Origin of the sequence: Thermoflexus sp. (assembly GCF_034432235.1) — a bacterium.
GTDB lineage: Bacteria > Chloroflexota > Anaerolineae > Thermoflexales > Thermoflexaceae > Thermoflexus.
Window position 1 is genome coordinate 1 of record NZ_DAOUCJ010000003.1, and the last position, 54646, is coordinate 54646.

Sequence of the window (54646 nt, forward strand, 5' to 3'; positions counted from 1 at the left end):
ACAATGTGAACCTGCGGGTGCGGCTGATTGCGCCGGTGGCCATTGAGGAGGGGTTGCGGTTCGCCATCCGGGAAGGCGGGCTCACCGTCGGCGCCGGCGTCGTCACCAAAATCCTGGATTAGATGAAGGTTTCAGGTCTTTAGGTTCGTGATCCCAGATCCCTATGGTGAGGCCTATGGCCAAGCAGCGATTGCGCATCCGTCTGAAGGCATACGATCACCGGATCCTGGATGAATCCGCTCGCCGGATTGTGGAGGTGGCAGAGCGCACCGGCGCGCGGGTGATCGGTCCGATCCCGCTTCCGACGAAACGGGAACGGTTCACCGTGATCCGCTCGCCGTTTATCGATAAGGATTCTCAGGAACATTTCGAGATCCGCACCCACAAACGGCTGATCGATGTCCTCGATCCGGATCCGAAAACCATCGATCAGCTGATGCGCCTGAACCTTCCAGCAGGCGTGGATATCGAAATTAAGATTTGATGGGTGGGTGGATCTGGGGGATGATGGGCCGGGACAGGCGACCAGTCCCCACGGGAGGCTAACCCATGAAAGGCTTGCTGGCGCGCAAAATCGGAATGACTCAGATGTTTAATGAGCAAGGCGAAGTGGTCCCGGTGACGGTTCTCCGGGCCGGGCCCTGTTATGTGACGCAGCTCCGGACGCCGGAGCGGGATGGGTATGCTGCCATCCAGCTGGGCTTTGAGGAAACCAAGCCCCGACGGTTGACCCAGGGCGAACGGGGGCATCTGCTCAAGCGGAATCTCCCCCCACTGCGGGTGTTGCGGGAGATCCGCCTCCCTGGCCCGGAGGCCCTGGCCTCTTATCAGGAAGGTCAGGTGTTGACCGTCTCGATCTTCTCGCCCGGGGAACGGGTGGACGTGACCGGCTGGTCGAAAGGGCGCGGCTTTGCCGGAGGCATCAAGCGACATGGTTTCGCCCGGCAGGCGAAAACCCACGGCCAGTCGGATCGCCATCGCGCCCCCGGATCGATCGGGACCAACACCGATCCCGGCCGGGTGGTGAAGGGGAAGCGCATGGCGGGCCATTATGGAAATGAGCGGGTGACGGTCCGGAACCTCCAGGTCGTCTGGGTGGATCCAGAGCGCCATCTGATCGCCCTCAAGGGCGCTGTCCCGGGTCCCCGGGGCGGGCTGGTGATCATTCGCCAGGCCAAACGGCCGTATTGAGGGGCGCTTTCGCCATGGACAGGCCCCGGAGCCAGCCTGTCGGCGAAGGCGGTTGGGGATACGTTCAAGGAGGCGTTGCGATGCGTGTGCCGGTCTGGAATATGGAAGGACAGCAGGTGGGGGAGATTGAGCTGCGACCGGAAGTGTTCGAGGCCCCCATTCATATTCCGTTGATGCATCAGGCGCTGGTCCGGCAGCTGGCCAACGCTCGCCTGGGGACCCACAAAACGAAGACCCGGGGGGAAGTGCATTACAGCAGCCGTAAGATGTGGCCCCAGAAGCACACCGGGCGGGCTCGCCAGGGCAGCCGGGATGCACCTCACTGGTATCACGGTGGAGTCGTGTTTGGGCCGCGGCCGCGCAGTTATGAGCAGAAGATGCCCAAGAAAATGCGCCGTGCCGCTTTGCGCTCCGCCCTCTCCGTGAAGGCGAAGGAAGGTCAGATCCTGGTGCTGGATCGCCTGGAGCTGCCGGAGCCGCGGACCCGGCTCATGAAAGAGGTCCTGGAGCGGCTGCCCGTCGGCAAGAGCGCTCTGATCCTGCTCGCTGGACCGAACGAGAACGTGAAGCGGGCAGTGCGTAACTTGCCCAATGTGGCCTATCTCCATGCCATGTGCCTGAATATTCGGGATCTTTTCAAGTATGAGACTCTGATTATTCCACGGGATGCGCTGGCCATGATTGAGGACTGGCTGACGCGTCCTGTGATCCGGAAGAAATTCGCACTGCCTCCAGCGGAGGCCGCATCGGCGGCTTGATCGAGAGCCCTGAGGGGGGGACGGGAAAATGGACCTGTATGAAGTGATCAAACGGCCGGTGATCACGGAGAAGGCGACCCGGCTCAAGGAGATGAATCAATACGTGTTTGAGGTGGATCCGCGGGCGAACCGTCACCAGATTCGGGAGGCCGTGGAGAAGATCTTTAACGTCCGCGTTCTGGATGTGCGGATTATCAACGTCCCGGCCAAGCGACGACGGGATTGGCGGGCGCGGATTCTCAGCAACAAGCCCAAGCAGGTGGTCCGCCGCCCGGGCTGGAAGAAGGCGATCGTTCAAATCGCCCCGGGCCAGCGGATTGATCTCTTCGAGGTCTAAGCGCCCGTAATCCCGGTCGAAGGCCCATCGAGCTGGGCCGGGAAGGTCGGGGCGCCGGCTCCCGTCGGTCGGTTCGGCAAGGAGGGATCCCAGCGGTAGTGGTGGAGGAGGACCAATGGGGATCAAGGTCTACAAGCCGACAACGCCCGGTCGCCGCAATGCGACCGGTTATACATTCGAGGAAATCACCAAGGATGAGCCGGAGAAATCCCTGGTTGTTCCTTTGAAAAAGCACGCCGGGCGGAACTTTCAGGGCCGGATCACCGTTCGCCATCGGGGGGGTGGCCACAAGCGGCTTTATCGCATCATCGACTTCAAGCGGCGGGATAAGGAAGGCATTCCGGCGAAGGTGATCAGTATCGAATATGATCCCAACCGCACAGCCCGCATCGCGCTGTTGCAATATGCGGATGGTGAAAAGCGTTACATCCTGGCGCCCCTGGGCCTGCAGGTCGGGGATATTGTGATGAGCGGACCTCAGGCGGAGATCAAGGTGGGCAACGCCATGCCGCTGGCCAACATCCCGGTGGGGACCCTGGTGCATAACGTGGAGCTGTATCCCGGGCATGGCGGTCAGATCGCTCGGGCGGCAGGCGCGGTCGCCCAGTTGCTGGGGAAAGAGGAGGGATATGCCATCCTGCGTCTGCCCTCCGGGGAGATCCGGAAGGTCCGCCTGGAGTGCTATGCGACCATCGGCCAGGTGGGGAACCTGGAGCACGCGAATATCCGGCTCGGCAAGGCGGGCCGCAAGCGATGGCTGGGCATCCGCCCCACGGTACGCGGCTCGGCGATGTCGCCGCGGGATCATCCGCACGGCGGCGGCGAGGGCCGGGCGCCCATCGGCCTGCCCTATCCGAAGACGCCATGGGGTAAGCACGCGCTGGGCAAGAAGACACGGCGCAACAAGGCCACCGATAAATACATTATCCAGCGCCGCCAGAAAAAGAAGTGATATCAGGCCAGGCCTGTTCAATGACGCGGCCAAACAGAGGGGAGGAGTGGGCGTCTTTTTCGAAAACGATATGTGGGACGAGGATGCGCTTCGGCGCACCTCTCCGGTGCAATCCCTTTGCTGATGAAGAAACCTCGAAGGGGGTGAGCGAGCATGGGACGCTCGCTGAAGAAAGGTCCGTATTGTGATCCCAAGCTGCTGAAGAAGATCGAAGAGCTCAATCGCCGGGGCGAGAAGCGGGTCATCCGCACCTGGTCCCGCGCCTCGGTGATCTTCCCACAGATGGTAGGGCATACCATCGCCGTCCACGACGGGCGGCGCCATGTGCCCATTTACATTACGGAACAGATGGTCGGGCATCGGCTGGGGGAATTCGCCCCAACCCGGACTTACCGTGGTCATACTGTCAAGGAAAAGAAAACAGGGGTCCGGTGACAGGAGAAGGGGTCTTCCCGCCTCTCGGATTGGGGCCCCGCTGGGTCAGCCCGGGGAATAACTTTTGAGATCGATGGGGGATGGCAATGGCGAATCGGGTTCGGGCAGTCGCCCGCTATATCCGGATCTCGCCTTATAAGGCGCGTCTGGTCTGTAATCTGGTGAAGGGGATGCGGGCCGAAGACGCGTTGAGCGTGTTGCGTTTTACCCCTAAGAAAGCGGCACGCTATGTCGAGAAACTGATCCGCTCGGCGGTGGCCAACGCAGAGAACAACTACGGTCTCTCGCCCGCGGATCTCTATGTGGTGGATATCCGGGCCGACGACGGGCCCCGATATAAGCGGGTCCGTTTCGCCGCTCGGGGCCGCGTCCGTCCGATCCTGAAGCGGACCACCCACCTTACGGTGGTTCTGGAGGAGCGGATGGACTGAGCCTGCTGTGTGGATGCAGAGGCTGGACCCATTGCGCGCGAGGAGGCGATCTTGGGCCGGAAAGTTCATCCGATCGGTTTCCGTCTGGGCATCACCAAGAACTGGCTGGCCCGCTGGTATGCGGAGGGCCGGGAATATGTGGAGCTGCTCCATGAGGACCTGAAGATCCGGCAGTTCGTGAAGGAGCAGCTCAAAGAGGCAGGGATCGCTCGAATTGAGATCGAACGGTTTCCCAAGCAGATCAATCTGTATATTCACGCGGCCCGGCCGGGCATCGTGATCGGCCGTCGGGGCCTGGGGATCAAGCAGCTGCGCCAGGCGGTTGAGGAGATGACCGGGAAGAAGGCCCGCGTGGAGATCGTGGAGGTCCCTAAACCCGAGCTCGAGGCGGCCATTGTGGCGGAGAGCATCGCCCAGCAGATCGAGAAGCGGGTTAGCCATGCCCGGGCGATGAAGCGGGCGATCCAGCAGGCCATGCGGGCCGGGGCGAAAGGGATCCGGATCACGGTCTCGGGCCGTCTGGGGGGAGCGGAGATGGCCCGCACGGAGACGCTGATGGAGGGCCGGGTCCCTCGCCATACGCTGCGGGCGGATATCGATTATGCCCTGGCGGAAGCGATCACCAAGTGGGGGAAGATCGGCGTCAAGGTCTGGATCTACCGTGGGGATACAGAGCCCGGCGCCTACGTCCAGCAGACCGCGGAGATGGTTGCCCGGGTGACATCGGCGCAACGGGGAGGTTAAGCGATGTTGATGCCGAAGCGGGTCAAATACCGCAAGCAAATGCGGGGACGGATGAAAGGCCGGGAGACGCGGGGGGTTGAGCTAGCCTTCGGGGAATATGGTCTCCAGGCCCTGGAGCCATGCTGGCTGACCGCCCGTCAGATCGAGGCCGCCCGCCGCACCATCGTCCGGTTTCTCCGCCAGCGTGGCAAATACTGGATCCGGGTCTTCCCGGATAAGCCGGTAACTCGCAAACCGGCTGAGACCCGGATGGGGAAAGGCAAGGGGAACGTCGATCACTGGGTGGCTGTAGTCCGGCCCGGCCGCATCATCTTTGAGATCGGTGGGGTGAGCGCCGATATCGCTCACGAGGCGTTGAGGCAGGCTTCCTATAAATTGCCGATTCGCACCCAGATCATCACGGCCGAGGAGCAGCAGATCGGATAGCCCGGGGGCTCCCAGCGTCGGCCTTTGCTGAAGAGGCCGGCCAGATGGGATCTTCCCCCGCATGCTGTAGATCGTGGGGTATGCGCTCCGTCGCCAGACATCCGGCAGGGAGGGAACTGTGGCCCTTCGTCCTGAGGAAATCCGTAACTGGTCCGATGAGGAGCTTCGAAATCGGCTGGAGCAGATCCGCCGTGAGCTGTTTAACCTGCGGATCCAGTGGGTAATGGGCCAGCTCAAGGATGTTAACCGGATCCGCGCTTTGCGGAAGGATATCGCCCGCATATTGACCATCATGCGGGAGCGGGAGCTGGCCCGGGGAGGTGGGCGATGAAAGATCGGCGCAAACGATTTATTGGGCGGGTGACCAGCGACAAGATGGATAAAACCGTGGTGGTGACGGTGGAGGAGCTGGTGCGCCATCCGCTTTATGGGAAGGTGATCCGCCGTCGCCGCAAGTTCATGGCCCACAACGAGGGGAACATGGCCCGTATGGGGGACCTGGTGCAGATCGTGGAGTCCCGCCCGTTGAGCCGTCGCAAGCGCTGGATCGTGGAGGCGATCCTGGAACGGGCTCAGAAGCCGGTGGAGCCGGTGCCGGAGCAGTTGCCCGGTGAGGAGATCATGGCCGAGTAGGGCTCGATCGACTCCTGGTAAGAGGTCCAGTCAGGCTGCGAAGGAAGTCTGACCTCAGGTGACCAAGCAGGGAAGGCATCACAGGAGGCGTATCCATGGTTCAGCAGGAGACCCGTCTCAAGGTGGCAGACAACACCGGCGCTCGGGAGATCCTGGTTATCCGCGTGCTGGGCGGCTCTTATCGCCGCTACGGCTATGTCGGGGATGTGGTGGTGGCCACCGTCAAAGACGCGATCCCGACCGCCACGGTGAAGAAGGGCGAGATCGTGCGCGCGGTGATCGTCCGGACGGCGAAGGAATATCGTCGCCCGGATGGGTCGACGATTCGTTTTGATGATAACGCTGCGGTGATCCTGGATGAATTCGGCAATCCAAAGGGAACGCGGATCTTTGGCCCGGTTGCCCGGGAGCTTCGGGATAAGGGCTTCACCAAGATCATCTCCCTGGCTCCGGAGGTGCTGTGAGCGCGGCAAAGAGGGGACGGCACGCTGGGAGGGGAGAAAGGATCCCGGATAGGGGGATCGGTGGCGTTCATGAAGGGTTGCGATCCATATATCGGGGGAAGAAGGACTATGGCGGCCAAGGTCAAGCGAGGGGATCGGGTTCTGGTGATCGCCGGAGATGACCGGGGCGCCCAGGGGGAGGTCCTGCGGGTGCTCCGGAAGGAAAACCGGGTGGTGGTCTCCGGGGTCAACATTGTTAAGAAGCATCAGCGCCCCCGCCCTACCGGGCGTGGGCAGGTGGGCGGCATCATGGAATTCGAGGCGCCCATCCATATTTCCAATGTGATGCTGATCTGCCCGAAATGCAATCAGCCCACGCGTGTGGGATTTGTGATAGAGCCTGATGGACGTAAGCTTCGTCAGTGCAAGAGGTGTCAGGCGACCTTTGTTTAATTGGGATCTGCAGGCCGGCCAATCCCCGGCTTCTGGGGGATTGCCCCAGTCTCCATCTTTCTCTTCCTGCATTTGGTGAGATCAGGGGAGGCGATCAGGATGGCGGAGACAACCACGAGGGCGGTTCCGCGTTTGAAACAGCGTTACCTGGAGGAAGTCCGGCCGGCCCTTATGCGGGAGTTCGGCTATCGCAACATCATGGAGGTCCCCCGGATCTGGAAGGTGGTGGTGAATGTGGGGGTTGGGGAAGCGGTCACCAACCCCAAGGCCCTGGATTATGCGGTCCAGAACATCGCCACCATCACGGGCCAGAAACCGCTGATCACCAAGGCCCGCAAATCCATCGCGGCCTTCAAATTGCGGGCCGGTCGCCCCATCGGGGTTAAGGTGACCCTGCGAGGGGATCGGATGTGGGCCTTCCTGGACCGGTTGTTCAACGTGGCCCTTCCCCGTATCCGGGATTTCCGGGGCGTCTCGCCCGATTCCTTCGACGGCCGGGGGAATTACACGCTGGGGCTGCGGGAGCAGCTGGTCTGGCCGGAGATCGATTACAGTCAGGTGGATAAGGTTCGAGGGATGGAGATCACGATCGTGACCACGGCGAAAACCGATGCGGAGGCGCGGCGGCTGCTGGAGCTGCTCGGCATGCCGTTCCGCAAAGGCTAAAAACCACGGACGTCGGACCCAGGGAGGAGGACGTGGCCCGGAAGTGCATGATATATCGAGAGATGCGACGGAAATACAAGGTGCGGGTGCGGAACCGGTGCCGCCGGTGCGGCCGGCCCCGCGCATATATCCGACGGTTTGCGCTGTGCCGGATCTGTTTTCGGGAGCTGGCCCTCCAGGGGCTGATCCCCGGCGTTCGCAAGGCCAGCTGGTAAACTTTCGGCCATTCCAGGTTTCTGCGTGGGAAAGGCGCTGGGCGCCCGATGAGGAATATCTGGACAGGAGTGAAAACGATGAGCGCTGTGACGGATCCGATTGCCGACATGCTCACCCGGATTCGAAACGCTTCTATGGTGGGGCACAGCCGGGTGGCTATCCCCAGTTCCAAGATTAAAGTGGCCATCGCCCGGGTGCTCAAAGAGGAGGGTTACATTGAAGATTTCGAGGTGACGAATGATCAGCCACAGCCGAAGCTGGTCATTAAATTGAAATACATCGGCGAGCGCCGTTCCCGAAAGCCGGCGATCTCAGGTCTGAAGCGGGTGAGCAAACCGGGCCGTCGGGTGTATGTCGGCAAGGAGGATATCCCCCTGGTGATGAGCGGGATGGGAATTGCAATCCTCTCCACTCCAAAGGGCATTCTGACGGATAAGCAGGCCCGCCGCCTGGGCGTCGGCGGCGAGGTCATCTGTTATGTCTGGTAAGGGGAGGGAACCGTGTCGCGTGTGGGCAAGAAACCGATCCCGATCCCACCCGGGGTCCAGGTGCGGATCGAAGGCTCAACGGTGACGGTGAGCGGGCCGAAGGGAACCCTGACGCAGACTTTCCACCCGTCCATGCAGATCGCCATTGAGGACGGCCATCTGGTCGTGCGACGGCCATCGGATGATCGGAAGCATAAGGCCCTCCATGGCCTGACCCGAGCCTTGCTGGCGAACATGGTGACCGGAGTGACCCAGGGGTTCCAGCAGCATCTGCGCATTGAGGGCGTGGGCTATCGGGCGGAGCCTATGGGGAAGGCCATCGTGTTATATCTGGGGTATTCCCATCCGATTATTGTGGAACCCCCTGAGGGGATCACCTTTGAAGTCAACACGCGGGATCGGATCATCACCGTCTCGGGGATCGATAAACAGCTGGTGGGCCAGGTGGCGGCCAAAATCCGGGCCCTGCGCCCGCCGGAGCCTTACAAGGGCAAGGGGATCCGTTATACCTACTGGAAAGGCGATCATTGGGAGGACGAGCCCATCCGGCGTAAGGCGGGAAAGGCCGGCAAGGCCAAGTGATTCGAAAGGGGATCGCCTTGAACCCATCCAGCGTAGCCCTGCGGATGAAATACGGGGCTCTGTGGTGAGACCGATCGGATATGGAGCGGATTTTCTTCTGAGGGTTTTCAGTACCCTTGAATCCGCGAAAACCCTCAGAGGGGAGGAAGCGATGGGAATCCTCGGGCTCAGGGATAGAATCCTGGCCCTCGGGAGGGATAGTCGATGAGCTGGGAACATCCACGGGATGAAGGGCGTCGGCGACGGCATCGGCGGGTTCGAAAAAAGGTTTTCGGCACTCCGGAGCGACCTCGGCTTTCGGTCTTCCGGAGCCTGAAGCACATTTACGCCCAGATCATTGATGACACCCGGGGAGTCACCCTGGCGGCGGCCTCCACGCTCGATCCTGAGCTTCGGGGGCAGCTGGATGGCCTGACCAAGACGGAGAAGGCCCGTCTGGTGGGTCGCCTGATCGCTCAGCGGGCTCTGGCGAAAGGGATCCGTAAGGTCGTGTTCGATCGAGGGGGCTATAAATACCACGGCCGGGTGAAGGCCCTGGCCGATGCGGCCCGCGAGGCCGGGTTGGAGTTCTAAGCAGCCCTGACTCATCCGTGATGGAGTAAAAGGAGCTCACAAGGCGAGGTGGCAATGGCGGAGATCCGGGAAGTTCCCACCGTGGAATACGAAGAGCGGATCGTGGATATCGCCCGTGTGGCGAAGGTCCATAAGGGCGGCCGATCCTTCTCTTTCCGGGTGGTCGCCGTGGTCGGTGATCGCAACGGACGGGTGGGGGTGGGGATCGGCAAGGCCCGGGCGGTTCCGGAGGCGATGCGGAAGGCCACGGAGCGCGCCCGACGGAATATGAAAAAGGTAGCCTTGCTGGGAACAACGATTCCCCATCCGGTCGTGGTGAAGTTCGGGGCCACGCGGCTGGTTCTGAAGCCCGCCTCACCGGGGACCGGCGTCATCGCCGCCGGGGGGGTTCGAGCGGTTCTGGAGGCCGCCGGAATCCGGGATGTGCTGACCAAGATCCTGGGAAGCACGAATCCGGTCAACGTGGTTTATGCCACCATGAAGGGGCTGGAGATGTTGCGCTCCCCTGAGGAGATCGCCAAGATTCGAGGGAAGCCCGTTGAAGATGTTATGCCACCATGGAGCCGTAAGCGCTATGAAGGGTGAGGGGGTTCGACAACTTCGAATCACGTTGGTGAAAAGTCCCATCGGGTATTCCCGGCGTCAGCGCCATACGCTGCGCACGCTGGGCCTGCGCCATTTGAACGATGTGGCAGAGTGGCCGGATACGCCAATTGTCCGCGGGATGATTCAAAAGGTCAGCCATCTGGTTCATGTGGAGGAGGTGGAGCGTGAAGCTTCATGAATTGAAGCCGGCGCCGGGCTCGAAGAAAGCGCGAAAGCGCGTGGGCCGCGGGCTCGGTTCGGGTCACGGGACCTACGCGGGGCGGGGTCGGAAGGGGCAGAAATCCCGTTCCGGTGATCGGAAGATGCCCCCGTATTTTGAGGGCGGGCGCACCCCTCTGGTCCGGCGTCTCCCCAAGGCGCGAGGGGAGGGCTTCACGCTGGTGGAGAAGGTCCGGTATCAGCCGGTCAATGTGGGGCAGCTGAATCGTTTTCCTCCCCATAGCGAGATCACTCCGCTGATCCTGGCACAAGCGGGCCTGCTGCGGGATCCAGAGGAGCCGGTGGTGATCCTGGGGGATGGGGAGCTGGACCGCCCGCTCCTCGTTCGGGCTCACCGCTTTTCGGCATCCGCCCGGGCGAAAATCGAGGCCGCCGGCGGCCAGGCGGTGGTGATCCCTCATTGAGGACCAGGATGGATCCGGGGGATCGCCTTTTCCCTCTGTCGATCTGCGGTGCGGGGAGGGATGGGCTCTCTCCATAGGCGCATGGGGGGCGGATCGCTTCAGGGGCCGCATGAGGGGCCATTGTGTCAGATCGTTGGGGCGGTTGGGAGCTTATAAGGAGGACTCATGCTGGACGCGTTGCGAAACGCATGGCATCTGCCGGATCTGCGGCGCAAGATCCTTTATACGCTGCTGATCCTGGTCATCTACCGCCTGGCCGCGCATATCCCGGTGCCCGGAGTGGACCGGGCGGCGCTGCAGCAGTTGCTTCAGGGCACCACCGCTGCCGGGCAGCTTTACATCATCCTGGACCTGCTCTCGGGTGGTGCTATTGCCAACTTCTCCATTATGGCGATGGGAGTCTACCCATATGTGACGGCCTCTATTATCCTTCAGCTTCTGGTTCCTATCGTTCCGCAACTGGAACGGCTGGTGAAAGAGGGGGGATCGGAGGGCCGTCGCAAGCTGGAACAATACACGTATTTCCTCACGGTCCCACTGGCTGCCCTTTACGCGATCGGCCAGGCCAACCTGCTCAGCGCTCCAGGGCGGGCGGTGCTGCCCAATTTCGGTTTCGCTCCTCACCAGCTGTTGCCGACCCTGACGGTGATCCTGACCATGACCGCGGGCACGATGTTCGCCATCTGGTTAGGTCAGTTGATCACCGAGCAGGGGATCGGCAATGGGCTCTCGCTGATTATCTTTGGTGGGATCGTGGCCCGGGCTCCATACAACCTCGCTCAGATCTGGACCAGCAATGGCCTGATGGGCATTCTGGTGTTCCTGACCCTCACCGTGATCACGGTGGCCGCGATCGTCTTCATCCAGGAAGGACAGCGACGGATCCCTGTCCAGTATGGCCGTCGAGTTCGGGGTCACCGCATCTACGGGGGCGGCAGCACGTATATCCCCCTCCGGGTGAACATGGCTGGGATGATCCCTCTCATCCTCGCTCAATCGGTGCTGGCGTTCCCGGCCATCATCGCGCAATTCTTCCAGTATTCCAGCAATGCGATCGTCGCAAGCATCGCCAACACCATCGTCAGCGTGTTCTCCGGGTTCCATGACGCCTACTGGCCCATGTATTTTATTACCGTTGTTGCTTTTACTTACTTTTACACGGATGTGATGTTGCAGCAGATGAACCTGGCGGATACCCTGCAGAAGCAAGGGGGATTTATCCCGGGCATCCGGCCCGGGAAGGCCACTGAGCAGTATATCAATCGGATCTCCCGGCGCATCACCCTGGTGGGGGCGCTGTTCCTGGGGATCCTGGCGATCCTGCCCTGGCCGGTGCGTTCGGTGCTCCAGACCAATGTGCTGCTTTTCAGCAGCGCCGCGCTCCTGATCGTGGTCGGCGTGGTCCTCGATACCATGCGGCAGCTGGAGGCGCAGCTGGTGATGCGCCACTATGAGGGCTTCATCCGATGAGCCGTTTGCGCTTCGATGGAGTCATGGAATGATGCCCTTGGATCTGATCCTGCTGGGGCCTCCAGGTGCGGGGAAGGGGACGCAGGCCAAGATCCTCAGCCAGCGCCTGGGCATCCCTCATGTGGCCAGCGGTGATCTCTTTCGCGATCACCTGCATCGTCAGACCCCCCTGGGCCAGCTGGCCCGTCAGTATATGGATCGAGGCGAGCTGGTGCCGGATGATGTGACCATCGGGATGATTCGGGAGCGATTGGAGCAGGCGGATTGCCGCCACGGAGTGATCCTGGATGGGTTCCCTCGAACGCCTGCTCAGGCTCAGGCGCTCGATGAGCTTCTGGCCGGGATGGGCCGATCCCTGACGGCGGTCCTTTATATCCGGGTGCGTGACGAACTGCTGCTCCGGCGTCTGGCAGGGCGCTGGACCTGTCGGACATGCGGCGCGGTGTATCATGTGGAGTTCAACCCGCCCCGCGTGCCGGGCCGCTGCGATCTCGATGGGGGCCCGCTCTATCAGCGCGAAGATGACACCGAAGAGGTTCAGCGGCGGCGTATCCAAGTTTACCAGGAGCAGACGGCGCCCCTGGTTTCGTTTTATCGGGAGCGGGACTTGCTGGTGGAAATCGATGGGGAACGGCCCATCCCGGAGGTGACGGAGGAGCTGATCCGGGCGATCGAAGTGCGGAAGGCGGTGGATCCATGAGCCCGCGGGTGATCCCTCGAACAGGCCGGGCGGCGGCGGGGATCCGGCTGAAGACGTGGGCTGAGATCCGGATGATGCGGGAAGCCGGTCGGATTGTGGCTGAGGTGCTGGCCGCCATGCGCACCATGGTCCAGCCCGGCGTCGCCACCGCCGAACTGGATCGGTGGGCTGAGGATTACATCCGCCGCCGGGGAGGGATCCCGGCTTTCAAGGGTTATCCCAGCATGAAGGATGAGGGGGGGCCGCCTTACCCGGCTACGCTCTGCACCTCCGTGAACCATGTGCTGGTTCACGGCATCCCCGGCCCCTACCGGCTGAAGGAAGGGGATATCATCAGCATCGATGTGGGGGTCAACTTCCGGGGCTATTACGCGGATGCGGCGATCACGCTGCCCGTTGGCTCCATCCCTCCGGAGGTCCGTCGACTTCTGGAAGTCACAGAAGCGGCCCTGTGGGCGGCGATCGCTCAGGCCCGGCCCGGTCGACGTCTGGGGGATATCCAGTGGGCCATTCAACATACGGTGGAATCTCAGGGATTCCGTGTGGCCCGCGAATTCACCAGCCATGGGATCGGGCGAGCCCTCCATGAGCCGCCCTCCTTTGTGAATCGGGGCCATCCCGGTCGGGGTCTCCCCCTGCGACCGGGGATGACGATCGCAATCGAGCCGATGGTCACAATGGGCGATTGGCGGACCCGTATTCTGGAGGATGGATGGACCGTCATCACACTGGATGGAAGCCTGGCGGCCCATTTCGAGCATACCATCGCGATTACGGAGGGGGATCCGATCATCCTGACCGCTCTGGAGGATGATCCACGTCTGGCCTCGTGAGCTTCGATAAGGTCTGGATAAATGAAGCGGGAGGTTCCTCGGGGGGCTCTGGTGGCCAGCCCTGAAACCTTCTATGGGGAAGCCCGCTGCGCGGCCTCTTATGCCGTCAGACATGGCCATTGAAAAGCCCGGGGGCTCCGGGTGGAAAGTGGAAACCTCTCCTTCGTTTGGATAAAATAAGGGTTTGCTGCGCTCATCGCAGACACTCCGTTGTGGGCAGTCGAGCGGCTCATTGGAGATCCGGAGCGCGTTCCCTGTCTGCGAATTCTATCGTGGGAGGGTGCGATGAAGGTCACACCGTCTGTCCGCCGGCGATGTCCGAAATGTAAAATCGTTCGGCGCAAGGGGGTGGTGCGGGTGATCTGTGAAAATCCCAAGCATAAGCAGCGGCAAGGATGATCGAGGGTTGGCCAAGCAATGGGGATCTGAAAGAGGAGGGAGCATTCAATGGCCCGAATTGCTGGTGTGGAATTGCCCCGGGATAAGCGGGTGGAGATCGCCCTCACCTATATCTTTGGGATCGGTCGTTCCCTCGCCAAGAAGATCCTGCAGCAGACGGGGGTGAACCCGGATAAACGGGTGAAAGATTTGACGGAGAGCGAGGTGAACCTCCTACGGGAGACCATTGAGCGGAACTACAAGGTAGAGGGCGATCTGCGCCGCGAGATCGCGATGAATATCAAGCGGCTGATCGATATCGGGTGCTATCGAGGATTGCGACACAAAATGAATCTTCCAGTGCGGGGCCAGCGGACCCGAACCAACGCTCGCACTCGTAAGGGTCCGCGGAAGACGGTGCCCGGTCGCGGCCGCAAGCGCGGCGCTAAGAAGAAGTGATCTGGAATTATAGAAAGGACATCTCGGATGTCCTCCGTAGCCCATGGCCCCTGTCCGGAGGATGGAGGAGGGCATCCGATTTCATCTTCAGGCTGTCGAGATCATGCGCGATCACCGGGAGGGAGGCATCTATGGCGCGAGGTTCGAGGGGGGGTCGAAAGGCCCGCAAGAATGTCACCCGAGCTCACGTTTACATCCATGCAACGTTTAACAATACCATCGTCACGGTTACGGATCCCAACGGGGATACTCTGACGTGGGCCAGTGGGGGGACCATCGGCTATAAGGGTTCAAAGAAGAGCACCCCCTACGCGGCGCGTCTGGCGGCCGAACAGGCGGCTCGAAAAGCGATGGATATGGGGGTTCGGGAAATCGATGTCTTCATCAACGGCCCGGGCCCCGGGCGCGAGGCAGCGCTGCGTGCGCTGCACGCGATGGGGCTGAAGATCCGATCGATCACCGATGTCACGCCCATCCCCCACAACGGATGCAAGCCGCCTTCTAAGCGCCGGGTGTAGGGTGAGCTTACGGCCCAGGAAGCAAACGGGGCGTCCATCTGAACTGCATGGGAGCGAGACCCAGTTTGGGAGGAGCGAATGGCACGTTATATCGGACCGGTCTGTCGGTTATGTCGCCGGGAAGGCGAGAAGCTTTATCTGAAAGGGGAGCGTTGCTTTAGCCCGAAGTGTGCGATTGAACGACGAAATTATCCCCCCGGCCAGCATGGTCGGGAGCTGCAATTCCGCCGAAGCCGGCCTTCGGATTACGGGCTTCAGCTGCGGGAGAAGCAGAAGTTGCGGCGGATCTATGGGGTGCTGGAGCGCCAGTTCCGACGCTACTTTGAAATCGCCCAGCGGGCGCGGGGGATGACGGGCGCCCTCCTGCTGATCCTGCTGGAACGCCGTCTGGACAATGTGGTCTATCGTCTGGGGTTCGCCAGTTCACGGGCTCAGGCGCGACAGTTGGTCCGCCATGGTCATTTTGAAGTCAACGGCCGCAAGGTCGATATCCCTTCCTATCAGGTGAAGCCGGGCGATGTCATCCGGGTGCGGGATAGCAGTCGGGAGAAGGAGTATTTCAAGAACATCATGGAGCGCCTGGAGGGCCACCGCCCGCCGCCATGGCTCCAGCTGAACCCCCAGGATCTATCGGGCCAGGTGTTGCGTCTTCCGGTGCGAGAGGAAATCGATACGCGGGTGCAGGAGCATCTCATCGTGGAGTTCTATTCGCGATAACGGGGAGGGATCCGGAACGAATTCCCAAAATCTTCCTCTCCCCAGCTCCTTCCGCATATGAGGTGGCTCGAGGCGATGCGGGGGTTACAGGGAAGGTCCGATGCTCGACCTGGCTCCCGAAGCGACAAGGAGAAATCTATGTTCCTGTTTGATCGGCAAAGGAGGCTTGAGTGGCGGGCGTAACGTTGGTTCTGCCGAAGGTGGAAGCGGAAATCCTGACGCAGTCCTATGGGCGTTTTGTCATCAGCCCCCTGGAGCCGGGCTATGGGGTGACCATTGGGAACGCCCTCCGGCGGGTGCTGTTGAGCTCGTTGCCGGGCGCGGCGGTGACCAGCATCCGGATCACCGATGTGCCCCATGAATACTCGACGATCCCGGGCGTCCGGGAGGACGTGATCCAGATCATTCTGAACATCAAACAGCTTCGAATGAAGCTCTACGGGGACGGCCCGGCCCGCCTGCGGCTGGAAGTGGCCGGCGAGGGGGTGGTCACGGCGGCGGACATTCAGTGCCCCCCCGAAGTGGAGATCGTGAACCCGGATCTCTATTTATTCACTGTGGATGATGATCGGACCCGTCTGGAGATCGAGATGACCGTCGAGCGCGGGCGGGGATATTCGCCAGCGGAAGAGCGGGGCCGCCTTCCCATCGGGGAGATCCCGGTGGATGCCATCTTCAGCCCAGTCCGGCGCTGCACTTTTGAGATCGATCGGGCCCGTGTAGGGCAGCGGACCACCTATGACCGGCTGGTGATGGAGATCTGGACGGATGGGACGATGGGACCGAAAGATGCTTTGATCGAAGCGGCCCGGTTGTTGCTGCAACATTTCTCCCTGATCTCGGAGTTCGTGGGGCCTGAGGAGGTGGAAGCCCCGCCCCAGCCGGCGCGGGAGATGATCCCGCCTCAGGCTTACGAGACATCCCTGGAGAGCCTGGAGCTGAGCGCGCGGGTGATCAATCCCCTTCGACGGGCAGGCATCACCACCGTGGGCCAGGTCCTCGAGCTGTTCTATCGGGGGGAGGAGGCGCTGCTTTCTGTTCGCAATTTCGGGGCCAAGTCCCTGGAGGAATTGAAGGAGCGCCTGATCGAGCGGGGCTTTCTGAGGCCTGAGGATCTGCCGCAGCCCGCAGAGGAGACGGAGGAGGCCTGACCATGCGCCATCGAGTTGCCGGGAAGACATTGAGCCGAGATAAAGACCATCGGGAAGCCCTGGCCCGGAATCTGGCGACTCAGCTCTTTCTGCATGGGGCGATCGAAACCACCGAGGCCAAGGCGAAATTCGTCCAGGCCTATGCGGAGAAATTGATCACCCTGGCCAAGCAGGCGCTGGAGGATCCTTCGAAGCAGGTGGCCGCGCGGCGGCTGGCGGCGGCTCGCCTGTATGGCCGCGAGGTGGTCAAAAAGCTTTTCGATGAGATCGCCCCGCGCTACAGGGACCGGAACGGGGGATACACCCGGATTTATAAGCTCGGATTCCGTCGAGGAGACGCGGCACCGGTGGCCCGTCTGGAGCTGGTTCAGGAATAGCCTGGCCTTTTCCGAGACCTGCACAAGGGCAATGCGGCTGCTCTCCCCCGTGGGATGGGCGTCATCCCTGTCCAGCGTTGGGGCAGAGCGGGCCGGCCCCTCTTCCAAAGGCCTCCTGCCGTGGGATGCGGAATGCGGATCTGGGCAGCCCTGGCTTATGAAGGCACAAGGTATCGGGGGTTCCAGCGCCTGGCCCCGTCCCATGAGCCGACGATCCAGGGCGTTCTGGAAGCGACCCTCCAGCATCTGGCCGGAGCTCCGATCCGGGTGCGGGGGGCCGGCCGCACGGATGCGGGGGTTCATGCGTTCGGCCAGGTGGTCGCTTTTGATATCTCCTGGCGGCATTCCCTGGAGGATCTGCAGCGGGCCCTGAATGCCCTCCTGCCATTCGACATGGTGGTCTGGGCTCTGGGGGAAGCGCCGCCGGATTTCCATCCCCGTCGGGAGGCTCAGACCCGGATCTATCGCTACCTGATCTACAACGGGCCCCGGCGGGATCCTTTCGGGCGCACGCTGGCCTGGCATGTGCCGTCGCCCCTTGATGTCATGGCGATGCGTCAGGCTGCCGCCCTCTGGGTGGGGCGCCATGACTTCGGGGCGTTTGGCCGCCCCCCCAGAGGTCAGAATACTGTGCGGGAGGTCCGAAGGGCCGCCGTCGTCGCCGACGGGGAATGGGTGGCGTTTGAGATCGAGGCGGATGCGTTTCTTTATCATATGGTTCGCATTATGGTGGCGGTACTGGTCGCCATCGGCCGGGGGGAGCGGCCCCCGGAAGCGGCGGCCGCCTACCTGAGGCGACCGGATGCCTATCCAGCCCATGCGCCGGCTCCGCCGTATGGCCTCTATTTCGTGGGCGCGCGCTATGAGCGGATTTCGATTCCGCCGCCACCGAAGTTCTTGCCCGATTGCCTTCGAGGCTTGCAGGACCAATAGAGCTCCGTCCATCTCAGCCTGTTGCAGGAGGGAGAGCGCCGTGAAAACTTACGTCACCAAGCCGGCCGATATCCGGGCGGAATGGTGGGTCGTGGATGCAACCAACCAGAACCTGGGTCGGTTGGCCAGCCGGATCGCCCAAATCCTTCGCGGGAAGCATAAGCCGTATTTTGACCCTTCGCAGGATTGCGGGGACTATGTGATCGTGATCAATGCCGCCAAGGTGGCGGTTCATCCCCGCCATCTGGAGCAGAAGGTGTATTACCGTCACAGCGGATATCCAGGCGGTTTGCGGGAAATCCCCATGCGCCGGATGTTGCAGACCCATCCCGAGCGGGTGATTCAGAGGGCGGTGTGGGGGATGCTGCCGAAGAACCGTCTGGGGCGGCGCATGCTGAAGAAGCTAAAGGTCTATCCTGGGCCGGAGCATCCGCATCAGGCCCAGCAGCCTAAACCGCTTCCCCTGTGAATGGGTTCCGTTCGCTCAAGCCGGGCTTACGCTGTTTCGCTTCGGTCGGCGAGGGGGCATGGCCTTTTCCTCTCTTTTCAGAGCTCAGCAGCGTAAGCCCGCTCCCATCGTCCACTTGATCCAGAGGGAGAGGAGCGCCTATGGCCGCTGTTGTGGAAGGGCTCACTTTTGAGGCTTTCAAAGGCCGTCCTTATGTTGAGGGCGTGGGTCGACGCAAGCGGGCCGTCGCCCGGGTTCGTCTATATACGGGTGGAAGGGGAGTGTTTATTGTGAATAACAAGCCCGTGCAGGATTACTTTGTCCGCGAGCAGGATCTCCATCATCTGTTTGAGCCGCTCCGCCTGGCCGGCCTGGAAGGGAAGCTGGATGTCACGGTGAGGGTCGAGGGAGGTGGCCTCACGGGCCAGGCCGGCGCGATTCGCCTGGGGCTGGCCCGCGCCCTGCTTCTGGTGGATCCGGGTTTGCGCCCCCTGCTGAAACAGCATGGCATGCTGACCCGTGATCCTCGGGAGAAAGAGCGCAAGAAGCCCGGGCTCCGGCGCGCGCGCAAGGCACCTCAGTCGCCTAAGCGTTGAATACCATGATTATGATTTCCCCGTGGGCCAGATGGGCTGTCCTCGGCAGGCCCGTCTGGCCCCGATGGGGTTTCTCTCCCCGCCCTCAACCCGAGGACACTATCCGGCTCTAAAGGCTCAGAATCCGCCGGAGCTCTCGAAGGACCAGGGTGGGTCGTTCGTCTCGTAAAAGGGGCAATCGAATACGGGTCCGGCGGATTTGATCGAGATCGATGGAGGCCAGGATCAGGGCTTCGTCGAAATAAGGGCCTTGCACCACCAGATCCCCGCTCGGATCGAAAATGGTCGACCCCCCCCAGAAGTTCTGTCCATCCTCAAATCCGGCGCGGTTCACATGGATGACGAAAACGGTGAAAAGGCTCGCATAGGCCTGATTGACCAGTTCGACCCATTTTGCGCTTCCGAACTTCCCCGGAATTCCCAATCCGCGTCCCGGGCTCGCCGAGGTGAAGATCAGCACCTCCGCCCCATCCAGCCAGAGGAGGTAAGGCGGGCTGATGTGCCAGAAATCCTCGCAGATCAACAATCCGAAGCGTCCGAAGCGGGTATCGAAAGCCCGAACCTGATCCCCGGGGGCCATATCCCGGCCCTCATCGAACATCCCATAAGTTGGAAGATAAACTTTGCGATGGCGATGGATTATATGTCCCCCAGCCAGATAAGCGCCTGTCGTGTAGTAGCGCCCTCGTTCATCCATCTCCACGAACCCGACGACCAGGTCGGCCCGCCGGCTCGCTTCCAGCAGGGGCTGGAGAACCGGATGGTTCGGTTCAGGACGTATGGCCACTTCATATGTGAGATCCTGAAGCACATATCCGGTGAGGGAAAGCTCAGGGAACACGATCAGCTCGGCGCCTCGGGCTACTGCGTCCTCAATGACCTCCAGATGTTTGTGGAGGTTGGCCTGCAGATCGCCCAGCCGTGGATAGATCTGAGCCAGACCGATTTTCAGGGCCTTCATTCGGAGACCTCCACCATGGCCGTTTTGTGAAATAATAACCTGGGGCGGGTGTCCACCGCCAGAGGTGGTCCTGAGGAGGGAACCGACCGGCCCAAAGACCGGTGAGACGCATGCGATGCTCTTTGTTAGCCCAGTGAACGAAGCCCTGGATGGGGAGAGGTCCTGGCGATGCGATCTTCCACGCGATGGGCTTGGGTTCTGGTTGTGGGAATGGCGGCCTGCACATCGATGACAAGGCCTCCCAGGTTGCTTGTCCTGTGGCATGCCCTGGACCCCGAGCGGGCTGTTGCCCTGGCCCGGCTCACAGAGGCCTATATGGCGGAGCATCCCAACATCGCGATCTATATCGAGGCGTTCCCCTCGACTCAAGAGCTGCTCAACCGGCTACAGCGGCCATCGGAGCGAGGGCCGGACCTGGTCCTGATTCCGGCGGAGGTGGTGCCGGAGCTGTGGGAGGCCGGGCGGCTGGTTCCTCTTCGCCCATGGCTGGAGGATCCGCAGTATGGGCTATCGGCGGAGGAGCGGGAGGATCTGCTGGCTCCGGTGACCCCCGGCTCCGTTCCATTCCTGCGGGATGGGCTCATTATGTATGCGGATGAGGATCGATTGCTGGAATCCGGTTTTGAGCAACCTCCGACGGATTGGGGAGGGATTCATCAGGTGTGCATGCGGGGAGCGCTGGATCTGAATGGGGATGGGCGTCCGGATACGGCGGGCTGGATCGCCCCGCGGGATGCGCATGTGCTCCAGGGGTGGCTGGCCCAGCGTTCCGTAGCGGATCTGAAGGGATGGGTCGAAGACCTGGCCTTCATGCTGAGGGTGGAATGCGGCCGCCTGATGGATCCCCCATCCGCGTTACAGGCTTTTCTGGAAGGCGAGACCGTGATCCTGTTCGGCCCTACGCGCTGGCTTCCTATCCTGGAGCGGGAGGCCGAAGCCGGGCGGTTAAGGTTCCGGCTGGCCCTGGCTCCCCTGCCCGGCCCATCCGGGCAGGGGAGGGCGATCCTGCCCGGATGGGGATGGGATCTGGCGATCACCGCCCGGGATCCGGAGCAACAAATGGCGGCATGGCGGTTCCTGCACTGGGCCGTGGGGGTCGAGGCGCAGACCCGTTGGGCACAGGATGCGCGATCGATCCCCGTTCGCCGCGCGGCCGCCATGCGATTGCGCCAGCTCACGGGCGCGGAGGCCCGGCTGGGTATGCTGCTCCGCTGGGCGCTCCAGGGATACTGGGAGGAACCTGCAGCGGGGCAAAGTGCGCTGGATCGCCTGAATGAGGCGATCCAGCTGCTGGAAGGCGGAGCCGATGTGTCGGTCATCCTGGACCGATTGCCGCGTCCATAAGGGCGGAATACTCGGACATCTCCACGCCTATCCGATTAGGGAGGGGAACAGTGGGTTCCTCCGGCGCTCATCTCGAAGTCTGGTTGCTCGCGGCCATCGAGGCCGCGCTGGCTGGCGGAGCGGTCCTTCGCGCCTGCTGGCCGATGTCCCGCCAGGTGCATGAGAAAGGGTTTCGGGATTGGGTGACCTCCGCGGATCTGGCGGCCCAGGAGGCGATCTTGACGGTTATCCGGCGCCATGGTCCGGAACATCGGATCCTGGCAGAGGAGGGAGATCACGGGCCAGCGGGCGTAGATATAGAGGAAGGGCCTGTTTGGGTTGTCGATCCCCTGGATGGGACCACAAACTTTGCCCGACGGTTTCCGTGCTTTTCGGTATCGGTCGGGCTGCTGGTGGATGGCGAGCCCGTGGTGGGGGCCATCTATGATCCGCTGAAGGATATGCTGTTCACGGGGGCGCGAGGACGCGGCGCCTTCCTGAACGGAAAGCCGATCCGGGTGAGCGAGACGGAGCGGTTAGAGCAGGCGCTGATCGGGTTGGATTGGGGACACCAGAATGAGACGCGAGAGCGAATCTTGGGGTGGCTCAGCCGGCTGGCGGTGCGCTGTCAAACCGTTCGCGCCATCGGATCCGCGGCCCTGGGGATGGCCTATGTGGCGGCCGGATGGCTCGATTTCTATTTTCACTTTGCGCTGCAACCATGGGATGTGGCTGCAGCTGCAGTGATCGTTCGCGAGGCAGGAGGAACCATTTATCAACCGGATGGCGCGCCGTGGTCCTTCCGAAGCTCCGCCGCCGTGGTGAGCAATGGGCGGCTGGAGCGCGCGGTCTGGGCCGCTATGGGGATGTAAAGCGGAGCTTCGACGCGGGAGCGAAGACCCGGAGGGGGTCGGATGCCTAACCCCCTTCGGGAGACAGGAGCCAGGAGCCCAGCGATTTGACAGATTCGCAGTTCTCTGTTAATATGGAAAAGCGCGGTGAGCACATGCGTGAAGGGAGGTCGAAGGCTGGACCGCCGGTCGGCTGAGACGCCCCGGCGGTTCTTTGTTGCCCTGGAATCGGTCCCACGCCGTCCTCCAGGCGATCGCCAGACCCCTTCTCTCTCAACAGAAGCCCTGCTCAGGCTTCCCCCTCAAAATTTTTCGAGGAGTTCGTCCGATGTCTGAAGCGCGCATGAAGGGGACCGTTCGCTGGTTCAACCGCACCAAGGGTTACGGGTTCATCCGGCCTGATCACGGGGAGAAGGACATCTTCGTCCACTACTCCGGGATCGCGGGGGATGGTTTCCGGAACCTGGAGGAAGGGGACCGGGTGGAATTCAGCGTCCGGCAGACCGCGAAGGGGCCACAGGCTTACGATGTGATCCGCACATCCGCCTAACGGATCCTCCGTTCGCCCGAACAAAGGCCCTGCCTAAAGGCAGGGCCTTTGTTATTTTAAGCGGGATCTGTGACCGCAGGGGCGCTTTCGCCTCGCTTGTCGGATGGCCTACATGGCACATAAAATCGAATCGCGTCCCCCCCTCCCGCATCGCCACGTTGCGGGAGGAGGTTCGGGGAACGAGAGGAGGGGCAAGCGCTTCATGCCGCATGTCTCTCCCTGGGGACAAATGGATTTGATCAGGAGGCGAAAGGTGGAACGGAATGCCCGGGGGATTCTACAGGTTTGGGGAGGGCGACTGGACAGGCTGACGCTCTTCCTGCGCCAATCCGTCCAGGGGGGCGCGCTGTGGGTTCCGGTCCTGGCCGTCTTCACGGCGCTGGGGATCGGGGGCATTGTGGTCGCTCTGGCCACCGGTCAGCCGCGCCTGGCCCTCCTGGCCTACCAGGGGCTCTGGGAAGGCGCCTTCGGATCCCCGAAAGCCCTCAGCGAGACCCTCGTCCAGATGACGCCTTATGTCTTGGCCGGCCTGGGCATCGCCCTGGCGTTCCACGGAGGCCTTTTCAACATCGGTGCGGAGGGGCAGCTGGCCCTGGGCGCGATCGTGGCCGCATGGATCGGCTATGCCCTCCCACCCCTGGTGGGCGGGACCATCCCGCTCTTCCTGCATGTGCCTCTGGCCATCCTGGGCGGGGCGCTGGCCGGTGCCCTGTGGGCAGCGATCCCGGGCTGGCTGAAGGCGCGCACCGGCGGGCACGAGGTCATCAACACGATTATGATGAACTACATTGCGCTTCTCACGGCCAGCTACCTCCTGAACGGGCCCATGCGGGATCCCAGCCCGACCAACGTCGTGGCGCGGACGCCCCGGATCGCCGAGACCGCCCGGCTCCCCCGGCTGTTTGCGGACCCGGATCTCCGCCTCCATGCCGGTTTCCTGATCGCCCTCGGGATGGCCCTGCTGGTGGCCTGGCTCCTCTGGCGGACCACGCTGGGGTTTGAGATCCGGACGGTGGGGTTGAATCCCCACGCGGCCCGCTATGCCGGCATCCCGATCGTCCGGATCACGGTGCTCACCATGGCCATGAGCGGCTTTCTGGCCGGGATGGCTGGCGCGGTGCAGGTGACCGGTCTGAATTACCGTCACGAGCTGAGTTTCAACCTGGGATATGGCTTCGATGCCATCGCCATCGCGCTGCTGGGCAAGGTTCACCCCCTCGGGGTGGTGCTGGCGGCCTTCCTCTTCGGCGCGCTGCGCAACGGGGCCAGTCGCATGCAATTCCTCACCCAGGTCCCGGTGGATCTGATCTCGGTGATCCAGGCGCTGATTTTAATGTTTGTGGCGGCGGAGGCGATCATCCGCGCCCTCTATCGGCCGCTCTTCCGCGGGGCGGCCGAGGCGGAACAGATGGTGCTGACCCGCGGGTGGGGGGAGCTTTGAGGTATGAAAGGCCTGCGATGCCCTATCCTCCCCCTTTTTCTTCTCGGTGCGTCGGAACGCGGTCCGGCGTCGCTAAGACGGAGGGGGGAGCCCCATGAGGGGATCAACAGCGCAATCTCTGTTCATGGAGGCAGGATAGGCGTCCGGTTTCCAGACCTGTTCGGAGAGGATGCGGGATGGACGCGCGGCGATTCGGCTTTATCATCGGCGTGATCGCCCTGATTTTTGGAACAGCGGTGGCGCTGGGCTATGGGCGCTATCCGGCGGCGGTGATCCTCGTCAGCATGCTGGCCACCACCATCCGGGTTTCCACCCCGCTGGTGCTGGGGGCCCTCTCCGGCATCTTCTGCGAGCGGAGCGGGGTGGTGAACATCGCCATTGAGGGCATGATGCTGACGGCGGCGTTCACCGGGTTCACGGCCTCCCTCTATATCTACGACGCCGGCGTTCCGGGCCTCCTGGCTCTTCTCCTGGGCGTGCTCATCGCCATCCTCACGGGGGCCCTCCTGGGCCTGCTTCACGCTGTCCTTTCCGTCACCTACAAGACCGATCAGATCATCAGCGGGACCGTGATCAACATCCTGGCGGTGGGGATCACGGGGTATCTGAACCGCCAGCTTTTCTTTGGGGGCCAGATGCCCCATTCCCCCGGCGTGCTCCCCCGCATCGCCCTCCCCGGGCTTTCCGAGCTCCCTCTGGTGGGCAGTATCTTCAGCCAGCAGCCGATCACCTGGCTGGCGCCGATCCTGGTGATCCTGGTGCATATCCTGTTGTTCCGGACCGTATGGGGTCTGCGGACGCGGGCCGTGGGGGAACACCCGCGCGGCGCGGACACCCTGGGGATCGATGTGATCCGGCTTCGTTATATCAATGTGGTCCTGGGCGGAGCGATCGCCGGCCTGGCTGGGGCGTATTTCACCCTCGAGTCAGTGCCGGCCTTTGAGCCCCTGATGACCAACGGCCGGGGCTTCATCTCCCTGGCCGCGATGATCTTTGGGAACTGGACGCCGTTCGGGGCGTGGGCGGCCACGCTGCTGTTCGGGGCCGCGCAGGCCCTTCAGGCCAACGCCCAGCAATTCGAGTTCCCCGCCCCCTCTCAGTTCGTGGGCATGGTGCCCTATGTGATGACCATGCTGGTGCTGACCGGCATCGTCGGGCGGACGATCCCGCCTGCGGCGGACGGGCAGCCCTATGAGCGGGAGACCCTGCCTCCCCGTCGTCGGGCCGCTCATCCCTCTCCGCTGGAGCTCTCCGCGGACGGGGAGATCCTGCGGGCGGAGGGGATCGTCAAGCGCTTCCCCGGCGTGGTCGCCAACGATCATGTGAATTTCTCCCTGCGTCGGGGGGAGATCCATGCCGTCCTGGGGGAGAACGGAGCGGGGAAGACCACGCTGATGAACATCCTGTATGGCCTCTATCATCCCGATGAAGGGGAAATCTACATCCGGGGCCAGCCGGTGGAGATCCGCAGCCCCAGCGATGCGATCCGTATGGGCATCGGGATGGTCCACCAGCACTTCATGCTGGTGCCTGTGTTCACGGTGGCCGAGAACATCATCCTGGGCCAGGAAGTCCGGCGCGGGCCCTTCCTGGATCTCCGGCGGGCCGTGGAGGAAGTCCGCGCCCTTTCCCAGCGCTACGGGCTGGAAGTGGACCCGGAAGCGCGGGTGAAGGATCTGCCGGTTGGGGTTCAACAGCGGGTGGAGATCCTGAAAGCCCTTTACCGGAGGGCGGATATCCTGATCCTGGACGAGCCCACGGCGGTGCTGACCCCTCAGGAGACCGAAGAGCTGTTCCGGGTGATGCGCAACCTGCAGCAGCAGGGGGTCTCGATCATCTTCATCACCCACAAGCTGAAGGAGGTCATGGCGGTCGCCGATCGCATTACGGTGCTTCGAAACGGCCGCGTGGTGGGCACCCTGACCCCTGGGGAGGCGGATGAGGCGCATCTGGCGGCGATGATGGTCGGTCGCGAGGTGATGCTGACGGTGGAGAAGACCCCCGCCCGGCCCGGTCCGGAGGTCCTGCGGGTGGAGGATCTCCGGGTCCGCGACGACCGGGGCGCGATGGTGGTCAATGGGGTCAGCTTCTCCGTGCATGCGGGCGAGATCCTGGGGATCGCCGGGGTGCAGGGCAACGGCCAGACGGAGTTGATCGAGGCCCTGGTCGGGCTGCGGCCAGCCGCCGGCGGCCGGGTGCTCCTGCTGGGGGAGGAGATCACCCTGCAGCCGACCCGTGATCGGACCGAACGAGGGATGGCCCACATCCCGGAAGACCGCCAGAAGCACGGCCTGGTGTTGCCGTATTCCGTGGCGGACAACCTGGTCCTCAACACCTACTATCAGCCCCCCTTCGCCCGGGGGATCCAGCGGCAACCCCAGGCGGTCCGGGAGCACGCGCGGCGTTTGATCGCCCTCTACGACATCCGAACGCCCAGCCCCGATACGCCGGTGCGGAGCCTCTCCGGGGGGAACCAGCAGAAGGTGATCGCCGCCCGGGAGCTCTCCCGCCCCATCCGCCTGCTGGTGGCCAACCAGCCAACCCGGGGTCTGGATGTGGGGGCGACCGAGTATATCCATCGCAAGATCGTGGAGATGCGCGATCAGGGAGCGGCGGTCCTCCTGGTCTCCACCGAGCTGGATGAGATCTTCTCCCTGGCGGATCGGATCGCGGTGATGTATCGGGGCCGTATCGTCGCCATCCTGGATCAGGCGGAGGCCACGCTGCAGCAGGTGGGGCTGCTGATGGCGGGCGTGTTCCCGGCGGAGCGGTGGCCGATCGCCCAACCTTCGGAGCGCGCGTAGGGCAACTGCTCTCATCTCCGATCATCCCTCCTCAGGGGGTAGGAATGAAGCGGATCTGCGTGATCGGCGCAGGGTATGTCGGGCTCACCACGGCGGCGTGCCTGGCTGATCTGGGCAACCGTGTGGCCTGTGTGGATATCAACGAAGAAAAGATCGCCATGCTCCAGGAGGGCCGCCTCCCGATTTTCGAGCCGGGGCTGGAGGAGATCGTCCGCCGCAACATGAAAGCGGGCCGTCTTTCCTTCACCGTCTCCTACGAGGAGGGCATCAACGGCCTGCCGGCGGAGTTCGTCTTCATCGCCGTGGGGACGCCGGAGGGGGTGGACGGCGAAGCGGATCTGCGGTATGTGCGCATGGCCGCCGAGCGCATCGGCGAGGTGATGGATCATCCCCTGATCATCGTCAACAAGAGCACGGTGCCGGTGGGGACGGGGGACTGGGTGGCGGACATCGTGCGCAGCCGCCAGCGCCGGCCCATCCCCTTCTGGGTGGTCTCCAATCCGGAGTTCCTGCGGGAGGGATCCGCCGTTTACGATTTTATGAACCCGGACCGTATCGTGCTGGGCTCGCTGGATCGGGAGGCGGCAGAGAAGGTGGCGCAGCTGTATCTGCCCCTGCGCAGCACGATTATGATCACCGATCTGCGCACCGCGGAGATGATCAAGTATGCTTCCAATGCTTTCCTGGCCACCAAGATCTCCTTCATCAACGAGATCGCCAACATCTGCGAGGCCCTGGGGGCGGATGTGAAGGAGGTGGCGGCCGGCATGGGCTACGACAAGCGCATCGGCCGCGCCTTTCTGGATGCGGGGGTAGGGTGGGGGGGGTCTTGTTTCCCCAAGGATGTCAAGGCCCTCATCCACATGGCGGTTGTCCACGGATGCCATCCGCAGCTGCTGCAAGCGGTGGTGGAGATCAACCGGGACCAGCGGCGGCGGGTGGTGCGGAAGCTGAAGGAGATCCTGGGGGATCTGAACGGCATGGTGATCGGATTGCTCGGGCTGGCCTTCAAGCCGAACACCGATGACATCCGGGAGGCCCCGGCGCTGGAGATCGCGGGATATCTGCTTGAGGAGGGCGCGATCGTCCGCGCTTATGATCCGGTGGCCATGCCCAACGCCGCCCGGGTTCTCCCCCAGGTGATCATGTGCGCCGATCCCTACGAGCTGGCGGCGGGGGCGGACGCCCTGGTGGTGGTGACGGACTGGAACGAGTTCAAGCACCTGGATCTTCCGCGCATCAAGCAGCTCATGCGGCGGCCGGTGCTCATCGACGGCCGCAACATCTACGAGCCGGGCCTCATGCGCGAGCTGGGCTTCATTTACCGGGGGATCGGTCGGGGCACCAACGCGACGGCGGAGGGGGACCCACCGTTCGCCGCCGCGGCAAGGGCCGGCATCTCAGAAGGATAAGGCGGCTGGAGCGGTCTCCAGATCTTCCAGTTCTGCCGTTAGGGGGAACACGGGGTAGCGGCGCAGGTTCAGGAGAAACTCGACCCGGAACCTGCCCGTCAGCCCGATCGGCAGAAAGACGCCCCATCTCGTATAGCTTCACCGCGCGGGTTCCCTCAACCGGGCGGACCGTTGGGCGGGGCCGGCCCGTCGGGATGGGGGAGGATCTCCATCCGGATCACGGGGCGTCCGGCGGGAACATCTCGCTCAGGGTGACCAGCCGGAAGCGGGCCGCCAGGTCTGGCAGCGCCCGGCGGGCTCCTTCTACGTTCCATGAGCTGATGTGCAGCAGGATGATCTCTCCACCCCGCACGTGCTCCCGCAGGAAGGCGGCCACCCGCTCTGGATCCCGCACGCCCTGTCGATCCAGCGTCCGGTAGATATCCAGCGTCCAGAGGGCGACCCGCATGCCGCGCCGCCGCACCGCCTCCAGGATCTCCGGATCCGCTTCCGTGGTGAAGCCCGCCATCCCTGGCGGTCGAAACCAGCGGGTGGGGTAGGGCTGGCCCAGGGCCTCCTCCACAGCCCGCTGCCAGCCGTCGAGCTCGGCGTCGATGATCGCGGGGTCTGGATGGGGCGTTAGCACGCGATGATGGAGGGTGTGATTGCCCAGCTCGTGGCCGCCGGCCACCAGGCGCCGGACCAGCTCCGGGTGGGCGCGGAATATCCGTCCCACACAGAAGAAGGTGGCCCGAGCCCCTGCCGCCTCCAGATCCTGAAGCAGGGGTTCCATCAGATGGGGAAGGAAACAATCATCGAAGGTCAGCGCCACCATAGGAGGGGATCCACGGCAGACCACGCCCGGTGTGGCACAGGGAGGCGGTCCTGCCCGCCGGCGGGGCCTGGAAAGCCCTCTCCGGGCTTCCCGCAGGGATTGGCGCAATACCCGGGGGTCTTCATCGGGAACCGGCCGGCCCGGCGGGGGAGCAGTCTCCGGCCATCGCGCGCCGAGCAGGAGCAGGAGAAGGTTTCCTGGGAAGATCCCAGGGGATCGGATGGTCGCGGGGCCTCTGTGGATGCCCATGGCACCATACCTCCCGGGATGGATACGCCTGTCCTCACTGCAGGATCCCGCTTTGCGCAGGGTTTTCTTCGGGAAGGCTCCAGGCGATCGCTCGCGGCGCGGTGGCCCACGGCCGGGACGAGCGGCTGGGAGGAGCCGATCGGCCTTCAGAAGCCGCGCCCCGGCCGGAACCAGTCAGCCCATCGATTCCCCGGGGGAGCGTTCCCGGTGGGTTTCGATCCAGGCGAGGGCTTCGCGGATGGGGATGAATTTCCCTTCGGGCCACAGCCATTCCACCGGCATGGCGAAGCCGGGGAGGGCCCTGCTCCGCAGGATCCCGCCTTCCACCGGGATGGGGGTCAGGCGGTTTCCCTCCAGCCGGTAGAACTCGGTCCCTGCTGGCCCGTAGGGATCGATCAGCCAGACTTCCGGCACCCCGGCCCGCTCGTATCCCTGCAGTTTGGGTCCCCGGTCGTAGGCGAGGGTGCCGCGGGAGAGGATCTCCACCACCAGGTCGGGCGCGCCCATCACCCCGCGCTCGGTGATCCGATGGGCTCGCTCCCGGGCCACGAACAGGATGTCCGGCTCGTAGACCTGGTCGGGGGCCAGCACCACCGGCGTGCGGGATCCCCGCACCTCCCCCAGATCATGAAGCTCCACATACACCCGCAGCAGAGTATACAGGAATCCGAACAATCGCTCGTGGATGTCCAGGGCGGGCGAGGGCATGATCATCACCCCGTCGATGAGCTCGGCCTTGCGATCCTCCGGCGCCAGCTCCAGGAACTCCTCGGCCGTCATCCGCTCCGCCACCTCCACCCGCGCGCCGAACTTCCAGTGTCCCATCTCTGCCTCCTGTGCCCTTGCCGTCAGACCCGGCGGTTGCGCTCCGGTGAGCCGTTTACTCCTCGGACCCATAGCATGCCAGCCCCAGTCCTCCAGGCCCGGCATGGGTGGCCACAGCGGGCCCGGCCTCGGCGACGATGATCTCCGCTGGTCGCAGTTCCTCCTCCAGGGCGCGGGCGATCGCTTCCGCCACTTCCGGAAGCCGGGTGTGCATCACCCCGATCCGAAGATCCCGCCGCCCGCGGGCATACTCCCGGATCAGCTCCAGGAGGCGGGCCCGGGCCCGCTGAGTGGTTCGCACCCGCTCATGCGCCTCAATCCGACCCTCGTGGAGTTTCAGGATCGGCTTCAACTGGAGGAGGTTCCCCATCAGCGCCTGGATGTTGCTCACCCGTCCTCCCTTGGCTAAATACTCCAGGGTGTCCAGAACGAAATAAAACACCATGCGGGTCCTCATGAACTCCAGGCGCTCCAGGATTTCCCGGGCGGTCGCCCCGGCGCGGGCCATGCGAGCGGCTTCCAGCACCAGCATCCCCTGAGGGACGGAGATCCAGCGGGTGTCCACGACATGGATCTCCGCCTCGGGGAGCATCTCCCGCGCCGCCACCGCCGATGCGTAGGTCCCGCTCAGCGCCGAGGAAAGATGAATCGAGAGGATAGGATGCCCCTCCTCACTCAGCTGCCGGTAGGTCTCATAAAACCGACCCACCGGCGGCTGGGAAGTCGTGGGGAGCGTCGGGGAGGTCTGGAGATATCGATAAAAGGTCTCCAGATCCAGATCCTCTCCCTCATAGTAGGTCCGCCCGCCGATGTTCACCACCAGGGGGACTACCGTGATCGCATACTGGCGGAACAATTCGGGCGGAAGATGTGCGCCGCTATCCGTAACGATCCGCACCATCGCGTTATCATCCCGGTGGGGGTAATCGGCTGGTCATCCCCCATAATACCATCCTGTATCCCACATCACCAGCGGCTTCGCATCGGGGTCTCGCAGGCCGGCCTCGATCACTTCCGCCACGAACACGGTATGATCCCCCCGGCGCACCGCATCCGTCACCCGGGCCTCAAACCATGCCGGCAGGTCCAGGAGGAGCGGCGCGCCGGTCTGGGGGCCCCGCTCGAAGGGATAGCCGTTCAACCGCCCTTCGGACACCTGGGTGGGGCGGAAGAAAGCCGCAGCGATCTCTTTCTGCCCGGCCCCCAGGATGTTCACGGCGAATTGACCGGTCCGCTCGATCAACGCGTGGAGATGGCTGTCCCGTTTCACTCCCACCATCACCAGGGGTGGGTTGAACGAGGCCTGGGAGAGCCAGTTGATGGTCCCGGCGGCGATCTCCTCCCCATCCGCCGCGGTCAGCACGTAAAGGCCATAGGTGATCAGCCTGAGGGTGCGCTTGCGGATCTCGGGATCCATCGTTTGTCCCTCCTCCCGTTGTTCGGATTCGCATGGACGCCCTCGCCTTCGGAGGGGGAATCGCCCCTTCCCGTGGCCCGCCGAACCACGGCGAGGGGGATTGTTTCATAGCTTACCTGGAACACTCCCTTCCCGGCAATGGGTTCCCCTCCTTGCGAAGGGGGGAAGGGGGCGTGAAGCTCTTCGGGTTCAGGTAGGCGCTTGGGTCATCCGCTTCGGACGCTGAGGGCAAGGTCGGGACTGAAGCGTTAGGGCGAAAGGGCCAGGGCGGAAGCCCGATCATCACCGGTAGGAGCCGCTTCCGCAGCGATCTCTGCGACGGCATCAGGGAGATACGGCCTCCAGGTGGGCCCGGGCCGCCTGGAAGTGGGGGTTGATCCGCAGGGCTTGCTCGAAGAGCGCCCGGGCGCGCTCCCGATCCCCCAACGCCAGCAGCGCCTGGCCCTTATAGTCATACCATTCTTCAACATAAGGTGTCACCCGCAGGTTCGCATCCGCCAGGGCGATGACATCGGTGTAACGGCCAGCCGCCAGATAAGCCTCGAAAGGCTCAAACCGATACCACAGGATCCGCCAGGGCAGCCCCAGAGACCGCGCCTGATCGAAGGCCGTTGCGGCATCCTCGACCCGCCCCAGATGCAACAGCGCGGCGCCCGCATTGAACCAGGCGAAGGCCTCCTGAGGATGGGCCGCGAGCTCCTCCTGCGCCCGGGCCAACGCTTCCTCCCACATCCGGCGGTCGTCGTCCCAGGTGGGGCCGATCAGCTCCCGGAGGCGGCCCTCCGCCCCGGGAGGATAGATCACGATATACGTGCGATGGAAGTGCCGCCAGTAACGGTCCACCTCGGCATATGGAACGCCCTGATTGGGACCCATATAGGAGTCCATCAGGATGAACTGCCCCGCCCGCTCGCTGTAACCGATCAGGAGCCTATAATGCCCCATCCATCCCTGCCGGGGATCGGGCTCAAAGCCGGTCTCGATGATCACCGGGAAGCCGGATCGGAGCAGACGCTTGAGCAATTCGATATCCCCATTCACCCGCACCCGTGCCCCCAGCCCCAGGCTTCGGGCGAAGGCCACCATTTCCTCCGGCGAGACGTTTTTGTCCTCCGGGTCCGGCTTCAGGACAGCCGCTGTATCCCGCTGGGACCCGTGCCACCCATAGAAGCTCAGGGCCATCGCCAGGGTGGCCGGCCCGCAATTGTTCCAGGTCTGGAACATATGGCGCACTCCGTAAAGCAACACATCGGCCTGATCCAGCGCCGCCGGGGTATTGCGCGCGGCCTGGGTCGGCCCCGGGAACGCCGGCCGGGTGACGGTAGGCGTTGGCGTCGAGGGAGGCGGGGTGAGGGTGGGCGATGGAGAAGGGACCGGCGTCAGGGAAGGACGGGCGGTCCTTGTCGGGGAAGGGCGCGGAGCAGCCGGCGTGAGAAGAGCCGCTAGCCGTTCCGGGGGCACCGTTGCCATCGGCGTGGGGACCTCTTCCGGATGCGCCGGCCAGAACCAGGGCTGAAGGGGCTCCGGGACCAGTCGAGCGATATAGCGAGGGGGAAGGCGGTGAAGGCCCTCCCAGATCGCCCCCAGGCTCAGGAAAGCCACCAGCAGGCTGAGCCCGATCCATTTCCGATGGAATCCCATCCCGTATCCCCTTCCCGGATCGTGGGTATGTAACTCTTTATTCTATGGAAATGCGCGGGATATCGAAGGCGGCTTCCAGTAGCGCCACCAGGCCTGCGGCGACCAGCGTATGGCCTCCCATTAGGAGGGCCAGAGGCGCCCGAGCCGCGGCTTCGATCCATTCCCGGATCACCGGATCGCGGATCTCGGAAGCCGCAAAGAGATCCGCGGCGTAGCGGTCCGCGGGCGATGGCCAGCGGCCGGCGGCCGCCATCCAGACCCGGAGGTCCAGCAGGGCTCCATCGGCCAGTTCCGTTAGCGTTTCGAAGAAGCGCGGGGGCCCTACTGCCTGAAGATAAGCATACACCAGGGAGCGCACCTCGCCCCGTTGCATCCGGGCGCTGGCCTGCATCCCCCGCTCCTCGCTGAACACGCGGGTCCAGACCTGGGCGTGCCGTTCCAGGGCCGTCCAGGCCCACGAGGGGACGCGCCCCGCCACGATCAGACGGCTCCCCGGGGTTCGCAACAGGGCCTGGATCCGGTGCACCCGGGAGGGATCCCATCCGGTTCGCGCCACGGCCTCTCGGAGAGCGGTAGGCGCCTGGGGATGCTGGGCGGCGATCAGGGCGTCCACCGGTGTATCCAGATCCAGGAGGGAGGCGGTGGAACGCGGCCAGACCCGCGCCGGGAGACCGGCCTCCCGATGCAGCACCCATGCCATCGCATTGTCCGTGGGAAGCCGCCGGGCACAGGCGGGGATGATCTCCGCCGGGGCCACCGCAATCCAGTCGCTGGAATGCAGGTTGTTGGTCAGCAGGCCTTGCCGGATTTCCGCGAACGTGGTGAGCACCGCTTCCCAATCCGCCGAGCTCATCAAGGGCGCGGCGCCCGCCCCTACGTAGAGCAGGCGGGAGATCCGATGGCGCTGGATCAGCTCGGCCAGGCGGGCGCCGAATTCGAACGGCTGACCCCCCGGATCCAGATCCACTTCCAGAGGGAAAGGGGCCCCTTCCAGGGCTTCCAGGCCCTCTCGATCCGGAGCGGCCAGGATGACCCGGGCCACCTGTCCGGTATCCATGATCCGACGGATGGTCTCCTGAGCCGCCACCCGGAGGATCCGCCCCATTTGCTGTTCCAGCGGGTGGTTCCCCATCGGGCCCACCATCACCAGCAGGGCGAGATCTTTCATATGGTCCCCCCGAGCTTTCCCATCATCTTGTGGCATCAGGGGTTGCGCCGCCGTCTTCCCTATGGGATTTGGGAGCGCGCGTTCTTCCCATCACTCTCTGAGTTAGAATCATACCCGGAGATGGGGAGAATCTCATCCCTTCCGGCCGGAGGACTCCACGATGACGACCGCGCGAGGCGCTGCCACCACCTGGCCTCAGTGGATCGCCCTGAGCCTGTATGGGCTGGCTTTAACCATGACCTCCAATGTGGTGGATCCCCCGTGGCTGAGCCAGAAGGCAAGCGAGCTGGCGGGCCCGGGCTGGCAGAACACCCTGCTGGGCAGCGTGGCCTTCATCGGCCTGATCTGGGCCGCCCTGGTTCAGCCGGTCTTTGGAGCCTGGAGCGATCGGATCCACAGTCCCTGGGGACGTCGCAAGCCGTTCCTCTGGCTGGGCAGCCTGCTCCTGGCCGTGGCCCTGGCCCTCCTCATTGCCGCGCCTTCTGTGCCGCTGCTCATCCTGGCTCTGCTCCTGGTGCAAACGTTCTCCAACATGGTGCAGGCCGCCTACCAGGGGTTGATCCCCGATCATGTGCCCGAGGATCAGCGGGGCCGGGCCTCCGGGATCAAGGGATTTATGGAGATCCCGGCGGTGGTGATCGGTCCGCTGATCGCCGGTTATTTCCTGGGCCGGGGGCAAATCTGGGGGCCCTATCCGGTGCTGGTGATGCTCTATCTTCTGGTTGGGCTGATCACGGCGGCAGCGGTGCCCTCCCAGGCTCTGGTCGAGCCGCCGGCTCGTCGCCCCGCCTGGATCTATCAGGTGGAATGGGGCCGCGCCCCCACCTTTGCCTTCTGGCTGGCCCATCGCCTCATGTTCTGGTGGGCGCTGCTGACGCTGCGCACCTTTCTGATCTTCTTCTTCCGGGATACCATGGGCCTGACGATGGAGCAGGCGCAGGCGCTCAATGGCGCCCTTTCGGCGATCCTGGGGGCGGTGATCCTGTTGCTGATGGTGCCTTCCGGCGCCCTGGCCGATCGCTGGGGCGTGCGCCCGCTGCTCCAGGGCGCCGGGATCCTGGCCAGCCTGGGGACCTTCGGCTTCCTCGGTGTATCCCGGCTGTATGGACGGCCGGAGCTCCCGGTGCTGGTGGCCGCTTCGCTGACCATCGGAGTGGGCGTGGCCATGTTCGTGGCGGCCAGCTGGACCTGGATCACTCGCATCGTGCCTTCCGATGAGGCGGCGCGCTATCTGGGGCTGGGGAATATCGCCACGGCGGTGGGCAGCGCCATCGCCCGTCTGAGCGGCCCGGCCATCGACGCGCTGAACCGGACCACGGGCAGCCTGCTGGGTTACGATGTGATCTACGGCCTGGCCGGCCTGCTGTTCCTGGGCAGTCTGCTCCTGGCACGCCCCCCCGCCTGGACGGATAAACGCCTGTGAGCCTCCGATCGAGCGCGGGGAGAGGCAAGGCTTCCCTGGATCCAGCGTCTGGTAGAATGCGGAGGCGCTCGTGCGGTTGCGGGAATGGATGGAGGCGCTTCCCAAACGACTTCAGCCGCTCCTCCCGCCGGACCTCCGGGGGTTCCGATGGTCCGCCCGGCCATGGCTGGTGCAGGTCTACTATCACGACCCGGCGTTTCACTACGAGGTGTGGCACCTGGGGGAACGGCGGGGGCGCATCGAGATCGGCCTGCATTTTGAGAGCCGGGACCCGGAGCGAAATCGGGACGCTCTCAAGCGGATGAGCCGTCACATCTGGGAGATCCGGGATCGCCTGGGGCCTTACGTGGAGGCCGAGCTATGGGATCGCGGATGGGCCAAGGTGTTTGAGACCCATCCGCTTCCGCCGCTGGATGAGGAAAGCCTGGAGCGTTTCGCTCAGCGTCTGACGCTCTGGATCCAGACGCTGGAGCCGATCCTCGCCCGGGAGCAAGCCGGCGCCCACGACCTCCCAACTCCCCCAAGGGGGGCATAAGGCGCGGATCTGCTCGAAGTTTTCCAGGCGGTAGCGTTCGGGGGAGGCCGCGGACTTCCCCCTGAAAGAAGAGGATCCCGTTCTGGAGGACAACCCCATTGCCCATCGGAGCGCCTATGCGTCACCTTCCTTCCTTTCTCAGGGAATTGAACCCCAGCCAGCAGGAAGCGGTCACTGCGCCGGACGGGCCGATCCTGGTGCTGGCCGGGCCGGGCAGCGGGAAAACGCGGGTGCTGACCTACCGGATCGCCTATCTGCTGACCGTTCGCCGTGTCTCTCCCTTCCACATCCTGGCTGTCACCTTCACCAATAAAGCGGCGGAAGAAATGCGGGCCCGCTTGGAGGCTCTGTTCGGCGAGCGGGCCGCCGAGCTCACCCTGGGGACTTTCCACGCCATCTGCGCCCGCTTCCTGCGCCGGGAAGCCTCGCTCCTGGGCCTGAACCCTCAATTTGTGATTTACGACGAGGAAGACCAGCTGGAAGCCGTCCGGCAGGCGCTGCGCGATCTCCACCTGGATGAGAAGCGCTACCGGCCCGGGGCGCTGCGGGCGGCCATCTCCCGGGCCAAGAACGAGTTCATCCGTCCGGATGACTACCCCATTCGCACCTACTTCGATGAGATCGTCGCTCGCGTTTACAGCCGCTATGAGGAACGCCTGCGAGCCGCCGATGCCCTGGACTTCGATGATCTCCTGCTGCGGGCGGTCGATCTGTTTGAAAACCACCCCGAGGCCCTGGCCCGCTATCAGGAACGCTACCGCCATATCCTGGTGGACGAGTTCCAGGATACGAACACCGTGCAGGTTTTCCTGTTGCGGCTGCTGGCCTCCCGGCACCGCAACCTGTTTTGCGTGGGGGATGAGGATCAGAGCATCTACGGCTGGCGCGGGGCGGATTTCCGCAATGTCATCCGCTTCCGGGAACATTTCCCTGAGGCCCGCATCATCATCCTCGAAGAGAATTACCGGTCCACCCGGACCATCCTGGAGGCGGCCCAGTCGGTTATCCGTTTCAACCGGGAGCGGTATAACGAGAAGCGCCTGGTCGCCGCCCGCGGGCCCGGTTCCCCGATTACGGTCTACGAAGCGTTCGACGAAGAGGACGAGGCCGCCTTCGTGGTCCGTCATATCCAGGAGCTGATCGAAACCCGTGGGGTTCGGCCTCAGGAGATCGCTGTGATGTATCGGACCAACGCGCAATCCCGGGCGCTGGAGGAAGCCTTCATCCGGGCCGGTCTGCCCTACCGGCTGGTGGGCGGCGTCCGCTTCTATCAGCGCCGCGAGATCAAGGACCTTCTGGCTTACCTCCGCCTGGTCCTGAACCCCCATGACGATCTCAGCCTGGTCCGCGTCCTGAACGTGCCCCCACGGGGGATCGGCCCGGCGACGCTCTCCAAGTTAACGGCGCTGGCCCAGCAGCAGGGGAGCTCTCTGTTCACGGCCATCGAACAGGCCACGGGCCATCCCTCCCCGATTCGGGGAGGGGAAGGGGGGAGGGGTGGGATCTCCCTTCCCCAGAAAATCCGCCATGCCCTCGTCGATCTCATCGAGCGGATCCGGGCCTGGCAGGCGGCCCGCGAGCGCATGGGCGTGGCGGAGTTGTTGCGGCGCATCATCGATGAGATCGGCTACGCGGAATATCTGGAGAGCCTGGAGGATCAGGAGCGGGAGATCGGAGGACGGCGCTGGGATAACGTGATGGAGCTGCTGCGGGTCGCTGCCCCCTATCGACCGGGCGCTTTCGAGGATCCGCTGGCGGTCTTCCTCAGCGAGGCGGCCCTGATCTCCGATGTGGATACCCTGCGGGATGACGTGGATGCGCCGATCCTGTTAACGCTCCATGCCGCCAAGGGGCTGGAATTCGAGGCGGTGTTCATCACCGGTCTGGAGGAGGGGTTGCTTCCGCACAGCCGTTCTATGGATGAGCCCGCCGCCCTGGAGGAAGAGCGGCGCCTGTTCTACGTGGGGATGACGCGAGCCAAAGATCTCCTGTTCCTGACCTATGCCTTCCGTCGGTATGAGGAGATCCGCACGCCCTCGCGGTTCCTCCGAGAGATCCCGAAGGAGCTGTGGAGTGCGGTGCCTGGGCACCGCACTCCACGGGCCCCTCGATCCCGGCGGGATCGCAAAGCGGCCGCTTTACAGGAAACCCCGGTGGCCCCTCCCTCCAGCCTGCGCTTCCGCCCGGGCATGCGGGTTCGTCATCCTCAGTTTGGGGAAGGGCTGATCCTGGAGAGCCGGCGGGCTGGCCCGGACGAAGAGGTGGTGGTGATGTTCGAGGAAGCTGGGCTTAAGCGGCTCCTGGCCGGGTTTGCAAACCTGCAGATCCTCCCGGATCCGACACGTCCCCCTTCGTAGCGCGTGAGCTGGTTATGATCTATGAGTCCGCTTTCAACCGGCGCCTTCGATAGAAATCGCACCAGCGCCGCACCGGGCAGAGCTCGCAACGCGGTCGCTGGGCTTTGCAGATCTCCCGGCCATGGCGGATCAGGAGCAGGTGGAAGGGGAGGTATCGTTCCGGCGGGACCAGCGCTTCCATCCAGTCATGAGCTTTCTCCGCGGACATCCCCTCGGGGATCAGGCCCAGACGGGTTCCCACGCGGTGAACGTGCGTATCCACCGGGAACGCGGGCTTATCCAGCGAAAACAGGAGCACGATGGCCGCTGTCTTCGGCCCCACCCCGTCCAGCCTCCGCAGCCAGGCTTTGGCTTCCTCCACCGGCCATTCCGCCAGGAAGTCGAGGGACAGCTCCCCGCGCTCCTCCGTGATCCGCTGCAGGATCCGCTGGATACGGGGCGCTTTCTGAGCGGAAAGCCCGGCGGGCCGGATGGCCTCCTGCACGGCCTCCACGGGGGCATCCCGCACCGCCTCCCAGGTGGGAAACCGTTCGCGCAGCCGCTCGAAAGCCCGCCAGCTGTTGATGTCGCTGGTGTTCTGAGAGAGGACGGTCAGGATCAATTCCGAGAGGGGATCCAGCCGCCAGCGGGCCGGGATCCCGTAATAGGCCTCCAGCGCACGGTCGATTTCTTCCGCCTTCCGCTTTAGCGCTGCACGGGGTCGATCCATATCTCCAGTTCTGCTGCCGGATGGTTCTCAGGGCTTACATCGCGGGACCGCAATCGGGGGGGCGGCCGCGGGAGGGCGATTCTATTCTCCGAACCAGGCCCGGAGCCGCTCCGCCTCGAAGGCCCGCTTTTCCTCCAGGTAACGGGAGGAGGGCTCGGTGAGCTCGATCTCGGGAGCCGGATCCGCGAGGAAGCGCCCACGCACCAGCATCGCCTCGCCTCGTCCCATCTCCAGGTAACAGAATCCCTCTCCCGTGAAGGCGGCCATCGGCTCCCGACCGGCGAACACCGCCGCGATCCGCTCTGCGACCACCTGGCCCTCCGCCTCCGCGAAGACCCCCGCCTTGGGCATGGGCATGCCGTTCGGGAGGAGGATCTCGGTGATGTCGCCGATGGCGTAAACGCCCGGGAATCGGGTTTCCAGCGTCCGGGGGTTCACCCGCACCCAGGCTCCGCCATCAGTGAGACCGCTGCGAACCACCACTTCCGGACAGCGGTGGGGGGGCACTCCCAGAAGCAGATCGAAGGGCCGTCGCCGCTCGCCGAAGCGCACCGCTCCCGCTTCCACGGATGTGGCCTTCTGGTTGGGGGAGAACTCGATCCCATGCTCCGCGAGGCGCCCCTCCAGCACGGAGCAGCCGGCCGCTCCCAGAACAGGGAGGGACATCGGCTGGGGGGTGAACACCGACAGATGGGCCCGGATGCCCCGCGCCTCGAAGAAGTCCTTCAACAGGAAGGCCATCTCGTAGGGCGCGGGCGGGCACTTATACGGAGCGCCGAAAATCCCGATCACGACCTGCCCGCCCTGGAACGCGCGCACCGCCTCCGCCGCCCGGGGGATCTCCTGGGGATCGTATACATTGATCGCGTGCTCCCGGAAGCCGGGGATGGCGTCCGGATCCAGTTCGGCGCCCAGCGCGATCACCATCGCGTCCCCTTCCAGGCGCTGGCCGTCCGCTTCCACGGCCCGGTTGGCCGGATCGATGGCATGGATCGTGGCCTGCAGGACGCGGATGCCCAGGCGCTCCAGCGCCTTCAACGGCCGGCGCCCCTCCTCGAGGGTGCCCCGGCCGATCATGGCCCACGTCTTGCGCAGGCCCATCATGAAATATGGACGTCGCTCGATCAAAAGGATCTCGTCCTCTGGGGGGAGCCGTTGACGGAGCGCATAAGCCGTCGCCACTCCCCCGAAGCCGCCGCCCAGGATCAACACCCGTCGCATGAAACCCTCCTGTTCCAAGGCTTTCGGGGATCGAACCTCTCAGATCCGGAAGGCCCGATCGCCCTTCCTCTCCGGTCTGAAGAAAGCCTCCGTGCGCCTGCTAACGCTTCTAGTTTACACGGGGAAATGGCGCGCATGCCAGCGCTCCTCCACCCGGGTGGCGACCTGAACCGCCTCATGCTCCAGGCGAACTCCTCCATAGCGTTGAGGATGCGTTAGATAATCCTTAAGATAAGCCAGCAAAAACCCGATGATGCCCTTCTCCCGCCACTGGCGGATGTGGACCAGCTCGTGGACCAGGAGGAGGAATCCCGGCAACCGATCCAGCGGCCAGTAATCCGGATCTATAAAGATATGTCGTCCGAGGGTCACGGCGGCCGGGTCGACCCCGGGGATCGGATCCGGCATCAGCCGCAGGATCAGCCGGGAGAGCGGGGTCCCGACGTGCAGGCATGCGCGTTCCCAATCCATCTCGGAAAGCCAGGGGTCGGCAAGCTCGCGCAGCAGAGCCCGTATCGACTCGGGGATCGGTCCTCGGTAAGGGATCATCCCGGTTGCCTCCATACCCATGGGGTTTTCGAGATCGCGCGGAACTCCGATGAGACCCCGCGTGATCCCCAGAAAGCATCCTCTCTCCGATCATACGGTCTTCGGAGTGGGAGCCAAACGGGGCAAATCCCATCTGGATTCACGGCGATCATGGGCGACCCGCTCGTGTGCGCTGTCCCGGAAATGACTACAATTTACTGGATGATCCTTCCGCTCAGGGGAAGAACCCATGAGCTGGACCCGCTATCGTGAGGTGGTTCTGGATCAGCTGCAGCGCGCCTTCGAAGCGAATCGGGACACGATCCCTGCGGCGGCCCGTCTGATCGCCGACGCCGTGGCCGGGGATCGGATCGTCCATGTGTTTGGGAGTGGACACTCGCAACTGGTGGCCCTGGATATCGTCGGTCGCGCCGGGGGGCTGGCGGGTGTGAACCCCATATGGGATCCCCTGTTCGGGCGGGCTGAGCGCCTGGAGGGGTTTGCTCCGGTTCTCCTGGCCGCCCACGCTTTTCATCCGGGAGATGTGCTGATTGTGATCTCCCATTCGGGCCGCAATCCCGCCCCCATTGAAGTTGCCCTTCACGGCAGGCAGCACGGCCTTCCGGTGATCGCCGTGACCGCTGTGGCCTTCAGCCGCTCCATCCCCTCCCGCCATTCCTCGGGCAAACGTCTTTTCGAGCTTGCGGATGTGGTCCTGGATACCATGGGCCCTCCGGGCGATGCGGCCATCCGCCTGGATGGGGAGCTTTACGCAGGACCCACCTCCACCGTGGTCGGCGCCGCCCTGCTTCAGGCGGTGATCGCGGAGGCGGCCGCCCGGCTGATGGAGCAGGGGATCCGTCCCCCGCTGTTCCGTTCCGGCAACCTGGAGGGAGCGGACGCCCATAATCAGGAGCTGCGCGCCCGTTACCGGGGGCGGGTGCTGTTCCTGATTTAGTCCAGTTTGTCTCAAGGTCCACCCATGTGGAGCATTCGAAGCCGAAGCGCCAGATGGAATACCCTGGCTGGGCTTGGGGTTCTGATCCTTTTCGCCTTCGGCCTCCGGCTCTATCGACTGGGCGAGCCCTCTCTCTGGAACGATGAGGGCCTGACCCTTTATAGAGCGCGGGCCTCATGGGAGGAGCTCCTCCGTGGGCAGATTGTCCTGCAGGGTCTTCGACCTATTCTGACCATTGACAATCACCCCCCGCTTTACTTCGTTGTGCTGAAAATTTGGATTGCGCTGGCTGGCGATACGGAGTTCGCTCTTCGGTTCCCATCCGTGTGGGCTTCGATCCTCATCATTCCCCTCGCCTGGACGGTCTGGAAACAGCTTAGGGAGCCGGCCGCGGCCTGGGTCAGCGCCCTTCTCCTGGCTGTCTCGCCCCTCTATTTATGGTATGGCCAGGAGGCCCGGATGTATACGCTTCTGGCCCTCGAGAGCCTGTTTCTTTTCCGGCTCTGGCTTTCCTTTTCCGGGAATTTCTCGCGAACTTCTTCCCGGTTTGTCATGATCGCTGCGATGATTTCTATGTTGTTGACGCATTATACTTCTATCCTGCTGCTTTTTTCGCTCTGGCTTTGGGCTCTCCTTCAGCCCCAACGTAGCCAGCGCCGTATGGCGCTCATATCTCTTCCTGCTTTTGTTGTGTTGGGGCTTTTTCTTCCCTTTCTTTATCAAAGGCTGCTCAGTGGGCCGGAACGGGATTACCGCTTCATCCCTTTTCTGGATCTTCTGATCGACATATTCCGATCGCCCGCCTTTGGAACTTCTTTTCCTTATAGGAATTCCGGGTTGTGGCCCATTCAGTGGGCGTGGGTGGGGGCGATGGGGATAGGGAGCTGGCATCTCCTGCGCCACAAACGATCCGTTGGTTTCCTGTTTCTGTTCTCTTTCTTCGGTCCCACGATTCTTCTCTATGGGCTTTCTCATATAAAACCGCTCTATCAAAACATCCGCCATCTGTTCCTGATCACTCCAATGGCTTATCTCCTGGCATCCCTGGGATTTGCTTTCCTGATCCGCCGCAGCGTTTACGTTGGGATCCCCATCAGCGCCTTTGTTTGCGCTGGCATGCTCCTGAGCGATGGGCTCTATTTTTCTGAACCCTATCCTCTCAAGGAGGACTGGCGGGGTGCTCTGGCCTGGACGAACCGACAGGTCATTTCAAAGGATCTGGTGATTCTTCAAGACCTCACACTGACCCCACTGGCCAGGTATTACTATCATGGCTCTGCCCCTCTTCTTCTGATCGGTCGGGAGGGCGAAGAGCAGGAAGGGATGATTCAAGCGCTGGAAGCTTCCACACAGCGTCCAGAGCGCATCTGGCTGATCACAGGCCTCTCCCAGGAAGATCTCTTCCGGCCCAATCAGGCTCTCCCCCACTGGTTGAGCGCGAACAGCCTCTATCTGATGCAAAAGGTATTCCCCAGCCGGAATATATGGGTTCGTGTGCTGGTCTATGATCTCTATGCCTGGGATCGTCAGCCGTCCCCGGAAGCAATCCCGGTGGATCTTCGCATCGGATCTTACCTTCGCCTTCGATGGATAGAGGGGCCGGAGCTTGAACATCCTATTCTCCGCTGGTGGTTTTTCTGGGAGAAAGGATCGCTCTCATCGCTGAATCTATGGTTGGACATTCGACTTATCGATGGGAGGGGTGAGGTCTGGGCTCGGGAAGTTCAACCGATCTGGCCTTCGTTCCCCCCGGACCGATGGCCGGAGAGCCGGCTGGTTCGCCAGCAGGTCCGTATGCGATTGCCTCCCGGCCTTCCTCCGGGGATCTATCGGTTGCGGGTGGAAGCCTTCGATCTCGATCGCCGCATCCCGGCGAATGGGGCGTCCGGGTGGGAATCGCCATCTTTCTTCCTGGAAGGCTATACCGATCCTGCGGGTTCCATGACGCCTGGGGTTCGCTCCATGGGCGGGGTCCAGCTGCTTGCCGCTCGGCCGGTTGTGGATCCTCCCTATTTCCCCGGTCTTGGAGTGCCGGTTCACCTGCTCTGGCGGGCTGAAGCCGACCCTCCTCGTGCGCGTTCGATGGCTTTATTCTGGCAGCAGGGCGCCACGCGTCGTCTCCTGTTCCGGGGAGAGCTGGGCCCTTCGTTCTTCCCCTCCGATCGGTGGAAGGCCGGCCAGGTCGTTGCGCAACCGCTCGTCCTGCCGTTGCCTCCGGACCTCCGGGGCTACGGGCAGGTCCGGCTGGTTCTCTATGACGAGCGCGGGGAGCCGATCCCGTGGGAAACCCCGTGGCCTTTTTATCGCCAGGGCTACCCTGTGTTCACGCTGAGCCTCTCCCCCTGGCCGGTCCGTCACAAGCCGATCCCGCTGAACCGGGAAGGTCGCGCGTGTTTTGAGGGATGGATCTGTCTGGATCGCTACGAGATCCAGCCGGAGCAGGCCGCCCCCGGTCAGACAGTGGAGGTCCGTCTGGCCTGGCACGTGCGGCGCCGGCCGGAGCGCCCCGGGGTGGTGTTCGTCCATCTGAGCCGGCGACCGGACCAGCCGCCTCTCACGACAGGGGATGCGCCCCCACAAGGAGGCCAGCGTCCGATTTTGACTTGGGAGCCGGGGGAATATGTGGAGGACATCCATCGGCTGCAGATCCCGGAAGATCTTCCCCCTGGCCCGTATGGGATCTTCATCGGCTGGTACTCGGAGGAAGGGCGCTGGAGGGCTGTGGATCGTTCCGGGGCGCGTTATCCGCTGGATGCGGTCCCGTTGGGGGAGATCGAAGTTCGGCCGTAAACGAAAAGGGGGATGGATGGGCCAGGCATCCATCCCCCTTTCGACGCAATAGCGTTCCATCAGGCCGGGATCGGGACCGGAGCCGGCCCGGTGCCGGGAGCCGGGGCGCTGGGCTGGGGGGCCGTCGGCTGGGGGGCGGGGCCGGCGGCCCCGGGCGCCTTCGGTTCCGGCGGCGTCCGCCCTTCCATAATCGCCCGGAAGGCCTCCGCGTCCAGGGTCTCCATCTCGATCAGCTTCTGAGCCACCGCCTCCAGCTTATCCCGGTGCTCGGTGAGGATCCGCTTGGCCCGCTCGTAGGCCTCCATCACCAGGCGGCGGACCTCGGCGTCGATCTCCTGGGCCACGGCGTCGCTGTAGTCCCGCTGCTCAGCGATCTCCTTGCCCAGGAAGATCAGCTCCTCTTTCTTTCCGAAGACCATCGGCCCGAGCTTCTCGCTCATCCCATACCGGGTGACCATGGCCCGGGCCAGCTCGGTGACCCGCTCCAGGTCCTCCGCCGCGCCCGTGGTGATATCGCCGAAGACGATCTCCTCTGCGGCGCGGCCGCCCAGGGCCATCGCCATATCGTCCAGGAACTTGGAGCGGGTCCACAGGGTTCGATCCTCCTCGGGGAGGGCCAGGGTGTAGCCGCCGGCCATGCCCCGGGGGATGATCGTCACCTTGTGCACCGGATCGCAGTTGGGCAGGTAGTAAGCGACCACTGCGTGGCCGGCCTCATGGTAGGCGATGATGCGCTTCTCGCGCTCGGTGATGATGCGGCTCTTGCGCTCCGGGCCGGCGATGACCTTCTCGATCGCCTCCTCGAAGTCCTTCATGGAGATCTTCTTCTTGTTCTTGCGGGCGGCCAGGATGGCGGCCTCGTTGACCACGTTGGCGATGTCCGCGCCGACGAAGCCCGGCGTGGCCCGGGCCAGCACCGACACATCCACATCATCGTCCAGCGGCTTGCCTCGCAGGTGCACCCGGAAGATCGCCTCCCGCCCTTTCACGTCCGGCCGATCCAGGATCACCCGGCGATCGAAACGCCCGGGGCGCAGGAGGGCGGGATCGAGGATATCCGGGCGGTTCGTGTTATGCAGCAGGATGGGCGTCTCTCCGCCGAAGAAAGCCTCATATTGACAGCCACAGAGATCATAGACATAGCCATCGTAAGGGATCCGGCGCACAGAGCGGACCACCGGAAGGTGGGCGCGGCTGTTCTCCCGCTTCCAGCCGGGCAGCAGGGGGTTATCCCAGCGGCTCAGGCCCAGTCGATAAGCGCGGGTAGCAGGGAGCGGCTTGCCTCCGGCAATCCGGCGCCCGGCCCGGGCGCGGAAGGTGGAGATGTAACTGTTGAGGCCATGCATCCGGCAGAGCCAGTGGAGCTCCAGGATCAGCTGACGATTCACCGAAGTGATCTCCAGCTTGCCCCTGGCGTCGATGTAGCCATCCCCCCGGGCATAGCCTCGCAGGAACTCCACGAAATACTCAAAGGGAGCTTCGAACAGGAAGGCCGGCACATGCTTGTTCCAGGCCGTCCGGCCGACATGGCGGGCGAAGAAATCCGCCAGCGGCTTGCTGTGATACACCAGGTGGATGGCCCGACCCGGGCCTTCCCGGACGCGGTCCGGCTCCAGGCCGAAGATCTCGCGCATCAGACGGCGGATATCCTCTATTTCCTCCCGCTCATCAGCGCCCAGGGAGAAGATCACCTCCTTGCGGCTGTAGCCATCGGCGGCGAAATACCCCAGAAGCCGGCACAGCTCCGGCGTCACCGGCACCTTCTCCGGCAGGGTGTGGCGATAGACCGTACGGGTCAGGAGGCGCGGGAGATGGAGCCCACGGCGCCACTTGGAGACCGTGGTCTGGGAGACGCCGATCGCTGCGGCAATGGCGGCCTGGGGAATTGGGGCGGCGGTGGCCCATTCATAGGCGGCCCGGACCTCCTCGCGCTCCAGGTAAACGGGGAGCTCCATCGAAAAAGCCTGAGGGAAGCGATGGGCGCGAACCGAGCGGGCGCGAGAGGAACGGTTCACCTTGTAAGGCAGGGCGACCAGGACATCGCCAGGCTGTAGCTCGGCCACCGCCTTGGTAACCAGCCCCTGCCGGGTGCGCACGAACACGGAGTGATTGCCCGTAGCCCGGATGGTTCCGCCGGCGAATTCGATCTCATAGATCTCGGCCACCCGGTGGCGGAACACACCGCGGACCGGGACGAACGCGCTGTGGCCGAAGAGCAGGGAGTGATTCCCCCGAGGATCGTGGCGGGGCACCAGCCCCAGGGCCATGAAGTCAGCGGGCTTCTCGATCCCCTCCTCTCCGGGCGCGTAATAGCGATCCACCACTTCCGCGATGGGCAGAAGGCGGACGCGCCCGTCTCGCTCCCTGATCAGGATGGGGGTATCACCGGTGACGCTGGCGGCCATGACGATCACATTCGTGTCGGTGTCGAAGCCGTCCATCTCCACCAGGATCTGGTTGAGGGTCTGCTCCCGCTCATCGTGGCTGCCGCCGATCCCGGCTCCGCGGTAGCGGCCCACCGCGTCGATCTCATCGATGAACACGATGCACGGGCTGTGGCGCTTCGCCTGCTCGAAGAGATCTCGAACCCGGGCGGCCCCGACGCCCACGAACATCTCCACGAACTCGGAGCCCGAGATCGAGAAGAAGGGAACCCCCGCCTCGCCGGAGACCGCCTTGGCCAGGAGGGTCTTGCCGGTTCCCGGCGGGCCGACCAGAAGGACCCCCTTCGGGATCCGGGCGCCCAGGGCGATGAACTTCTCCGGCTCCTTCAGGAACTCCACCACCTCCTGAAGCTCCTGCTTGGCCTCATCGACCCCGGCCACGTCATCGAAGGTGACCGTGGGGCGCTCCCCGGTGAACATACGGGCCCGGCTCTTGCTGAAATTGAAGGCCTGGTTCCCGGGAGCCTGGGCCTGGCGCAGGATGAAATAAAAGAGGCCCACCACCAGAAGGACCGGCAACCCGTAGGTCAGGAAGGCGATGAGGATGCCTCCCCACTCGTTGGGGCGCTCCGGGACATACTGGATGCTCCGGAGCTTATCCTCGGGGACTCCCAGGGCTTTCATCTGATCCAGGAAAGTCGAACCGTTCTCTTTAACGGTGCTCAGGATCTTCCCGTTTTTGAGCTCGACCTGGACGTAGTCTCCGCTGACGACGACTTTCTTCACCTCGCCGGCCTCCAGGCGGGCGGCGATATCCGTGAGGGAGACGGATTCCCCACGGCTCCCGCCTCCCCGACCCATCGCCAGGAAGACGATCAGGGTGACCGCGATGAGGAGCCAGATCAACCCGTTGCGCAATCGCGCCGAATTCACCAGCGGCCTCCTGTCCTCCGATTTCCACCTTGATTATATCACGCAAATCCTTGGATTTCCCTCTTCCGACATGAATGGGGATGAAGCCCGATCGACGAAGGATTACAGCGGGCTGCGCCACACCAGCTCCTCTGGATAAGGATGCCAGAGGATCTGTTGCCGGAGCCATTCGGGCGCGGAGGCTTTCTGGAGATGGTGCCGGAACAGGGTGAGGGGGACGATCAGAGGCACCCGGCCTTCCTGGTAGGCTTGGATGCGCTCGATCAGCTCCTGGCGCTCCGGATCCGGCAGCATCCGCCGGAGGTATCCCAGGGCGTGATGCAGGGCGTTGGCAACCCGGCCGCGGGTGAGCAGCTCCCCCATTGCCTGGGCCAGCTCGGCCTCATAATCGGGGAGGATCTCCGGCCAGCGCCGGCCGGCGCGGGCGGCCAGCTGTCCGAGGCGTTGCAGGCGGGCGGGGCTCCGAGCCATCAGGAACAGCTTATGGGCCGTATGGAATCGGATGAGCCCTTCCGGCTCGGGGAAGGATCTTTGCCAGTCCCGCCAGCGCCGGTAAGTGAACAGGGCGGCGATGAAGCGCTCTCGCAGGGCGGGATCGCGCAGACGGCCCTCTTCCTCGACCGGAAGCATGGGCCAGCGACGGACGAGGGCCCGGGCGAACAGACCGGAGCCGGTGCGCCCGGGCATCCCGCTCTCGGTGTGCACAGGAACCCGAAACAGGCCGCAGCTGGGGGATCCCTTCTTCAAGATGAACCCATCCAGGTCGAGGGCGGCCAGCTCCTCCAGACGGGCGGCAGCCCAGCGTTCCATGGCCTCGGTCCAGTCCCGTCCGCTCCGGCGGCCGACCAGGCGGGGCGATGCCGGATCCCCGACCAGGATCACGGGCTCCCGAGGGATCCCCATCCCGACCTCCGCTTCGGGGCACACAGGAATCCACTCCACATAGGGGTCCAGGAGGCGCTGCACGAAATCATCCCGGCGGTGTCCTCCGTCGAATCGAACCGGCTCTCCCAGCAGGCATGCGCTGATTCCAATGCGCAGGCGAGGCCATTCCATCGTCGTGTCCTCCTCAAAGGAGCAGCGAGATAACGGATTGTCCCTTGCTTCCAGGCGATTTCCCGGTCTGGTGTCCGGCTGGATCCTCCCTTACCGGGTTCTACCGGCGCCGGTGGGTCCAGATCAGCAAGAGGGTGTGGCCGATGCTAGTCGCGGCCAGGGAGGGATGGGCCCATCCGATGCCGCTGGCGCCGATGAGCAGGCCGCTCAGGATGAGCATCCCAATCCGGACGGCGCGGCCTTCTGGAGGCGCCAGCCGGAGGGCGAGGGCGAAGAGGCCTCCCATTAGCATCGGAATCCGCCATTCGGTGAGCCCGCTCCATACCCCAAAGGTGACGGCGATGGCCTTTCCCCCCTTTCCCCCCAGCCATGGGGATCGGGCGTGGCCCAGGGGAGCGGCCATGGCCATGGGAAAGAGGGCCCATCCAGAAAGACCCCCCATGGACCGGGCTAGCCATATCGGGATGGCGCCCTTAAGGAATTCAAGGAGGAGGGCGGGGATAAACCATCGCCATCCCCCAGCCCGTTTGACGTTCATCGCCCCAGGGTTCCCATCGCCATAGCGACGGATGTCCACACCAAGAGCCCAGCGGCCGATCCAGTAGGCCAGCGGCAGGGACCCCGAAAAACCCGCGATCGCCGTCCACAGGATCACGCCCATCCCGTCCTTCACGGATTTCGCCTCTCCATCAGGCGCGGGGATTTCCACCATGGGGAAAGACGGCGCTCTGCCGCCGGATGCATCCACAGCGTCCATCCTCCCGCGACCAGCAGGCTGGTCAGAAAGAAGAACAGCCCTTCCTCCATTGGAAGGCCCAGAACGGTCCATCCGGTGGTGAAGGCGGGGTTGAGGAACCAGATCCCCGCGTGGATTGCCAGCCGGTCCGCAGCGCTTAAGAAGAGCGCAGGGGGAACCCAGCGCAGGAGCAGCGCCCGGCGGGAGGCATACAGGATGTCTGCGCCGAAGAGGGTCTGCACGAGGAGCGGCGGCCATCCCCACATCCCGATGGCCACCAGGTAGGCTCCGGGGTCGCCCAGGCGATGGGCCAGGCTCAGGATGGCGAGGCCGGCTCCCACCAGGAACATGGCGCTGCCCGCGCGAAAGGCTCGACCATCCCTATCGATCTCCCTTTCGTCCTGCCAGATCCAGAGGGACCAGAGACCGATCAGAAGAGGTTGAAGCACAAAGAAAAGATACTCCTCCAGGGGAACCCACCCGATCGTCAGGCCCAGCACGCGTTGGGGAGCGTAGCCCCATATGCCCCGGGCGACCAGAACGTTGTCCCATGGGGTGGTGTAGATCAGGGCGATCGTCGCGAGGGCCAGAGCTCCCTGCATGCCCCTGCGGAAGAGGGTCGGGGAGAGTTCACCCCGTCGGACGCGGATATGCACAGCCCATCCAAGGGCAAGGATCGGAAGGAGCAGGAACACAACCAGGAACATCGCGTAGCTCACGTTTACCTCCAGGGCGGGAACTTCGAATACACCCTCCGTTCTTTCCACTTCAGATCCCAGCCGAGCCGGCGGGCCAGCCATCCTCGCGTTCCGGCTCCAGCCACCAGGGCGGCGCCCAGGGGGGCCAGGAGGGCGGAGCCAGGGGAGCCCATCCGGAGGGCCCACGGCAGAAGGCCTATGGCGGCCAGGATCCAGGAGGCTCCGAAAGCCCACCGGGTCCGGGCCCGCTGCCCGGGAATGAGCAGACCCATGGGCCCGGCCATCCCGGCCACCAGCAAAACGGCCATCGCGCGTCGTGAAAGGGGCTGGTCCAGCGCGCCCTCGCTCCAGCGGGCCATCGCCTGATAGAGATGAGCCAGATTCCGGCTCATGCGGGCGCGCACCAGCGGCCGGCCGTCGGCGAGGGCGATTCGGAACCCCAGACGCTGTAGCCGTCGGCCCAGAGCGAGATCTTCCAGCACATCCCCGCGCACCGCTGCGAACCCGCCGCTCGCTTCGTAGGCCGAACGACCGATCAGCAAATATTGCCCGTTGATGATCCCCTGGAGATCGGGAAGCGCCGCGAACCATCCGGCGAAGGCCACGGCGAGCACGGCTGCCTCCAGGGCGTTTCGGATCTCGAAGGCGGGGAAGAGGGTGACGCCATCCAGGGCCTGTGCGAGGGCCCATCCGACCACCCGTGCGGCGCTATCCGGGGCGTGACACGTGTCCGCGTCGGTGAACAACAGCCATTCCCCCTGCGCCCGAAGCGCTCCCTGATGCAAGGCGTAGGGCTTCCCCAGCCAGCCGGCAGGCGGACCCTCCACCCGGATCACCTGTGCGCCCCATAATCGGGCGATCTCCCCGGTTCCATCTGTGGAGCCATCATCGACCACCCAGAGCTCCATGGGGCCGGGGTATTCCAGCCGCCGCAGAGAGGACAACAGGCGGGGCAGGTTGGCGGCCTCGTTCCGCGCAGGCACGATGATGGAAAGAGAGGGCAGCGATCGCCCGATTTGGAAGTGAGGTGGGATCGGGAGGCGGTGAGCCCGCCGGTATCCGATCCCCGACAGCGCCCCAGCGATCGCTGTCCCCATCAGGGTCAGCCAGGGGAAATCCATCCTTTCCTCCTTACGGGTCCCGAAGCTCACAGATTTTCACCGGCACCCCGTCGCGAGGCTCGAGGGTAGCGCCCAGCCGCGCCGCTCGTTCCCGGAAGGCCGGCTCCATACGCGCACGCTGCAGGATCCGGATCAGGATGATTCGACCTTCCATCCAGGCGAAGGAAGCTCCCACGCAAAACCGGGGTCCACCGCCGAACGGAAGATAATCGAAGCCGCCCGAGGGCTTTGCGGCCGGGTTCCGGAACCGTTCCGGACGGAAGCAGTGGGCTTCTTCCCACCGGTCCGAGCGCCGGTGCAGCGCGTAGATGGGAATCATCACGCGGACCCCGGAGGGGATGGCCAACCCTTCCAGGGAAGTCGAGGCGCTCGCGATGCGGTTCAGAACCGGGATCGGAGGATACAGGCGCATGGATTCGCGGGCTGCGGCATCGAGAAGGGGAAGGCGCCTCAGATCCTCAAAGGTCGGAGGCCGATCGCCGACGACCCTTCGGATCTCCGCCTGAACCTGCTCCATCTCTGCGGGATGCGTTAGCAACAGGGCGAGGGTCCAGGCCAGCCAGGCCGTCACGGTGTCGTGACCGGCGATCAACAGGGTGATCAGCTGATCCCGAATGAGCGCATCGTCCATCCACTCGCATCGCGTCCAGTGGGAAAGCAAGTCCTCGCCCCGGCGGCTTTCCCGCCGGCGGTCTTGAATCCACTGATCGATTTGCCGGTCGAGGTGATCCAGAGCGGCGGTGTCGATGCGGCGTGGCCCGTTTTTCCACAGGAGCCAGAGGCCGGGGGAGATATAGGCCACCGCGGCCTTCAGCATCCGTGCCAGCGGCGGCAGATGGGCCTCTTCGATAGAGAGGTTGAAGAGGGATTCCATCAAAACGCCCAGGGTCAGGAGACGCAGCTCCTCCAGCAGATCTACCCGGTCCCCGACCACCCAGCGGCTGATCCGCTCATCGGTCCGGTGGAGGATCCGGGGGACCCAGCGGGCCAACCCCGGCCCGCGCAGGAACGGCTCGATTTCCCTCCGCAGGGCCTCATGGAGATCGCCATCCGTCACCAGGAGGCCGTGGCGGAAAAGCCGGACGACGGGATCTCCTTCAATGCGGGAGCGGAAGCGTCCCCGTTCCTCGAGGAGCACTGTCCGTGCGGCGCGGGGTCCTGCCGCGACCAGCGCGCGGAACCCCGGCCAGGCCAGCCAGAAGGCTTCCCCATGGGCTTCCGAGAGGGCCAGCAGCCCCTCCAGCAGGGACCGATGGCGGATCATCCGACAGGCGGCTTGAAGCGAGGGGATCTTTCGCAGGCTCATCCCGGTTCCCTCATCCGTGGATTCGCTCCTTTCGCTTCCCCCGGGCGTCGATGCACGGCGCAGGGTAATCCCGTCCGATACGGCACCCCACCTGGCGTTGTAGATCTTCGGGCATCGTCCATGGGGCGTGGATGAACGCCTCGGGAACCCGATCCAGCTCCGGAAGATAGCGACGGATATATCCCCCATGGGGGTCGGCTTGACGGGCCTGGCGGATGATATCGAAGGAACGAAGGGCGGAAAGGGGATCCAGCCCGGCGCCAGCAGCCCACTGCCAGTTTCCCCCGTTGACAGCGGGATCGCCGTCGATCAGGTTCTCGAGGAACCAGCGTTCGCCCTCTCGCCAGTCGATGTCCATACACCGGGAAAGGAAAAAGGCGGTAAGCATCCGTGCCCGGTTGGGCATCCAGCCTTCCTGGGCCAGCTGGCGCATGGCGGCGTCGATCAGGGGATAGCCCGTTCGGCCGGCGCGCCAGGCTTCCAGAGCCCGGGGATCCTTTTCAGGAGGACGGGCCTCCCGCGGCGGCCGAAGGCTTCGTCGGCGCAGATCCGGAAAGGCGTAGAACCATGTGAGGAAGAAATCCCGCCAGATGAGCTCGTTGATCCACGCCCGGACGCTGCGGCGGCTTTCGGCGTTGGGGGCGCGGGCTTCGGCTTCCAGGGCTGCCCACAGTGCCTGTCGCGGCGAAAGCATCCCGAAGCGCAGGTAGGGGGAAAGGCGGGATCCTCCCTCCCCATCGAGCCGCCTCCGCAGCGCTCGATAATGAAAAATGGGCGCGTCGTCTCCTTGCACAAAGACCCTCAGGCGCTCCCAGGCGGCTTGTTCCCCCGCGGGAAATCCTTCCGGGGTCCGGACTGCTGGCAGGGGAAGGCTCGGAAGCTCCGTCGGCATGCGCCAGCGGCTGGGGATGGCCTTCTCGGACAGGACTGCAGGGATAGGATGGCTTTCCCAGCGACGCCGGAAGGCCCCGAACACGCGGTATGGGCTGCCATCCTCCTTGACCAGGACATCCGGCGGGTGGATGGTGGGCCAGCCGATGCGGATCAGGGGAAGCCAGGAGGCGACCTCCGCGTCCCTCCGCCGGGCATAGGGGCTGACATCCCCCTCGGCGAACACCGCGGTGGCCCCCGTTTCCACCATCAACCCGCGGAGGATCTCCGCCGGAGGACCTTCGCGGACGACCAGATAGCCTCCACGGGCGCGCAGCTCTTCGTCCAGCGCTCGCAGCCCAGCCATCAGGAAGGCCCGGCGGCGGGGGGAGGCCCGGGCGAAGGCGGGATCCAGGATGAAGACCGGG

General features: G+C 64.0%; 62 protein-coding genes and 2 pseudogenes (1 of these 64 cut by a window edge). 46 read left to right on the forward strand and 18 right to left on the reverse strand.

The features are described from left to right. The 34 genes from VAE54_RS00325 to rpsI all read left to right on the forward strand — a co-directional run. Positions 1-122 (forward strand): hypothetical protein (locus VAE54_RS00325; protein ID WP_322800010.1); only part of this gene is annotated, 122 nt, incomplete at its 5' end. A 53-nt stretch (positions 123-175) separates the two neighbouring features. Then, positions 176-484 carry a 30S ribosomal protein S10 gene (rpsJ, locus tag VAE54_RS00330; protein WP_088571967.1) on the forward strand — a complete coding sequence of 103 codons (309 nt, stop codon included), beginning with the start codon at positions 176-178 and terminating at the stop codon, positions 482-484. Positions 485-549: 65 nt separating this feature from the next. After that, positions 550-1191, forward strand: coding sequence for a 50S ribosomal protein L3 (rplC, locus tag VAE54_RS00335; RefSeq protein WP_322799933.1), 642 nt, complete (start codon positions 550-552; stop codon positions 1189-1191). Positions 1192-1271: 80 nt separating this feature from the next. Beyond that, positions 1272-1949, forward strand: coding sequence for a 50S ribosomal protein L4 (rplD, locus tag VAE54_RS00340; RefSeq protein WP_322799934.1), 678 nt, complete (start codon positions 1272-1274; stop codon positions 1947-1949). A 28-nt stretch (positions 1950-1977) separates the two neighbouring features. Continuing rightward, positions 1978-2286 carry a 50S ribosomal protein L23 gene (gene rplW, locus VAE54_RS00345; protein WP_322799935.1) on the forward strand — a complete coding sequence of 103 codons (309 nt, stop codon included), beginning with the start codon at positions 1978-1980 and terminating at the stop codon, positions 2284-2286. 115 nt (positions 2287-2401) lie between these two features. Then, complete coding sequence (rplB, locus tag VAE54_RS00350; RefSeq protein WP_322799936.1) at positions 2402-3238, forward strand: 50S ribosomal protein L2; 837 nt, start codon at positions 2402-2404, stop codon at positions 3236-3238. 153 nt (positions 3239-3391) lie between these two features. Continuing rightward, the gene (gene rpsS / locus VAE54_RS00355; protein ID WP_088571972.1) at positions 3392-3673 is read left to right on the forward strand and encodes a 30S ribosomal protein S19; all 282 of its coding nucleotides are present in this window, start codon (positions 3392-3394) and stop codon (positions 3671-3673) included. 80 nt (positions 3674-3753) lie between these two features. Then, complete coding sequence (gene rplV / locus VAE54_RS00360; protein WP_416223743.1) at positions 3754-4104, forward strand: 50S ribosomal protein L22; 351 nt, start codon at positions 3754-3756, stop codon at positions 4102-4104. 51 nt (positions 4105-4155) lie between these two features. Continuing rightward, a complete protein-coding gene (gene rpsC, locus VAE54_RS00365; protein WP_322799938.1) occupies positions 4156-4848 on the forward strand; it encodes a 30S ribosomal protein S3 in 693 nt (230 codons plus the stop codon). 3 nt (positions 4849-4851) lie between these two features. Then, on the forward strand, positions 4852-5274 hold the full coding sequence (gene rplP, locus VAE54_RS00370) for a 50S ribosomal protein L16 (RefSeq protein ID WP_322799939.1): 423 nt from the start codon (positions 4852-4854) through the stop codon (positions 5272-5274). Positions 5275-5392: 118 nt separating this feature from the next. Further along, positions 5393-5605, forward strand: a complete 213-nt coding sequence (rpmC, locus tag VAE54_RS00375; protein WP_322799940.1) for a 50S ribosomal protein L29 — start codon at positions 5393-5395, stop codon at positions 5603-5605. Further along, the gene (rpsQ, locus tag VAE54_RS00380) at positions 5602-5907 is read left to right on the forward strand and encodes a 30S ribosomal protein S17 (RefSeq protein ID WP_322799941.1); all 306 of its coding nucleotides are present in this window, start codon (positions 5602-5604) and stop codon (positions 5905-5907) included. Before rpmC ends, rpsQ begins: the two co-directional genes overlap by 4 nt. A 95-nt stretch (positions 5908-6002) precedes the next feature. Continuing rightward, on the forward strand, positions 6003-6371 hold the full coding sequence (gene rplN / locus VAE54_RS00385) for a 50S ribosomal protein L14 (protein ID WP_322799942.1): 369 nt from the start codon (positions 6003-6005) through the stop codon (positions 6369-6371). Positions 6372-6479: 108 nt separating this feature from the next. Then, complete coding sequence (rplX, locus tag VAE54_RS00390) at positions 6480-6803, forward strand: 50S ribosomal protein L24 (protein ID WP_322799943.1); 324 nt, start codon at positions 6480-6482, stop codon at positions 6801-6803. A gap of 99 nt (positions 6804-6902) precedes the next feature. Continuing rightward, entirely contained in the window at positions 6903-7469 is a 567-nt protein-coding gene (rplE, locus tag VAE54_RS00395) for a 50S ribosomal protein L5 (RefSeq protein ID WP_322799944.1), read from the forward strand. Between the two features lie 47 nt (positions 7470-7516). After that, positions 7517-7684 carry a type Z 30S ribosomal protein S14 gene (locus VAE54_RS00400; protein WP_407084015.1) on the forward strand — a complete coding sequence of 56 codons (168 nt, stop codon included), beginning with the start codon at positions 7517-7519 and terminating at the stop codon, positions 7682-7684. A gap of 78 nt (positions 7685-7762) precedes the next feature. Continuing rightward, a complete protein-coding gene (gene rpsH / locus VAE54_RS00405) occupies positions 7763-8173 on the forward strand; it encodes a 30S ribosomal protein S8 (protein ID WP_322799945.1) in 411 nt (136 codons plus the stop codon). 12 nt (positions 8174-8185) lie between these two features. Then, positions 8186-8755 (forward strand): 50S ribosomal protein L6, encoded by a 570-nt coding sequence (gene rplF, locus VAE54_RS00410; RefSeq protein ID WP_322799946.1) that lies wholly within the window; start codon positions 8186-8188, stop codon positions 8753-8755. A 204-nt stretch (positions 8756-8959) separates the two neighbouring features. Further along, positions 8960-9328, forward strand: a complete 369-nt coding sequence (rplR, locus tag VAE54_RS00415; RefSeq protein ID WP_322799947.1) for a 50S ribosomal protein L18 — start codon at positions 8960-8962, stop codon at positions 9326-9328. Positions 9329-9382: 54 nt separating this feature from the next. Further along, positions 9383-9913 carry a 30S ribosomal protein S5 gene (gene rpsE, locus VAE54_RS00420; RefSeq protein WP_322799948.1) on the forward strand — a complete coding sequence of 177 codons (531 nt, stop codon included), beginning with the start codon at positions 9383-9385 and terminating at the stop codon, positions 9911-9913. After that, a complete protein-coding gene (gene rpmD, locus VAE54_RS00425) occupies positions 9903-10112 on the forward strand; it encodes a 50S ribosomal protein L30 (protein ID WP_322799949.1) in 210 nt (69 codons plus the stop codon). Before rpsE ends, rpmD begins: the two co-directional genes overlap by 11 nt. Further along, positions 10099-10557 (forward strand): 50S ribosomal protein L15, encoded by a 459-nt coding sequence (gene rplO / locus VAE54_RS00430; protein ID WP_322799950.1) that lies wholly within the window; start codon positions 10099-10101, stop codon positions 10555-10557. Before rpmD ends, rplO begins: the two co-directional genes overlap by 14 nt. Positions 10558-10722: 165 nt before the next feature. Continuing rightward, positions 10723-12027: a preprotein translocase subunit SecY gene (gene secY, locus VAE54_RS00435; RefSeq protein WP_322799951.1), complete on the forward strand. Its 1305-nt coding sequence runs from the start codon at positions 10723-10725 to the stop codon at positions 12025-12027. 28 nt (positions 12028-12055) lie between these two features. Next, complete coding sequence (locus tag VAE54_RS00440; protein WP_322799952.1) at positions 12056-12727, forward strand: adenylate kinase; 672 nt, start codon at positions 12056-12058, stop codon at positions 12725-12727. After that, on the forward strand, positions 12724-13560 hold the full coding sequence (map, locus tag VAE54_RS00445; protein ID WP_322799953.1) for a type I methionyl aminopeptidase: 837 nt from the start codon (positions 12724-12726) through the stop codon (positions 13558-13560). The genes VAE54_RS00440 and map overlap by 4 nt, the downstream gene beginning before the upstream one ends. A 285-nt stretch (positions 13561-13845) precedes the next feature. Beyond that, on the forward strand, positions 13846-13959 hold the full coding sequence (gene rpmJ, locus VAE54_RS00450; protein ID WP_088571991.1) for a 50S ribosomal protein L36: 114 nt from the start codon (positions 13846-13848) through the stop codon (positions 13957-13959). 48 nt (positions 13960-14007) lie between these two features. Further along, positions 14008-14397: a 30S ribosomal protein S13 gene (gene rpsM / locus VAE54_RS00455; protein WP_322799954.1), complete on the forward strand. Its 390-nt coding sequence runs from the start codon at positions 14008-14010 to the stop codon at positions 14395-14397. A 131-nt stretch (positions 14398-14528) separates the two neighbouring features. Then, positions 14529-14915 (forward strand): 30S ribosomal protein S11, encoded by a 387-nt coding sequence (rpsK, locus tag VAE54_RS00460; protein ID WP_322799955.1) that lies wholly within the window; start codon positions 14529-14531, stop codon positions 14913-14915. A 78-nt stretch (positions 14916-14993) separates the two neighbouring features. Further along, the gene (gene rpsD, locus VAE54_RS00465; RefSeq protein ID WP_322799956.1) at positions 14994-15632 is read left to right on the forward strand and encodes a 30S ribosomal protein S4; all 639 of its coding nucleotides are present in this window, start codon (positions 14994-14996) and stop codon (positions 15630-15632) included. Between the two features lie 170 nt (positions 15633-15802). After that, positions 15803-16783, forward strand: coding sequence for a DNA-directed RNA polymerase subunit alpha (locus VAE54_RS00470; protein WP_322799957.1), 981 nt, complete (start codon positions 15803-15805; stop codon positions 16781-16783). 2 nt (positions 16784-16785) lie between these two features. Beyond that, a complete protein-coding gene (gene rplQ / locus VAE54_RS00475; protein ID WP_322799958.1) occupies positions 16786-17160 on the forward strand; it encodes a 50S ribosomal protein L17 in 375 nt (124 codons plus the stop codon). A 132-nt stretch (positions 17161-17292) separates the two neighbouring features. Beyond that, positions 17293-18093 (forward strand): tRNA pseudouridine(38-40) synthase TruA, encoded by an 801-nt coding sequence (gene truA / locus VAE54_RS00480; RefSeq protein ID WP_322799959.1) that lies wholly within the window; start codon positions 17293-17295, stop codon positions 18091-18093. Between the two features lie 40 nt (positions 18094-18133). Next, complete coding sequence (rplM, locus tag VAE54_RS00485; protein WP_322799960.1) at positions 18134-18562, forward strand: 50S ribosomal protein L13; 429 nt, start codon at positions 18134-18136, stop codon at positions 18560-18562. Positions 18563-18702: 140 nt separating this feature from the next. Continuing rightward, entirely contained in the window at positions 18703-19137 is a 435-nt protein-coding gene (gene rpsI / locus VAE54_RS00490) for a 30S ribosomal protein S9 (protein ID WP_322799961.1), read from the forward strand. 109 nt (positions 19138-19246) lie between these two features. Here the strand turns inward: rpsI and VAE54_RS00495 are convergent, their stop codons facing one another. Continuing rightward, a complete protein-coding gene (locus VAE54_RS00495) occupies positions 19247-20098 on the reverse strand; it encodes a nitrilase-related carbon-nitrogen hydrolase (RefSeq protein ID WP_322799962.1) in 852 nt (283 codons plus the stop codon). A 246-nt stretch (positions 20099-20344) separates the two neighbouring features. On the opposite strand from VAE54_RS00495, the gene VAE54_RS00500 reads away from it, so the two are divergent. The 7 genes and pseudogenes from VAE54_RS00500 to VAE54_RS00525 all read left to right on the forward strand — a co-directional run bounded on the left by VAE54_RS00500 (position 20345) and on the right by VAE54_RS00525 (position 28479). Next, positions 20345-21442, forward strand: coding sequence for an extracellular solute-binding protein (locus VAE54_RS00500; protein WP_322799963.1), 1098 nt, complete (start codon positions 20345-20347; stop codon positions 21440-21442). Between the two features lie 50 nt (positions 21443-21492). Then, positions 21493-22293: an inositol monophosphatase family protein gene (locus VAE54_RS00505; protein ID WP_322799964.1), complete on the forward strand. Its 801-nt coding sequence runs from the start codon at positions 21493-21495 to the stop codon at positions 22291-22293. A gap of 307 nt (positions 22294-22600) precedes the next feature. Next, the gene (locus VAE54_RS00510; protein WP_322799965.1) at positions 22601-22822 is read left to right on the forward strand and encodes a cold shock domain-containing protein; all 222 of its coding nucleotides are present in this window, start codon (positions 22601-22603) and stop codon (positions 22820-22822) included. Positions 22823-23075: 253 nt separating this feature from the next. Next, positions 23076-24263 carry an ABC transporter permease gene (locus VAE54_RS00515; protein ID WP_322799966.1) on the forward strand — a complete coding sequence of 396 codons (1188 nt, stop codon included), beginning with the start codon at positions 23076-23078 and terminating at the stop codon, positions 24261-24263. 284 nt (positions 24264-24547) lie between these two features. Then, positions 24548-25393: pseudogene (locus tag VAE54_RS14450) on the forward strand (ABC transporter permease); the annotation flags it as partial. 111 nt (positions 25394-25504) lie between these two features. Continuing rightward, on the forward strand, positions 25505-27067 hold the full coding sequence (locus tag VAE54_RS14455) for an ABC transporter ATP-binding protein (protein ID WP_416223744.1): 1563 nt from the start codon (positions 25505-25507) through the stop codon (positions 27065-27067). A gap of 44 nt (positions 27068-27111) precedes the next feature. Further along, positions 27112-28479, forward strand: a complete 1368-nt coding sequence (locus tag VAE54_RS00525; protein ID WP_322799968.1) for a UDP-glucose/GDP-mannose dehydrogenase family protein — start codon at positions 27112-27114, stop codon at positions 28477-28479. Positions 28480-28696: 217 nt separating this feature from the next. Here the strand turns inward: VAE54_RS00525 and VAE54_RS00530 are convergent, their stop codons facing one another. The 6 genes from VAE54_RS00530 to VAE54_RS00555 all read right to left on the reverse strand — a co-directional run bounded on the left by VAE54_RS00530 (position 28697) and on the right by VAE54_RS00555 (position 34593). Continuing rightward, a complete protein-coding gene (locus VAE54_RS00530) occupies positions 28697-29542 on the reverse strand; it encodes a polysaccharide deacetylase family protein (RefSeq protein WP_322799969.1) in 846 nt (281 codons plus the stop codon). 174 nt (positions 29543-29716) lie between these two features. Beyond that, entirely contained in the window at positions 29717-30367 is a 651-nt protein-coding gene (locus VAE54_RS00535) for a Uma2 family endonuclease (protein ID WP_322799970.1), read from the reverse strand. 55 nt (positions 30368-30422) lie between these two features. After that, complete coding sequence (locus tag VAE54_RS00540; RefSeq protein ID WP_322799971.1) at positions 30423-31268, reverse strand: DegV family protein; 846 nt, start codon at positions 31266-31268, stop codon at positions 30423-30425. A gap of 33 nt (positions 31269-31301) precedes the next feature. Beyond that, positions 31302-31784, reverse strand: a complete 483-nt coding sequence (locus VAE54_RS00545; RefSeq protein WP_322799972.1) for a flavin reductase family protein — start codon at positions 31782-31784, stop codon at positions 31302-31304. Positions 31785-32108: 324 nt separating this feature from the next. Then, positions 32109-33425: a C39 family peptidase gene (locus tag VAE54_RS00550; protein WP_322799973.1), complete on the reverse strand. Its 1317-nt coding sequence runs from the start codon at positions 33423-33425 to the stop codon at positions 32109-32111. 37 nt (positions 33426-33462) lie between these two features. Continuing rightward, positions 33463-34593: a hypothetical protein gene (locus tag VAE54_RS00555; RefSeq protein WP_322799974.1), complete on the reverse strand. Its 1131-nt coding sequence runs from the start codon at positions 34591-34593 to the stop codon at positions 33463-33465. A 160-nt stretch (positions 34594-34753) separates the two neighbouring features. Here VAE54_RS00555 and VAE54_RS00560 point away from each other — a divergent pair, with 160 nt between their 5' ends. The 3 genes from VAE54_RS00560 to VAE54_RS00570 all read left to right on the forward strand — a co-directional run bounded on the left by VAE54_RS00560 (position 34754) and on the right by VAE54_RS00570 (position 38908). Next, complete coding sequence (locus VAE54_RS00560) at positions 34754-36016, forward strand: MFS transporter (protein WP_322799975.1); 1263 nt, start codon at positions 34754-34756, stop codon at positions 36014-36016. 70 nt (positions 36017-36086) lie between these two features. Beyond that, entirely contained in the window at positions 36087-36551 is a 465-nt protein-coding gene (locus VAE54_RS00565) for a hypothetical protein (protein WP_322799976.1), read from the forward strand. Positions 36552-36667: 116 nt separating this feature from the next. Continuing rightward, on the forward strand, positions 36668-38908 hold the full coding sequence (locus tag VAE54_RS00570) for an ATP-dependent helicase (protein ID WP_322799977.1): 2241 nt from the start codon (positions 36668-36670) through the stop codon (positions 38906-38908). Between the two features lie 19 nt (positions 38909-38927). Here the strand turns inward: VAE54_RS00570 and VAE54_RS00575 are convergent, their stop codons facing one another. The 3 genes from VAE54_RS00575 to VAE54_RS00585 all read right to left on the reverse strand — a co-directional run bounded on the left by VAE54_RS00575 (position 38928) and on the right by VAE54_RS00585 (position 41387). Next, positions 38928-39617 carry an endonuclease III gene (locus VAE54_RS00575; RefSeq protein ID WP_322799978.1) on the reverse strand — a complete coding sequence of 230 codons (690 nt, stop codon included), beginning with the start codon at positions 39615-39617 and terminating at the stop codon, positions 38928-38930. A gap of 81 nt (positions 39618-39698) precedes the next feature. Then, positions 39699-40838: an FAD/NAD(P)-binding oxidoreductase gene (locus VAE54_RS00580; RefSeq protein ID WP_322799979.1), complete on the reverse strand. Its 1140-nt coding sequence runs from the start codon at positions 40836-40838 to the stop codon at positions 39699-39701. A 114-nt stretch (positions 40839-40952) separates the two neighbouring features. Further along, positions 40953-41387 (reverse strand): eCIS core domain-containing protein, encoded by a 435-nt coding sequence (locus tag VAE54_RS00585; RefSeq protein WP_322799980.1) that lies wholly within the window; start codon positions 41385-41387, stop codon positions 40953-40955. A gap of 229 nt (positions 41388-41616) precedes the next feature. On the opposite strand from VAE54_RS00585, the gene VAE54_RS00590 reads away from it, so the two are divergent. Continuing rightward, positions 41617-42324, forward strand: coding sequence for an SIS domain-containing protein (locus tag VAE54_RS00590; RefSeq protein ID WP_322799981.1), 708 nt, complete (start codon positions 41617-41619; stop codon positions 42322-42324). Between the two features lie 24 nt (positions 42325-42348). Beyond that, positions 42349-45114, forward strand: a complete 2766-nt coding sequence (locus VAE54_RS00595; protein WP_322799982.1) for a glycosyltransferase family 39 protein — start codon at positions 42349-42351, stop codon at positions 45112-45114. A gap of 59 nt (positions 45115-45173) precedes the next feature. On the opposite strand, the gene VAE54_RS00600 is transcribed toward VAE54_RS00595, so the two are convergent. From VAE54_RS00600 to VAE54_RS00630, 8 genes and pseudogenes are all read right to left on the reverse strand, one after another. Further along, complete coding sequence (locus tag VAE54_RS00600; RefSeq protein WP_416223745.1) at positions 45174-47381, reverse strand: LAGLIDADG family homing endonuclease; 2208 nt, start codon at positions 47379-47381, stop codon at positions 45174-45176. A gap of 96 nt (positions 47382-47477) precedes the next feature. Continuing rightward, positions 47478-48431: pseudogene (locus VAE54_RS14460) on the reverse strand (ATP-dependent metallopeptidase FtsH/Yme1/Tma family protein); the annotation flags it as partial. 102 nt (positions 48432-48533) lie between these two features. Continuing rightward, entirely contained in the window at positions 48534-49487 is a 954-nt protein-coding gene (locus tag VAE54_RS00605; protein WP_322799984.1) for a DUF523 and DUF1722 domain-containing protein, read from the reverse strand. Positions 49488-49587: 100 nt separating this feature from the next. Then, positions 49588-50148 (reverse strand): glycerol-3-phosphate acyltransferase, encoded by a 561-nt coding sequence (locus VAE54_RS00610; protein WP_322799985.1) that lies wholly within the window; start codon positions 50146-50148, stop codon positions 49588-49590. Positions 50149-50156: 8 nt separating this feature from the next. Next, positions 50157-50942: a lycopene cyclase domain-containing protein gene (locus tag VAE54_RS00615; protein ID WP_322799986.1), complete on the reverse strand. Its 786-nt coding sequence runs from the start codon at positions 50940-50942 to the stop codon at positions 50157-50159. A 2-nt stretch (positions 50943-50944) separates the two neighbouring features. Then, complete coding sequence (locus VAE54_RS00620) at positions 50945-52042, reverse strand: glycosyltransferase (RefSeq protein WP_322799987.1); 1098 nt, start codon at positions 52040-52042, stop codon at positions 50945-50947. Between the two features lie 10 nt (positions 52043-52052). Next, on the reverse strand, positions 52053-53348 hold the full coding sequence (locus VAE54_RS00625) for a cytochrome P450 (protein WP_322799988.1): 1296 nt from the start codon (positions 53346-53348) through the stop codon (positions 52053-52055). A 10-nt stretch (positions 53349-53358) separates the two neighbouring features. Then, a protein-coding gene (locus tag VAE54_RS00630) for a deoxyribodipyrimidine photo-lyase (protein ID WP_322799989.1) crosses the window boundary here: on the reverse strand, positions 53359-54646 show its 3' portion. Its footprint extends 95 nt past the window's final position; 1288 of the gene's 1383 nt are visible here — the last part of the coding sequence; its start codon lies off the right edge, out of view; its stop codon occupies positions 53359-53361.

Coding starts and splice junctions, on each gene's coding strand:
- rpmD (WP_322799949.1), top strand. CDS start 9,903: ATGAAGGGTGAGGGGGTTCGACAACTTCGAATCACGTTGGTGAAAAGT.
- VAE54_RS00625 (WP_322799988.1), bottom strand. CDS start 53,348: ATGAGCCTGCGAAAGATCCCCTCGCTTCAAGCCGCCTGTCGGATGATC.
- VAE54_RS00580 (WP_322799979.1), bottom strand. CDS start 40,838: ATGCGACGGGTGTTGATCCTGGGCGGCGGCTTCGGGGGAGTGGCGACG.
- VAE54_RS00620 (WP_322799987.1), bottom strand. CDS start 52,042: ATGGATTTCCCCTGGCTGACCCTGATGGGGACAGCGATCGCTGGGGCG.
- rpsM (WP_322799954.1), top strand. CDS start 14,008: ATGGCCCGAATTGCTGGTGTGGAATTGCCCCGGGATAAGCGGGTGGAG.
- VAE54_RS00570 (WP_322799977.1), top strand. CDS start 36,668: ATGCGTCACCTTCCTTCCTTTCTCAGGGAATTGAACCCCAGCCAGCAG.
- rpsK (WP_322799955.1), top strand. CDS start 14,529: ATGGCGCGAGGTTCGAGGGGGGGTCGAAAGGCCCGCAAGAATGTCACC.
- rplX (WP_322799943.1), top strand. CDS start 6,480: ATGGCGGCCAAGGTCAAGCGAGGGGATCGGGTTCTGGTGATCGCCGGA.
- rplV (WP_416223743.1), top strand. CDS start 3,754: ATGGCAATGGCGAATCGGGTTCGGGCAGTCGCCCGCTATATCCGGATC.
- rplW (WP_322799935.1), top strand. CDS start 1,978: ATGGACCTGTATGAAGTGATCAAACGGCCGGTGATCACGGAGAAGGCG.
- VAE54_RS00600 (WP_416223745.1), bottom strand. CDS start 47,381: ATGGCCCTGGGGCTGGTGCCCCGCCACGATCCTCGGGGGAATCACTCC.
- rpsQ (WP_322799941.1), top strand. CDS start 5,602: ATGAAAGATCGGCGCAAACGATTTATTGGGCGGGTGACCAGCGACAAG.
- VAE54_RS00535 (WP_322799970.1), bottom strand. CDS start 30,367: ATGGGACACTGGAAGTTCGGCGCGCGGGTGGAGGTGGCGGAGCGGATG.
- VAE54_RS00575 (WP_322799978.1), bottom strand. CDS start 39,617: ATGGATCGACCCCGTGCAGCGCTAAAGCGGAAGGCGGAAGAAATCGAC.
- rplN (WP_322799942.1), top strand. CDS start 6,003: ATGGTTCAGCAGGAGACCCGTCTCAAGGTGGCAGACAACACCGGCGCT.
- rplC (WP_322799933.1), top strand. CDS start 550: ATGAAAGGCTTGCTGGCGCGCAAAATCGGAATGACTCAGATGTTTAAT.
- VAE54_RS00525 (WP_322799968.1), top strand. CDS start 27,112: ATGAAGCGGATCTGCGTGATCGGCGCAGGGTATGTCGGGCTCACCACG.
- rpsE (WP_322799948.1), top strand. CDS start 9,383: ATGGCGGAGATCCGGGAAGTTCCCACCGTGGAATACGAAGAGCGGATC.
- VAE54_RS00595 (WP_322799982.1), top strand. CDS start 42,349: ATGTGGAGCATTCGAAGCCGAAGCGCCAGATGGAATACCCTGGCTGGG.
- rplD (WP_322799934.1), top strand. CDS start 1,272: ATGCGTGTGCCGGTCTGGAATATGGAAGGACAGCAGGTGGGGGAGATT.
- VAE54_RS00605 (WP_322799984.1), bottom strand. CDS start 49,487: ATGGAATGGCCTCGCCTGCGCATTGGAATCAGCGCATGCCTGCTGGGA.
- rpsH (WP_322799945.1), top strand. CDS start 7,763: ATGAGCGCTGTGACGGATCCGATTGCCGACATGCTCACCCGGATTCGA.
- VAE54_RS00555 (WP_322799974.1), bottom strand. CDS start 34,593: ATGAAAGATCTCGCCCTGCTGGTGATGGTGGGCCCGATGGGGAACCAC.
- rplB (WP_322799936.1), top strand. CDS start 2,402: ATGGGGATCAAGGTCTACAAGCCGACAACGCCCGGTCGCCGCAATGCG.
- VAE54_RS00540 (WP_322799971.1), bottom strand. CDS start 31,268: ATGGTGCGGATCGTTACGGATAGCGGCGCACATCTTCCGCCCGAATTG.
- VAE54_RS00585 (WP_322799980.1), bottom strand. CDS start 41,387: ATGATCCCTTACCGAGGACCGATCCCCGAGTCGATACGGGCTCTGCTG.
- VAE54_RS00560 (WP_322799975.1), top strand. CDS start 34,754: ATGACGACCGCGCGAGGCGCTGCCACCACCTGGCCTCAGTGGATCGCC.
- rpmJ (WP_088571991.1), top strand. CDS start 13,846: ATGAAGGTCACACCGTCTGTCCGCCGGCGATGTCCGAAATGTAAAATC.
- rplR (WP_322799947.1), top strand. CDS start 8,960: ATGAGCTGGGAACATCCACGGGATGAAGGGCGTCGGCGACGGCATCGG.
- VAE54_RS00495 (WP_322799962.1), bottom strand. CDS start 20,098: ATGAAGGCCCTGAAAATCGGTCTGGCTCAGATCTATCCACGGCTGGGC.
- rpsI (WP_322799961.1), top strand. CDS start 18,703: ATGGCCGCTGTTGTGGAAGGGCTCACTTTTGAGGCTTTCAAAGGCCGT.
- VAE54_RS00530 (WP_322799969.1), bottom strand. CDS start 29,542: ATGGGCATCCACAGAGGCCCCGCGACCATCCGATCCCCTGGGATCTTC.
- secY (WP_322799951.1), top strand. CDS start 10,723: ATGCTGGACGCGTTGCGAAACGCATGGCATCTGCCGGATCTGCGGCGC.
- truA (WP_322799959.1), top strand. CDS start 17,293: ATGCGGATCTGGGCAGCCCTGGCTTATGAAGGCACAAGGTATCGGGGG.
- VAE54_RS00400 (WP_407084015.1), top strand. CDS start 7,517: ATGATATATCGAGAGATGCGACGGAAATACAAGGTGCGGGTGCGGAAC.
- VAE54_RS00590 (WP_322799981.1), top strand. CDS start 41,617: ATGAGCTGGACCCGCTATCGTGAGGTGGTTCTGGATCAGCTGCAGCGC.
- rplQ (WP_322799958.1), top strand. CDS start 16,786: ATGCGCCATCGAGTTGCCGGGAAGACATTGAGCCGAGATAAAGACCAT.
- rpsJ (WP_088571967.1), top strand. CDS start 176: ATGGCCAAGCAGCGATTGCGCATCCGTCTGAAGGCATACGATCACCGG.
- VAE54_RS00545 (WP_322799972.1), bottom strand. CDS start 31,784: ATGGATCCCGAGATCCGCAAGCGCACCCTCAGGCTGATCACCTATGGC.
- rpsS (WP_088571972.1), top strand. CDS start 3,392: ATGGGACGCTCGCTGAAGAAAGGTCCGTATTGTGATCCCAAGCTGCTG.
- VAE54_RS00550 (WP_322799973.1), bottom strand. CDS start 33,425: ATGGGATTCCATCGGAAATGGATCGGGCTCAGCCTGCTGGTGGCTTTC.
- VAE54_RS00510 (WP_322799965.1), top strand. CDS start 22,601: ATGTCTGAAGCGCGCATGAAGGGGACCGTTCGCTGGTTCAACCGCACC.
- map (WP_322799953.1), top strand. CDS start 12,724: ATGAGCCCGCGGGTGATCCCTCGAACAGGCCGGGCGGCGGCGGGGATC.
- rplP (WP_322799939.1), top strand. CDS start 4,852: ATGTTGATGCCGAAGCGGGTCAAATACCGCAAGCAAATGCGGGGACGG.
- rplE (WP_322799944.1), top strand. CDS start 6,903: ATGGCGGAGACAACCACGAGGGCGGTTCCGCGTTTGAAACAGCGTTAC.
- rpsD (WP_322799956.1), top strand. CDS start 14,994: ATGGCACGTTATATCGGACCGGTCTGTCGGTTATGTCGCCGGGAAGGC.
- VAE54_RS00440 (WP_322799952.1), top strand. CDS start 12,056: ATGATGCCCTTGGATCTGATCCTGCTGGGGCCTCCAGGTGCGGGGAAG.
- VAE54_RS00610 (WP_322799985.1), bottom strand. CDS start 50,148: ATGGGCGTGATCCTGTGGACGGCGATCGCGGGTTTTTCGGGGTCCCTG.